The sequence below is a fragment of the Myxococcus sp. CA023 genome (assembly GCF_010998615.1).
Classification (GTDB): domain Bacteria; phylum Myxococcota; class Myxococcia; order Myxococcales; family Myxococcaceae; genus Myxococcus.
The window spans coordinates 1-56,866 of the sequence record NZ_JAAEAH010000021.1 but is presented as its reverse complement, the minus strand read 5'-3'; the positions used below and the strand labels follow the sequence as shown (position 1 = coordinate 56,866).

The window sequence follows — 56,866 nt, the reverse complement described above, 5'->3', positions numbered from 1 at the left end:
CTTGGACAGCGCCATGGCGGCGCGGCCCTGGACCTCTTCGTCCTGGTCCTCGAGCAATTCGCCCAGGAGGTCCACGACGCGGGCGTCCTGGCTCTCTCCCAGCGCCACGGCGGCCTCGGCCCGGACGATGGCGGCGAAGTCCTTCGCCGCTCGAGTGAAGAGGACCAGGTCATCCGGGTTGCCCTGCCCGGCCAGCTTCTTCACCGCGAGAGCGCGGACCTCCGGACGAGGACTCTGGAGGTCCGCAAGAAGCTGGTCCCTGCTGCCGTTGCAGCCGAGGAGCAGGGCAAGTGCGAGAATGAGGGGGCGTGCGCCGGTTCGCATCGGTCTCCGGTGAGGGAAACGGTGTAGGAGTCGGCGCCGGTTATATCAATCCCCCTCGATTCCCGCCCAATCCACCGCGTCATGTATCAACGCGGACGGCGAGGCCCCCGGGGAGGAGGCCGGCCCGCGCCGCCTCGGGGACGCTCATTGCTCCAGCTCGGGGCGCTTGCCCGCTCCTTCTTCTTGCCCCAGTCCTGGAATCCGCCGGATTTCTCGGAGGGAGGACCCTTGCGAGCCCCGGCCCGGACGACGCGTTCACGGGGATTCCCGCTTTCGTCGGTGGGCGTCCAGGTGCTGCGTGCGGGGCGTCCGCCTTCGGAGCCTTCACGGCGAGGACCACCCCGGCCACGCGGAGCGTCTGCCCCTTCGGCGCGAGGCTTCCACTCACGGCGCTCCGGGCGGCCAGCACCCGCGCCTCCGGAACGGGGCGAGTACGGACGGCCTTCACCTCGCGGGGCACGGCCGGCGCCGCCGCCAGCACCCCACGACTTGCGCTCCGGACGGCCTTCGCCACCGGCGCGCGGTGCGCGAGTCCGCGGTGCGGCGTCTCCGCCCGCGCTCCACTCACGGCGCTCCGGACGACCCGCGCCACGGCTCTTGGGGGCTCCGCCCTCGTCACCGCCAAACGAGCGACGGGCGCCGCCAGCACCACCGAATGGGCGACCCGCACCGCGACTCCGCGGCGCGCCGCCCTCGTCACCGCCGAAGGACCGCCCCGGACCACGGCTCCGAGGAGCGCCCGATTCATCACCGCCGAAGGAGCGGCCCGCACCACGGCCACGCGGCGCGCCTGCCTTGTCACCGCCGAAGGAACGGCCGCGCGGCGCCCCTTCATCGCCACCAAACGAACGGCGCGCGGGCCTGCCCTCGTCACCACCGAAGGAGCGGCGCGCGGGCTTGCTCTCGTCACCACCGAAGGAACGACGCGCGGGCCTGCCCTCGTCACCACCGAAGGGACGGCGCGCGGGCCTGCCCTCGTCACCACCGAAGGAACGGCGCGCGGGCCTGCCCTCGTCACCACCGAAGGAGCGGCGCGCGGGCCTGCCCTCGTCACCACCGAAGGAGCGGCGCGCGGGCTTGCCCTCGTCACCACCGAAGGAGCGGCGCGCGGGCCTGCCCTCGTCACCACCGAAGGAACGGCGCGCGGGCTTGCCCTCGTCACCACCGAAGGAACGGCGCGCGGGCCTGCCCTCATCACCACCGAAGGAACGGCGCGCGGGCTTGCCCTCGTCACCACCGAAGGAGCGGCGCGCGGGCCTACCCTCGTCACCACCGAAGGAGCGGCGCGCGGGCCTACCCTCGTCACCACCGAAGGAACGGCGCGCGGGCTTGCCCTCGTCACCACCGAAGGAGCGGCGCGCGGGCTTGCCCTCGTCACCACCGAAGGAACGGCGCGCGGGCTTGCCCTCGGCCGAAGCTCCCTTGGGCCGACCGAAACGCGCCAGGCTCGAACCACCCGCGGACGCGGCCTTGGCCGCACGGGCCGGCGCCTTGCGCGCGGGTTTGGCGGCCACGGGCGCATCATCATCCATGGACAGCTCCGCCTCATCGTCAGAGTCGAAGCCTGGAGCCGCCCGGCCATGCCGGCGCGGAGGCAGCTTCAGCTCACCCGTCGGCGGCGCGGTCTTGCCATCCGACACCGCGTGCAGCAGCTCCACCTCGCTCGTCTTGAGCGGACGCAGCTCGCCGGGGCGCAGCCCTTCCACGCCCACGCCGGCGTAGGACGGACGGAACAGACGCACCACCGGGTGCCCCACCGCGGCGCACAGCCGCTTGATGAGGTGCGGGCGCCCTTCCGCCACGACAATCTTCAGCCAGGTGTTCCGCTCCGCGGCCTCGAACACGCCCACCGACACCGGCGTGGCCATGCCGTCCTCGAGCCGCACGCCGCCGCGCAGCTTGTCCAGCGTGGCCACGTCCGGGGCGCCCTTCACCTTCGCCAGGTAGGTGCGCGGAACCTGGAAGCTGGGGTGCGTCAGCTTGTGCGCCAGCGCCCCATCATCCGTGAACAGCAGCGCGCCCTCGGCGTCGTAGTCCAGACGGCCTACCGGGAACAGGCGCTTGCCCGTCTCTTCCACGTAGTTGGCCACCGTGGGCCGGCCCTGCGGATCCGACAGCGTCGTCACGACGCCCACGGGCTTGTAGAGCAGGAAGTAGGAGGATTCATCCGGAGGCGTGACGAGCGTCCCGTCCACCGTCACCAGGTCGGTGCCGGGCTCCACCCGGCTGCCCAGCTCCGTCACCGTCTTGTTATTCACCGCGACGCGGCCCGCGGTAATCAGCTCTTCTGCATGCCGGCGCGAAGCAACTCCCGCGCGGGCCAGGTACTTCTGTAGTCGTTCGGCCGCCATACCATCCTTCTTCCATGCTGCCCGTCACTCGGGCTTGGGCCCCGTCGTATCACCCGTCTCGGGGTTCGGGGGCGTCGTGTCTAGGACGCTGGAGCTGACCTTTTGTGTCCGGTCCGCGGCCGCCATGGCCTCTTCCAGGTCCTCCAGCGCGGCTTCACTGGCCGCCGCGCTCTTCTCCATCCGCTTCGTGAATGCCGGGTCCGACAGCGCTTCCACCGTCCCCGCAGCCGGGGGCGCCGGCTTGTCTTCCTTCTCGACGATCTCCCGGTGCTCCTGCGTCAGCTCGTGGAACTCACGCAGCGTGGGCAGGGCAGACAGGTCCTTCAGTGCGAAGAACTCCAGGAACTCGCGCGACGTTCCATAGAGGATGGGCCGCCCCACTTCTTCACGCTTGCCCAGGATCTTCACCAGCTTGCGGTCCATCAACGCCTTGATGACCGCGCCGCAGTCCACGCCGCGGATGTCCTCGATTTCTGGCCGGGTTACCGGCTGCCGGTACGCGATGATGGCCAGCGTCTCCACCGCCGCCCGGGTCAGCCGCTGTGGCTTCACCCGCAGGTAACGCCGGACATATTCACCCGAATGCGGGTCCGTCCGGAACTGCCACCCGCCCGCCACCTCGTACAGCACGATGCCACTGATGCCATCGCGGTGGATGCCGGACAGCTGGTTGAGGGCCTCGGCGATGAGCTCCCGCTCGATGCCGGTGGCCATGTACAGCTCGTCCACCGACAGCGGACGCTCCGCCACGAAGAGCACGCTCTCGATGACGGTGCGGATGCGGTCCGTGGACAGCTTGCGGCTCTTGGAGAGGAGCTTCTCGAACGACGTCTCCAGGTCTGGAGGCGCCTCGTCCGAGTCCTCCTCGATGGAGGCCGCTTCAAACTCGTCCAGCTCATCCGCCGGGCCGGGGCCCGTGACAGCAGCGATTTCCTCTTCGGAGAACGGGCCAGGGCCACCGGGCGTGCCCGGTTCGGGAGTCTCGTCCTGCGGTCCGTTGCTACCGGTAGTCACTGTCGTCGACCTCCGTGGGAGCCAGCTTCTCCAGCGCGTCCCCGTTGGGCAGCAGCAGGATGGGCCCCAGCGGCTCGTCCTGCACCACCCGGATGAGCCGCCGCTTCACCATCTCCAGGATGGCCAGGAAGGTGATGACCACCTCCTGTCGCGACGGGGTTTCCTCTTCCGTGAACAAGCTCTCGAACAGAACCTGTCCATGCGGGCGCAGGCGCTCTACTACGCGGAGGATGGCCTCGGACAGCGTCACGCGCTCCCGGACCACCTCATGCTGCAGTTTGGGCTGCAACCGCTCCAGCACCCGGTCGAGCGCCTCCACCAGTTTGAGGACGCTGAACTCCTGGAGACCCACCTCCTCCTCGGGGATGGGCACCGCCTCCACCGGGACGTTGCGGGCGAAGACGTCGCGGCCGAGCAGGTCCTGCGTGGCGAGCTGTTCAGCGGCGTCCTTGTACTTCTGGTACTCCAGCAGGCGCCGCACCAATTCCGCGCGCGGGTCCTCGGTCTCCTCGGCGACCGCGAGCACCTCCGCCCCCTCCTGCGCCGAGACGACGTCCTGCCGGGGCAGCAGCATGCGGCTCTTGAGGTGCGCCAGGGTGGAGGCCATCACCAGGAACTCCCCGGCGATGTCGAGGTTGATCTCCCGCATCCGCTCCAGGTGCTCGAGGTACTTCTCCGTAATCAGCGCCAGCGGAATGTCGAAGATGTCGACCCGATGCTCCTTGATGAGATGGAGCAGCAGGTCCAGCGGACCTTCGAAATTGGGCAACGCGATGCGGAAGTTGTCGCCAGGACTCCGCGGCAACTCCCCTTCACGAGGGGCCTCATCGGTCGGCGAGCGACGGTCCTCACTCACCGGATGTCCTGGATGGCGTCAACGGTGTGGGTGGGGGTGCGTCATCGCGTAAGGGCCCGACTTTCTTAGGCAGCGGGCACGAGCCTGGAGGACACACACCCATACCAGTGCCCCCCAGGAGGGTCAAACAATCGGCAGTGAAAGCCCGTTCAGGCGCACGGACTCATGGGACTCCCACGGCCTTGCGGACCTGGTCCATGAGGCGGCTCGCCTCGGCCCTGGCCCGGTTGGCGCCGTCCTGGAGGATGCGCTCCACCTCGCCCGGGTCGGCCGCCAGCTCGGCGTACCGCTGTCGGGCCGGGCCAAAGGCCGCATGGTAGGCCTCCAGGAGCTTCTTCTTGTAGTCGCCGTAGCCCTTCCCGCCCGCCTTCCAGGTGGCGTCCACCTCGGCGAACTCGGACTCGGGAAGCATCAGCTTCAGCAAGTCGTAGAGCGGCGCATCGCTGACGAGCCCGGGCGGCGGCGACTGCGTGGGCAGCGGCTTGGGCGCGTCCACCGGCGTCGAGTCCGTCTTGATGGACATGATGCGCTTCTTGATTTCCTTCTCGTCCCCGAACAGCTCGATGGTGTTCCCATAGGACTTGGACATCTTCTGTCCGTCGACGCCGGGCACCGTCTGGGTGGTCTCCTGGATGCGCGCCGCGGGCAGCTTGAGGATGCCGGGCGCATGGCCCCGCTCCTTGCCTTCCGGGTCGGCCGGGTCGTAGCCGGGCACGTACTGGGTGTTGAACTTCACCGCCCAGTCGCGCGCGAACTCGATGTGCTGAATCTGGTCCTTGCCCACCGGGACGAAGTCCGCGCTGTAGAGCAGGATGTCGGCGGCCATCAGCACCGGGTAGGCGAAGAGGCCGAAGTCCGGGCTGATGCCCTTGGCCACCTTGTCCTTGTAGCTGTGGGCCCGCTCCAGGTGCGCGTGCGGCGTCACGGTGCCCAGAATCCAGTACAGCTCCAGCACCTCACGCACGTCGCTCTGCCGGAAGAGCACGGCCTTCTTCGGATCCAACCCCAGCGACAGGTAGGCCATGGCGGCCTCGCGCGTCAGCGCCAGCGCGGCCTTGGGATCCCTCACGGTGGTGAGCGCGTGCAGGTTGGCGATGAAGTAGTACCCCTCGCCTTCATCCTGGAGCTGCACGAACTGGCGGAGCGCGCCGTAGTAGTTGCCGATGTGCAGCCTGCCGGACGACTGCACTCCTGAAAGAATTCGCATGGACTCGCTCTGATTCGGTTGGGCGGAATCGGGAATCGGACGGGGCTCGTTCGCACACCCGACGCGGCCCTGCAACCGTCCGTTGCCCGTGTCCTGCGCCCGTTCAGTATCCGAAGTCAAGACGGACTCTCCCTGGAACTTTGCGTCCCACCAGGAAATCTCAAGCAAATTCAGGCACTTGCAATTGAATCACAGTGGGGTGCGCCGATACCCTGGGGGCTCCTCACGCGGGCCAACCCACCTTGGAGGAAGCACCTGCATGGAGCCATTCAACGGAAGTCTCGCCAACTATCGCTTGCAGTTGGTGATGCCGCCGCTGTTCAGCGCGCCCGGGGTTGAAGGGGTGCTGAGCGTGGAACGTGGCGCGGTGCGGCGCTGCTTCCACGTCAAGGACGGCTACCTGGTGGGCGAGAGCTCCAACGACCCGCGCGAGCACCTGGCCCAAGTCCTGGTGAACCTCCGCATCCTGGACGCCCCCCGCGCCGCGGCGGCCTTCGAAGCGGCCGAGGGAGCGGGCATGCCCTACGGCACCTTCCTGGTCCAGCGCTGCTTCGTAGAGCTGCCCCGCCTCATCGAGGCCCTGGAGCACAAGGCCCGCGAGTCCCTGTTCGACTGCTACGCCTGGGAGTCCGGCGAGGTGGGGTTCGCCCCTGGCCTTCCGCCCTCAGCCCGGGCGATTGGGCTCAAGCTGTCGCTGTCCACCCTGCACCGTGACGCGGTGACGCGGCAGCGCGAGTGGGGCATGTTCCGCGACATCTTCCCTCGGATGGACACGACGTTCCGCGTCTTCCGCGAGTTCGCCGTGGAGACGTACTCGGAGGAAGAGGATGTCCTGCTGGACCTGGCGGCGAGCGGCGCCACGCTGGGAGAGATGCTGGCGAGCGCCCGGGAGGCCCCGCTCTTCGCCGCGCGCTGGGTGCTGCACCTGTACCGGCGGGGTGCCCTGGCCCCGCGCAAGGCCCGCGGCCCCCGATTGGGTGAAGCCGCCGAGTTGGAGGAGCTGCTCACCCTGGTGAAGCGCTTCCTGGAAGCCGGCCAGTATGACCATGCCGTCGCCCTGGCCGCGCAAATCCTGGAGCAAGGCCCCGTCCCCGAAGCCCACGCCCTGTACCGCGAGGCGGAGATTCGCCTGACGCTGGCCCTCAGTGACGAGCTCTTCGCGCTCGACGGGCGCCTGGTGTTCGAGCCGATTCCGCGCCCCACCCCGCCCGACCTGACGGCGGATGACCTGTACCTGTACTCGAAGCTGCGCGGCAGCCGGAGCATCCGGCAGGCCCTGCGCACGGCGGCCATGGGCGAGCTCGCCGCGTCCCGCTCCGTGCACCGCCTGATGGCGTCTGGGCTGATTCGCGTGGCCCCGCTGCCAGGGAGCGGACCCCGGCGGGCCCACACGGACCCGTTCGGCCTCCCCATCCACGGCGTGGGGAGCTGAGCGCCAGCGGACGGAACGTTCCTTCCACGGCGCCGAGGCCCCGGGCCGCCCCTACCGCGCGGCGGCCCGCGTCTTCTTCGCCTTGGGGACGAAGACGTCGCTGCGCGGGTGGAACTCGTCGTACACGGACCGCAGCCGGGCGGCGTTCACGTGGGTATAGATTTGCGTCGTGGCGAGGTCCGCGTGCCCCAGCATCTGCTGGACGGCGCGCAGGTCCGCGCCGCGCTCCACCAGGTGTGTGGCGAACGAATGCCGCAGCTTGTGCGGCGACAGCGGCTTCGCGATGCCCGCCTTCAGCGCGTACCGCTTGATCAGCTTCCAGAAGCCCTGCCGCGTGAAGCCAGAACCTCGTGGCGTGACGAACAACGCCTGGGACTTGCGCCGCCCCAACACCGCTGGCCGTGACTCCGCCAGGTATGCCTGGACCTTCTCGATGGCCACGCGCCCCAGCGGGACGAGGCGCTCCTTGGCGCCCTTGCCCTTCGCCACCAGATAGCCCGCCGTGAGCTGCACGTCGTTGATGCCCAGCCCACACAGCTCGCTCACGCGGAGGCCGGTGGCGTACAGCACCTCCAGCATGGCCTTGTCACGCACGCCCGTGGACGTGCGCTCGTCCGGGGCCGCCAGGAGCTGCTCCACCTCTTCCAGGGTGAGGAACGACGGCAGCTTCCGGGCTGACCGGGGCGTGTCCAGGTCCTCCGTCGGGTCCTTCTCCGCCATGCGCTCGGCGACGAGGAACCGGTGGAAGCCGCGCAGGGCCGCCAGGTGACGGGCCTGGCTGCGTTTGCCCAAGCCCCGCTTGCCTAGCGCGGCCAGGTGCGCGGACACGTCCTCCTGCCGCGCCTGCGTCACGTCGGAGACGCCGCGGGAGCGCAGGTCCTCGAAGTACACGTTGATGTCTGCGGCGTAGGCGTCCACCGTCTTGCCGGACAGTCCGCGCTCCGCGCGGATGAAGGCGATGAACGCGTCGAGCATTCCTTCCATCGCCGCGCAGGCTACCGGAGGCGCGCGGCGAGGCAACTCAGCGGCTCAAGCCCGGGGCTCCCTCGCCCCCTCCGGCGACGCCGACTCCAGCGCCTGCACCACCCACGGCCAGCCCACCACGATGTTCCCCGGCGAGCGCAGGCAGGCATCCGCCACCGCGAGCACCTCCGCCGGCCGAGAGCGCACCGCCAGCGCCAGATGCCGCCCCAGGAAGGGATGCGGCAGATAGCTGAGGTTGTGGTGACGCACCGGCACCCAGCCCAGCGTGGGCCGCCCCGTCCAGCGCTCCACGGCATACGCCACCGCGGATGCCAGCACTTCCAGCGCATAGAGCGGCAGCCGGAACGCACTCACCAGGAAGGCCACCAACGCACTGGCGGCCACCGCGCCGGCGTAGGACGCATTCGTCGTCCCACTCCAGAGCAGCATCGGCGTCAGGCTGGCGAGGATGGCCGCCATCTGGACCCGCACCACGGAGGGGCCCCGGCCAATGGCGATGCCGCTGATGCTCCCACATGCCAACCCAGCCACGCTCCCCAGGCACACCCCCACCACCATGCCCGCCACCCCACCCAACTCCGGCCCGAAGGCAGCCGCGGCCGTGGCGTGCAGCCCCAGCAGCGTGGCCAGACTGGACAGAGAGCCCAGCAGGACGCCCGCGGCCAGCCCCAACACCTGCGCCACCAGCAGTCCCACCGCCGAGCAGAACAGTGCCGACAACACCCAGCCTCGCTCCAGCGGCAGGCCCGCCGTCACGAGCGCCAGACCCAGCACCTGCGTCACCACCGGCGCGCCGACGAGCAGCACCAGCAACATGCGCCGGACATAGACGGCCGTGGCCCGCTCTCCCTCGGGCTGCTCGCGACACAGCGTCCCCAGCCGTGCGCCCGGAACGCGGATGCCCGCGGCCCGCAGCCGGTAGTGCAGGTCCACCGGCCGGAACAGTAGCAACAGTAATAACTTGAGCAGCCCTGGGACCTGCTCCGGTACATCCACGGAGCTCGGCCGTGTTCCCCCCTGTGCCAAGAAATCCCCCTATTCTCGGGTTCTAGTCCTCCAGCCTACCCTTCCCTTGCCGGAGGATTTCAAGTGAATCGCCGATGAGTGAAATCACGGTCGACGGTTCATTGAGCGTCACGCCCCCGTCAAGGATGAGGTCCAGGCCGTGGCCCAGCGCGTCCTTGATATCCCTTGCGTCCGTGAGGGGCTCACCCTCCGTATTGGTCGCGGAGGTCGTCACCAGAGGGCGGCCCAGGGCTCGGGCCAGCTCGCGAACGAGCGCTGAGTCCGGCACCCGGATGCCGACCTGTTTCTGCTTGGACATCATCAGGTCCGGCACCAGACGCGTCGCTTCCAGGATGAAGGTGAACGCACCCGGAGTGAGGCTCTTCATGGTCCGGTACGCGAAGTTGCTCACGTGCGCGTAGCGGGCCACGTCCGACAGGTCGGGGCAGAGAAAGGACAGGGGCTTCTTCTTGTCGCGTCCCTTGAGCTGGTACAGCCGCTCGATGCCCTTCTTCGAGCTCAAGTCGCAGCCGAGCCCGAAGTACGTGTCCGTCGGGTAGGCCAGCAGGCCGCCGCGCTCCAGCACCTCCACCGCTCGCTGGATGTGGCGGGGTGACGGGTGCTCCATGTCCACCTCGAGGATGGGTGCGGCCATGATGTCCTCCGTGCCTCCTGTGACTGCTGCTGAAGGTGTGGATGCCTGACAGCCTATGCCGTTCCCTGCGCGTCGTCCGCGCGGATCTCCCCGGAGGCCGCCAGGGCGCGCCGGGTGAGGACCGGCCCCACCAGTTCGTGGGCGGTAATCATGGCGACGATGAGCACCTCCACCTGGGGGCCAAAGGTCGGAAATGTCCTGGACACCAGGGCCGCCAGGCCAAACGTCACGCCCGCCTGGGAGATGAGTCCCATCCACAGGTAGCGCTTGAGCCGCGGGTCGTCCGCTGGGGCGAAGCGGCGGCAGGAGAACCAGATGGCCACGCCGCGCAGCACGACCAGCAACATCGCCGCCGGCCCCACCGTCAGCAGGGAGTCCAGCTTCAACCCCGCGCCCGCCGCGGCGAAGAAGAGCGCGAACACTGGCAGCCCCGCCTGCTGGATGGCGTTATGGATGCGCTCGCCCGCGTGCTCGTCCAGGTTCGCGATGAGCGCCCCCGCCGCCAGCGACACCAGCAGCGGGGACAGGTGCAGGCGCGTGCCCCCTTCCGCTGCGGCGAAGCACAGGCCCACCAGGAACAGCGGCAGCTCCTGCTTCACGCCGCGCATGTAGACGAGCATGCCCACGGCCAGCACCAGCCCTACCACCACCGAGCCGAACAGCTCCCACCCCACCCCGCCCAGCAGCTCCGTCACGTCCAGCCCGCCGCCGAAGCTCGCCTTCGTCAGGCCCGCGGCCAGCGCGAAGGCCACCATCACCAGCAAGTCGCCGATGATGACCAGCGCCATCAGGAACTCCGTGAAGGCGCCGCGCGCGCTCGTCTCCTGGACGATGGCGATGGTGACGGTGGGCGAGAACGACACCACCACCGTGGACAGCAGCGCGCTGACCGCCAGGGCCTGTGGCACCGTCATATCCGCCAGGAAGGGCAGGAAGGGCTTGATTGCGAAGGTGGCCCCGAAGCACACCAGGAAGGTGACGCCGCACACGGCCGCGCACAGCAAGGCCACGCGCGCGCCCACGCGGCGGATGAGCCCCAGCCGGAGCTCCGTGCCGGCCACCAGCGCGATGAGGCTCACCGCCAGCCCCTTCACCAGCTCCAGCCCCTTCACGCCCGCGTTCGGGATGAAGCCCAGCGCATAGGGCCCCACCGCCACGCCCACCAGCAGGTAACCGGTGAGGCGAGGCAGGCCCAGGCCCTTGGCCACCTTGCCCGCGAACAGGCCGCACAACAGCAACGCGCCCGCCGCCAACATTACCGGTGTCCCCGAGTCCGCCCGGAGCACCTGTGCCCGGCTGATGATGGCCAGGAGCACCATCAACAGCAGCAGCCGGATGACCGCGCCCTTCATGCCGCCACCTTCTCGCTGTCAGCCGGGTTCTCGGACAAGCTGCGGGGCGGGTCCACCACGTACTGGAAGGCCTGGCCCGCCAGCAGCTCGTTCACCACCGCGCCCATCACCACGACGTCCAGCACGCGCCGCGACAGCCCTCCCGGCACGAGCATCCCGTACTCCGCCACCAGGCACAGCGCCAGGCCGCCCTGGGCGATCAGCGCGTAGCCCAGCCGGGGTGGCAGTACGAGCGTCTGCTGCGCCAGCCGCCGCGCGAACCGGCCGCCCAGCATCTTCCCCAGGAAGCGCAGGCCGACGAAGGCGGGCATCAGCACCCAGGCCCAGTAGTCCCGCGCATGCACCGCGCAGCCCACCAGGAACACAAGCACCAGGAACACGGGCCGCTCCACCCGGCCCAGCGCGCGGGCCACGCGCTCCGAGGTGCGGCCTCCCACCACCGCCAGCGTCGCCCCACACGCCACGCCCGCCAGCAAGGGCGACACCCGCAGGTACGCCGCCGCGCCACTCACCAACACCACGCCGCCCAGCGTCACCGTGGTCAGCTCCGCCAGGTCCTTCAACGAATGCGTGAGGAAGGCCAGCAGCGCCCCACACATGACGCCCAGCAGCAAGGCCAGACACACCAGCCCCAGGCCTTCGCCCACGTTGCTGGCGGCGCCGATCATCAACGCCAGCGCCAGCACGCCCAGACCCACCGCGTCATCCAGCATGGTGAGCAGCGCCACGCCCAGGCCGCGCGCCCGGTCCAGGCGCCCCGCGCGCCACGCGAGCACGGCCGAGTGCCCTGAAGAAAGGCTGGCCGCCGCCCCCAACATCGCCGCCGCGCCCACCGCGCCGAGCAGCCCCCGGGCGGACGTGAAGACGAGCGGCACCAGCAATGGCAGCGCGACGAAGAAGAAGGCCGTTCCGGAGTGCGCCAGCCCCGACAGGTAGACGGACCGCGGCAACAGGCGCAGCAGCCGGGGCTCCAGGTTCAGGCCCAGCAGCACGCCCGCGGTGCCCAACCCCAGCGCCATCACCGGGCGCATGGCCTCCAGGTGCCGCTCGGTGAGCACCCCCGCCACGGAAGGCCCCAGGAAGATGCCGAGCAGAACGAAGAGGAAGCCGCTGGCCGCCAGTCTCGCCAGCGCTGGAAAGCGCCCCGGGTCCAGCGCACGGCTGGAGGCGAGCAGCGACAGCGCCGCGATGGATAGGAAGACGAGCAGCGCTTGCACAGCCCGTGCTTATAACGACGGGACGCTTCCCGTCACGACCGGCGATGCGTGGGCGCGGAAATCACTGGCATGGCGACCAGCCGTCCCATGGGCGGCTCGTCCGCGTCCATTTCCAGTTGGACGCGCTGCACCAACCGCTCCATCTCCTCGGCGGGCAGGCCTGGCAACAAGCTCACCAGGATGACGCGATCGTCATCGGCGCCCAACGCCAGACTGCGGAGCCCCGCGAACACCGGGACCTCGGCGGACAACGCCGCCGCCGCGCTCCGAGCCCGCACCACCAACGGCTCCGGGATACCGAACTCCCGGAGCCGGCGGATGGCCCGCTCGGTTCCTTCCAACTGTTCGAGGAACGTGATGACCAGGTACACGCGGCCCTCTTAGTCGGTCCGCGAGTCTGGCGCCACGCTCGCGGTGCTACTCGTTCTGTCCCGGCCCCGCCGGCTCTCCGGAAGAAGGGGGAGTGGATGGCGGCGCCGCGCCCTCCTGGGCCGGAGCACCTGCCGTGGCCTCCTGCGCCGCCATGGCGGCGCGCGCGGCCCGCTTGCCCTCTTCGATGAGCTTCTTCACCTTCTGCCCACCCTTGCGGCCAATCTCCTCGTAGAAGTTCGGCCCCCGGGTGGCCTTCACCCGGTCGCCACCCTTCTTGCCGATCTCCTCGTAGAACTTGGCGCCGCGCTCGGCCTTCACCGTCTCGCCGCCCTTGCGGCCGATCTCCTCGTAGAAGGAGCGACCGCGCTCGGCCTTCACCGTGGCGCCGCCCTTGCGGCCGATCGTCTCGTAGAACTCGCGACCGCGCTCGTTTCGGACCGTCTCGCCACCCTTCCGACCCGCTTCGGCCACCGTCATGCTGCCCTTGTTGTCCTTGTCCGACATTTCCCTATCTCCTCTCGTGACTACCCCAGCCCTCGCCTTGGTGCCCCTTGCCTGAAACCTTGGGACGGAAGCGCCCCGATGCAAGCAAGCTCCGTACACCGCCAGCCGTTCACGCCTGATACGCCACACGAAAACACATGTGATTTCGTGGGTTTCGCAACGCCTGCCGAGCTTTCGGACCGGGCGGCGGGCTGCCCGGCCGGACGCTTTCATGTTGGAAACACCCCACTGCACATTGCGGATTCCCGAAACCACCTTCACTTTCAGGCCCACGGCGCGGCGGAAGTGGGGCCGCGGGGGAGGTACGGCGTGGCGCAGTCGGTGAAGACCTGGCTCCGGGTGTTGGCCCCGATGCTCGTCTCAGTGGGGGGGCTTGTCGCACTCCGGCTGCTCGGGCCGGACTTCGTCGACCAGCAGCGCCTCGCCAGCTGGTTGGAGCCCTTCGGGAAGTGGGCGCCCATTGCATACATCGGCTTCCTTGCCATCCGGCCCGTGACACTGCTTCCGGGTCAACTGCTGACGGCCGTGGGCGGGATGATGTTTGGCACGCTTGCAGCGACCCTCTATTCACTAACGGGCGGCTTGCTGTCGGGCCTGCTGCTTTTCGCGGCGGCGCGCAGGTTGGGCACTGGGCTGATGAAGCGCCTGGCTGGCAGCAAGTACCCCGCACTGGTGCGGGCGGCGAGGCGGCATGACTTCCTCTTCGCCTTCACCGCCTGCATCAATCCGCTGTGCCCCACCGACGTGATGCTGGCGGCAGCGGCGGCGAGCGGAGCGAGGCTGATGCCCACGCTGGCCGGCATCATGATTGGCACCATTCCTGGCACCTTCCTCGCGGCGCAGCTCGGCAGTGGTCTGGCCCAGGGCCGCACGACGATGACGGCGGTCGCCGCCGTGGGCCTGGTGGTGTCGCTGGTGCTCGGCGCCTACATCGGGCGGCGCTTCTACAAGGATCTCAACGAAGAAGCGCCGGAGCCACGCGCGGAACCGCCGCCGCCCGCGCGACGCACCATCGGTCATTCCGAAGCGACGGCCAAGTCCGCAGCGTTCTAGGCATGCATGGGGGGCTCCGGGAAGAGCTCCACGCGGCGCTGCACGCGCTCCCCTGGGCCCACGCCCGTGGGCAGCGAGACGGCCCGAGCCATCTCCTCACCATGTCGCAGCCGCATCCGGATCACCTCCGGCGCGAAGTCCAACATGTCCCCCATGGGCCGTGCGGGCTCGATGACGGTGATGCGGCAGTACCGGTAGGGCACCCCATCCGGACGCCGCACGGTGAGCCCCGCGTCGTAGGCCTGACGGACGATGTCGTTGATGCGCACGAAGGAATCCACGTCATTGAGAAGGATTTCGTTGAGGGTGATGTCGGCCAGGCAGCGCGTGGCCACCTCCAGGAGATTGGCCGGCGGCTTCGCCCGTTCGATCTGGGATGGTGAGCAGACGATGACGACGATTTCCGTCGGGCCGAACTCCAGCGCATCCCCCAGGGGCGTGGCGTTGCGCAGGCCCCCGTCGACCAGGGCCGACGCGCCGATGGGCTCCCAGAGGATGGGCAACGTCGAGCTCTGCCAGACGGCGTCCAGGAAGTCCCTCGAATCGCTGGGCACCAGCTCGTAGTTGCCAGAGACCAGGGACACGCGCCCCACGTGGGCGGGCACCCAAAAGCGGTGTCCGGCGAGGTGCCGCTGGATCAGCTCCCGCATGGGCGTGTTGTCGTACAGCCCCAGCTTGCGGAACAGACCCACGCGCAGGGCCACGAGCGGCCACGGCAGCTTCCGGTAGAGGTCCGCCTCGCGGATGTTCAACCAGATGTCATTCAGTGCCCGGTAGGAGTGCTGGGCCAGCAGCGCGGCGTTCAGGGCACCCACGGACACGCCGAAGATGCGCTCCCAGCGGAAGCCGTGGACCTCCCGGAGGACGCGCTCGGCGCCGACCTGGAAGGCTCCCTTGGCCCCACCGCCGGACAGTACGAGCGTTGCGGGACGATCCTTCATGGCACGCCTCCTGGGAATTGGACCTGGCGCAGATGGATAGGTGCGTGCCAGCGCGGCGGGAATCACCCCGGGGCGTGGGCCCCTGTCCACCGTCCCTCGGGTCCCCGGGGCAATTCGGACGGCAACTTCCATGCACCACCGGCCGGAAGCCTTTCTAGGATGGGCGGATTCACCCCTCCGGAGCCTCGATGATCCGCTTGCCTGGCTGTTGTGTGGTGGCGCTGCTGTTCGCGTTCCTGCCGTCCGCGGTGCTGGCCCAGCAACCCACCGCCGACGCCGCCACCCATGACGCCCTGCGCGCCCTCAAGCAGGAGATGGAAGACGCCCTCAATGCCCAGGACATCGACCGGCTGCTGAGCCACCTGCACCCGGATGTCTCCTTCACCACGATGAACAACGACGTGCGCGTGGGGAAGGAATCCATCCGCGCGTACTACGACGAGATGATGCGCGGGCCGAATCGCGTCGTGGACCGCATCCGGGCGAAGTTCGAGGTGGACGACCTGACCCGCCTGTACGGCGACACCGGCATCGCGCGCGGCTCGTCGCGGGACCACTACGTCCTCACGGACGGCACGGACATCGTCATCGACGGCCGGTGGACCTGCACCCTGGTCCGGGAGGGTGACCGCTGGCGGATCGCCGCGTTCCACTACTCCACCAACGTCTTCGACAATCCCCTCCTCACGCGGGTGAAGCACCTCGCGCTCGCGGGAGCGACGGTCATCGGACTTGGCGCGCTCGTGGTGGGCGCGGCCATCGGCCGGAGGCTGCGACGCCGAAGCTCCGAGCCCGCCCCTCAGACGCCCTGAAGCCGGCTGGCCGTCACGTCGGCCAGGAAGGGATGGCGCCGGGGCAGGCGCTTGCGCCAGAAGGACTCAATGGAGCGGTGGAACAGGCGCAGCAACGCCAGCCCCGGACGGTCCTCCAGCACCGCCAGCTGTCCGGCCGAATCATCCAACAACGCCCTGGCCCGGACGTGCTCCACCGTCATCCACGCGCGGCCCGCCTCCGTTCCCAGCAGCGCGTCGATGTCCGTCGGGTCCGCGCCGTCGCCACGGACGGCCGCCGCGACCTCATCCGGCACGTTGTAGAGCCCCTGGGCCAGGTCCTCTCGCAGGTCCCGCATCACCGAGCACCAGCCGAAGGCCTCCATCAGCGCGGGCGCGTCCTCGGCCCGGACGCCCGCCCCGGCGACGTGCAGCATCAAATCCACAGACAAGCAGAACGTGTCGCGTTGCTGCGCGCGAAGCGCCTCCGCGCTCCACCACTGTCCGGCCTTCACCCGCTCCCGGTCCTTGCGCATCGTCCGCATCAGCGCGAAGACCTGGGCGCGGGCCGTGTCGTCTCCCAGCCGCTCGAGCAACACGCGCCCCAGCGTGGCCGCCGTCCCCTGGTCCTCCCCTCGCCCGGACGCCAACTCCAAGAGAAGCGCGTCCACCCAGCCGAGCGGCTCTCCGTCCACCGCGCGGTCCCCATCCAGCACGTCGTCCACCAGTTGGAGGAAACAGAAGCCCACCCGCGCCACCCGTGCCTCGCGCCACCACCGGCTCACCGCGTAGCGGTAGAGCACCAGGGCAATCAGCCCGTAACGCAGGTGACGCCGCGCGAAGCGATAGGACTCCCGGGCGCACAAGGCTTCGATTCGCAGGGCATCGAGGAACGCCGTGCGGCGCGCCCAGGGATCCACCCACCACCAGGTGCCCCAGGCCAGCAACGCCCCAGCGACCACGTCCACCACGTGGTGCTCGTGGATGAGCAACGTCGACGCCGCGATGGCCAGCGCCCACAGGCCGAAGAGGATACGCCCCAGCGCCCCCGCCCGCTCCGCGTATGCCAGGGCCGCCGTGCAGGCGAAGGCCACGTGGAGTGACGGCAGGTAGTTCCGCTCCAGGTTCAGCGTGTCCGCCAGTTGGAAGACGCCCGCCCAGGTCCCCTCCACGGCGCGCGGCGGCCACGCCACCTCCACCGGGAAGAGCAGGAAGCACACGGCCGCGAGCGCTGTCTCCACACACAGCGCCAGCGCGAAGGGCACCATGTCCCGCCACGTCCGGAAGACGAAGAGGGACAGCAGGAGCAGCACGTCCATGCTGACGTAGACCAGCGCCCAGGACGGCATGAACGGGATGTGGCGCTCGAAGGACAGCTCCACCCGGAGGCCCCCGGTGTAGAAGCCCGTGAGCCAGCTCGCGCCGCCGTAAATAGCCACGAAGAACAGGGCGAAGCCCGTGGCCATGGCTGCCGTGAGGGCCAGCTCCTCCTTGCGTGGCCAGCCGAACAACACGGGACGCGGGCTCATCGCTCCTCCATTGCGGAGGGCAGTGGCCGAGGGCCTCGCCACATGGACAGCCAGATGCGCAGGAAGGACGGTCGCGCCACCTCCGGGTCCACGTAGCGCCCCAGGTAGAGCCAGGGCACATGCGGGTGCCGGTGATGGGCCCGGTGATAGTGGTAGTTGAGGAACAGCCACCGCACCGGAGCGGCCACGCGCAGGTCCCACGCGCCGTCACGGACATGCAGCGGTGACCACGCATGGTCCGCGTATTGGAGCGCGCTCCAGTTGATGGCGAAGGCCGCGTAGCAGATCCCCCACCCCATCGCGGACACATCCAACGCCAACACGAGCCCCATCTGTACACAGACCGCCAGCAACACCTCCGCGCGGATCGCGCCTCCAGGCGCTGCTTCCAGGCGTCCGAGGTACGCGTCCGCGCCCGTCTGCTCGCCGTACCGGGTGCCCGTGCCGCGCAGCCGGTGCAGCAATCCGGGAACGAGCGCGAAGACCACCGCCCCCACCGGGACGAACAGCCAGTAGAGCCCTGTGAGGATGGAGTACCACTGCGCCCGCTTCAGGAAGCGGTTGTCTCCGGGCCGGAAGTAGTCGAACTGCTCCAAGTGCGTCCGGTTGTGGCGGTGGTGGTTCAGGTGGAAGGCACGCTGCATCGTGAAGGACGTGGGAAAGAACGCCGCGGCCACCCGGCCCAGCGTGTCGTTCACCCGCCGCACGGGGTGCAGCACGCCGTGCGTGGCCTCATGCAGCAGCGAGAACACGGTGTTGTTGACGAAGGAGAAGACCACCGCGGCCAGTACCTGGAGCGCGAGTCGCTCCGCGTGTGACGCCAGCCACAAGCATCCGGCACAGGCCGCCATGGCACAGACCAGGAGCACGGCGTTGAGCGCGGCCGGAATCGGGGTTCCCTCGCCCTCACCCGCGGTCGTCATCGGGCGCCTCCGGCAGGCTGTCGGTGAAGTCGAGCACCTGGCGCAGCACCGGGTCCGCCGCCGCCCCCGCCCGGTTGAAACGCATCCCGTCGAGCACGGACAAGTCGCGCCGCAGGAACGACGTGAACAGCCACCGCGACACCTGGAGCGCCAGCCAGTCCACCCCCGGAAGCCGGCTGCGGCGCGCGGCGAAGGCCAGCCGCACGAACAACCCCTCCTCGCTCTGATGAAGGCCAGCGAGCAACGCGCTGCGCGTGCGCCCCAGGTCGCTCTCCACGGACAGGAGCGTGCCGCCATGCAACGTGAGCGTGACACCGATGCGATCACTGGACAGGAACTTCATCACCCGGTCACTGAGCCCGCTGCCCATGACGCGGGACGTGTACCGCACGCGCAAGGTGAACGGGTCCGGGCGCTCCACCACTGGCGCGTCCCGCAACTCGCGATGGTGCACCGTGCGAAGGTGCTCCAAGTCGAAGGCATTGGCCACCACGGGCAGCCAATCACAACGCACCGCGAAGCGAGCCGACGTGCCCCAGCGCAACGCCCCGCTGCCCACCTCCGGCGGAGGAAAGAGCACCACCGGGCCATTGAAGACCAGGATGGCGCCGTACCGCTCCACCACGGGGAAGGCCCGCTGTGCCGTCTTCCCTCGGCAGGTGCCGCTGCCGTCGAACTGCCAGTGGTGGAGCGGACACCGCAGCGAATCACCCACCACGGTGCCACCGCCCAGGTGCGCGCCCATGTGGGGACAATGGGCGGCGAGCGCGTGGACCGCGCCGCTCCGTCCCCGGAAGATCACCAGCTCCCGCGCGCCCGTGCTCCAGCGCATCACCTGCGCAGGCCGGAGCGCCTCGGAGGGGCACACGAGGTGCCACGCGCGCAGCCGGCCTGGCTCGGGGTGACGCACAGGCTCCGGCCGCGAGGCAATCTTCACCACCATGTCGAGACCCTAACGGACCGTCCCGCCCTGTGGCCATCTGCACGCTGAGTGAGTGTCTCCGGATGCGGGAAGCAGCAGGCGATGTCCATCATCGAGGATGAGGACTCCCGATGACGAGCGTTGCGGGCATCATCCGTCGACATCAAGAGGAAATCATCCGGCGGTGGTTCGAGCAGGCAGCTCAGGCCGCGTCCGCTCGAGGGCTCGACGCCCCCGAGTTCAAGAACATCATGCCTGTCTACGTGGCCTCGCTCGCTGACGAGGAAGGGGCGCCCGGTGCGCTTGCCCACGCGCGGCGGGCGCACGTCGAGACGCATGTAGCCGCCCGCCTCCGGCAGGGCTTCAATGTGGCGGAGGTCATCGAGGAGTTCGCCATCCTGGGACGGTGCATCGCCAGCATGTGGGCGAACGCTTCGCCTGAAGCCCGCCCTAGCGCCCTTGACGTCGAGCGGCTCTTCTCCGAGCTGCATGCCGCTTCGACCGCCGTGTCGGAACTCTTCAGCCGTCACCTGCTGGAGGATGAGCAGACGGAGAAGCGATACCTGCGACTGCTCCAGAAGGTGGCCAGTGAGGCGCTTGTCGAGGGGGATGCGGCATCCCTGCGTGACCACTTGAAGGATGTCCTCGAGTTGATCATCGAGGCGATGGGCGCCCAGAGTGGTGCCGTGCTCCTGTATGAGGCCCAGGGGGAACAGCTCGTCACCGCGGCCGCCGCGGGATTGGCGAGCGAGCAGCTCGAGCACTACGCGGCCTCCATGAATCCTGCGTCCTTTCCTGGCAGGGTTGCCGCCGCGGGCGAGGAGACCAGCTCGGTCCTGGATGCCGAGACGACGTCGATCGAGGTGAGCCCTCCGCTGCGTCAGAGCGGACTTCGTTCGCTGCTCGGGGTTCGGCTTCCCCCCCACCGCGCACTGGTAGGCATCATGTATGTCGGCCTTGCCGAGGTCCGGGAATTCACAGCCCGGGAGAAGGGGCGGCTCCTGTCTCTGGGCCAGCAGCTGAGCGTCCACCTGGACAACGCCAAGCTGTACGCGAATTTGCGCGAGAAAATCGAAGCGTTGCAGGCCGAGCGAGCGCTTCGCGAGCACTTCGTCTCGGTGCTCGCCCACGACCTTCGCGGCCCCCTGTCGGCGGCGAAGTCGGGGGCTCAGCTTCTCATGCGGCATCCCGAGCGACTCGACCAACGACGCGACCTGGCGCTGCGTATTGACCGGAACATCGAACGCACCGACCGGATGGTGAGGGATCTCCTCGACGCGAACCGCATCCAGGGGGGCCAGCGGCTCCCGCTTCGCCTCGACATGTGCGACCTGGGCGGTGTCGCGCAGGAAGTGGTCGAAGAGCTGATTGCGCTCCATGGGGACCGCTTCGTCCTCCAGGCGGAGGAGCGCGTCCGGGGAATCTGGAGCGCGGAGGAGCTCCGCCGCGCTCTCTGGAACCTGGGCAGCAACGCCATCAAGTACGGGGCCGCCACGGAGCCCATCACCTTCACCGTCACACGGGCCGGAGACCGAGCGCGAGCGTCCGTCCACAACCGCGGCCCCGTCATCGCGCCCGCGGACCAGGAACAGATTTTCAAGCCATTCACCCGGACCCACTCCGCGCAGGAAGGCCCTTCGAAGGGTTGGGGGCTTGGACTGACGCTCGTCTGGGGGTGTGCGCAAGCACATGGAGGAACGGTCTCCGTCCAGAGTGACGCCGCGACCGGAACGACCTTCTCCCTGGAGCTGCCGCTGGACGCCCGCCCCTACCAGCCTCGCGAGCCGTGAGCCGCCGTCCTTCCCCGGTATCGGGCGTTGGCTGACAGAAGGGTGACACCCCAGTGGGTTGTACGAATATGATCCCCTTCGCCTTCGCCTCTCATTGGACGCTGAGTGTGCTCTTCCAGAGCCTCTTCCAGCACCGCTATGCCGCGCACCGGATGTTCACGATGACGCCGCGCGCTGAACGCGCCCTGCACCTGAGCACCGCGCTGGTGCAGGGCTCGAGCTACCTCGACCCACGCGCCTACGCGATCCTTCACCGTGAACACCATGCCTATGCGGACACCGACCGTGACCCGCACTCCCCCGTGCACCACAAGCACCTGCCGCGCATGATGCTGGAAACGGGGCGCCGCTACGGAGGCCTGCTCACGGGGAGCGTCCAGGCCGAGGCACGCTTCATCGGTGGCTACCCCGAGTGGCCCGCCGTGGACCGCTTCTTCAGCAGCTGGACTTCACGCCTGGGGTTTGGTGCGCTCTACACGCTCTTCTACAAGCGCTTCGCCACGCGCCGATGGCACTGGGCGCTCCTCCCCTTGCACTTCGTGATGGGGCCCGTGCATGGCGCCATCGTGAACTGGTGCGGACACCGGTACGGCTACCGCAACTTCGCGACCCGAGACCAGTCGAGCAACACGCTGCCCCTGGACGTGGTGTGCATGGGCGAGTTGTTCCAGAACAACCACCACGCCCGGCCGGCGCGCCCCGACTTCGCCGCGAGGCGCTTCGAGCTGGACCCCACCTGGCAGGTGATGCGGTTGCTCGTATGGCTGAAGCTCATCCAGCTGCGCAAGGCGCCCCGTGAGGAAGGACCCCGGCCAATGGAGGGGCGCCGGAGCTTGCCGCTCAAGACTTCCCGCCGCCCCGAGGCAGCAGTGTCTCCACCATCCCCTTGAGCGACTGCTTCAGGATGCCGCCCGTGTCCACGTCGCCCTTCGCCAGCGCCTGGGCATAGTGCTTCGCCTGCTCGAAGGTGATGTGAGGCGGTAGCAGCGGTACGTCCGGGTCCACGTAGGCCTCGAAGACGACGGGCCGGTCGGCGCTCAGTGCCTCATCCCACGCGCGGCCCAGCGCCTCCGGCCGGTCCACGCGAATGCCCAGGAAGCCCAGGGACTCCGCATAGGCCGCGTACGGGAAGTCCGGCAGGTCCTGGGACGCGGGCAGCTTCGGGTCGCCGGCCAGCACGCGCTGCTCCCACGTCACCATGTTGAGGTCCCGGTTGTTGAGGACCATGACGATGAAGCGCGGGTCCTTCCACTCCTTCCAATACTTGGCCACGGTGATGAGCTCCGCGTTGCCATTCATCTGCATGGCACCGTCACCCACCAGCGCGATGACGGGCCGATGCGGGAAGGCGAACTTGGCGCCAATGGCATAGGGCACGCCGCAGCCCATGCTGGCCAGGTTCCCGGACAGCGAGGCCATCATCCCCTTGCGCATCTTCAGGTGCTGCGCGTACCAGCTCGTGCCCGACCCCGAATCCGCCGTCAGGATGACGCCATCCGGCAGCCGGGGTGACAGCTCGGAGAACACGCGCCGGGGGTTGACGGGATTCGCGCTGTCCATCGCGAGCGCCGCCGCTGTCTTCTCCCATTGCCGCACGCTCTTCACCACGCTGTCGCGCCAGCTCCGGTCCGTTTTGTGCTCGAGCATGGGAATCAGCGCCTTCAGCGTCTCCTGACTGTCCCCCACCAGCGCCACCTCCATGGGGTAGCGGATGGCCAGCATCCGGCCATCGAGGTCGATTTGAACGCCCCGGGCCTGTCCTTCCTTCGGGAGGAACTCCGAATACGGAAAGCTGGTGCCCACCATCAGCAACGTGTCGCAGTCCGACATCAGGTCCCAGCTCGCCTTGGTGCCCAGCAGACCAATGGAGCCGGTGACATAAGGCAGGTCATCCGGCAGCACCGCCTTGCCCAGCAGGGCCTTCGCCACGCCCGCGCCCAGCAACTCCGCCACGTGCATCACCTCGTCCGCCGCGGCCTGTGCTCCGGCGCCCACCAGCATGGCCACCTTCTTCCCGGCGTTGAGCACGTCCGCCGCCCGCCGCAAGTCCCGCTCGCGAGGCAGCACCCGCGGCACGCTGTAGCCCACGCTCGAATGGACCGTGCCGTGCGCGTGCGGAGGCTTGTGGTAGGCCTCTTCCTGGACGTCGTTGGGGATGATGACGCACGTCACGGTGCGCTCGTAGATGGCGACACGCATCGCCCGGTCCACCGCGTGGCGGATGGCGGATGGGCTGGTCACCATGGTGAGGTATTCGCTGGCCACGTCCTTGAAGAGGGACATCAGGTCCACCTCCTGTTGGAAGTGGCCGCCCAGCGCGGAGCGCGTCTGTTGTCCGACGATGGCCACCACCGGCTGGTGGTCCAGCTTGGCGTCATAGAGGCCATTGAGCAGGTGGATGGCCCCGGGCCCCGACGTGGCCAGACACACGCCCGGCTCGCCGGTGAACTTCGCGTGCGCACAGGCCATGAACGCGGACATCTCTTCATGGCGCGTCTGCACGAAGCGGAACTCCGACGTGCGCCCGAGCGCGCCGAGGATGCCGTTGATGCCGTCACCGGGATAGCCATAGATGCGGCGGACGCCCCACTGGGACAGGCGGTGGAGCAGGTAGTCGGAGACGGTGGCGCTCATGACGGCTCCTCGGATTCGGGGACGCCATCAAGCTAGGCACCCGGGCTCCGCCGCAGGCGGCGGAGCTCCCATCCGCCCGTCCAGCGGCCGGGGCAGCGACCGGGCACTGGTGGACACTTCGAAGCCGGGCGACCGCGGGGAATGTCCACCACTGGCCCTCGCGGAGGGCGTGCAAGGAAGAAGCCTGGAGGCCGGCACCCAGGCAATGGCCTGCTGCGTCCCGGTCATGGCTCTGTGCATCGCCTTCTTCGTTCCCTTCATCGCCGCGGCACTGGCCGTGCTGTTCACCCGGCTGTTCAAGTCATGGGCGGGCTGGGTGCTCGCCCTGTTTCCGGCGGGGCTGGCGGTGTGGTTCGGCGCACAGGTTCCCGCCGGGGTCCGCGGTGAGGTGCCCTCGCTGACGCTGCCGTGGATGCCGGATCTGGGCATCGACTTCGCGCTGCGGCTGGACGGCCTGTCCCTGCTGATGGCGCTGCTCATCACCGGCCTGGGCACGCTCGTGGTCATCTACGCGGGGCGCTACCTGGTCCACCATGAGGTGCTGGGCCGCTTCTACGGCTGGCTCCTGCTCTTCATGGGCGGGATGCTGGGCATCGTCCTCGCCGACAACACGCTCCTGCTCTTCATCTGCTGGGAGGTGACGACCTTCAGCTCGTTCATCCTCATCGGCTTCGAGCACAAGGAAGACGCCGCCCGCGAATCCGCGCAGCGGGCCCTGCTGATCACCGCGCTGGGCGGACAGTCCCTGCTGGTGGGCCTGCTCCTGCTGGGCGACGTAGTGGGCACGCTGTCCATCTCCGGCACCATCGCCGCCGCGGACACCGTGCGCGACAGCCCTCGCTACCTGGCCATCCTCCTGCTGGTGCTGGGCGGCGCCTTCACCAAATCAGCGCAAATGCCGTTCCACACCTGGCTACCGGGCGCGATGACAGCGCCCACGCCCGTGAGCGCGTACCTCCACTCCGCCACCATGGTGAAGGCAGGCGTCTTCCTGCTGGCGCGGCTGTCGCCCGTCCTCGGAGGCACGCCCCCATGGGAGACCATCCTCACCATCGTGGGCACGATGACGATGGTGCTGGGCGCCCTGCTGGCGCTGGGGCACACGGACCTCAAGCTGGTGCTCGCGTACGCGACGGTGAGTGTCCTGGGGGCCTTGGTGATGTTGCTGGGTCAGGGCACCGCGGCCTCCATCCAGGCCATGGTGACGTTCCTCACCGCGCACGCGCTCTACAAGGGCACGTTGTTCCTGGTGGCGGGGTCGGTGGACCACGAGACGGGCACACGCGACGTGGCGCACCTGAGCGGGCTGCGCAAACGCCTGCCGATGACAGCCGCGGCCTCCGCGGCCGCCTCCTTGTCGATGATGGGCCTGCCCCCGCTCTTCGGCTTCGTGGGCAAGGAGCTCATCTACGAGGCCTGCCTGGAGGGCCCCGGAGGCTGGCCCCTGGCGGCGGCGGCCACGGTGGGCTTCGGCGGCATGGTGGCCGCGGCGCTGCGCGTGGGCGTACAGCCCTTCGCGGGCAAGACGTTCCGCGCCGAAAAGCCGGAGTCGAAGGTCCACGAAGCGCCTCCGTCCATGTGGGTGGGGCCCGCGCTGCTCGCCGCCGCCGGGCTGGTGTTGGGCCTGGTGCCCTGGGCCATCCAGCCCCTGCTGGCCATGGCGTCGGTGGACATTGGTGGAAGCCAGGCGGGGGGCCTCGAACTGACGCTGTGGCATGGCGTGACGCCCGCCCTGGGGTTGAGCGCGGGGAGCCTCGTCCTGGGCGGGAGCCTCTTCGCGCTGCGCCAGCCGGTGCTGAAGGGCCTGCGCGCCCTGAATCTGTCCAGCCACGGCCCGGAGCGTTTCTACCAAGCCTCCCTGAGCGGCCTGATCAAGCTGTCCTCGTCGATGACGCGGGTGCTCCAGAACGGCTCGCTGCACCAGTACATCGTCGTCACCCTGGCCACGTTCGGCGGACTGCTGGCGCTGGCCGTCGTCCTTCGGCTGGGGGAATGGCCCCGGGGCGTTTCCAAATACGTGCTGTCTCATGAAGTGGTGGTCCTGGTGGGCATCCTGGTGTCGGCGGTGCTGGCCGTGGTGTCGCGCTCGGCGCTGACGTCCATCCTCGCGCTGGGCGCGCTGGGCCTGGCGGAGGCGCTGCTGTACGTGTTCTTCGGCGCGCCGGACCTGGCCATGACGCAGGTCGTGGTGCAGACGCTCACCGTCATCCTGTTCGCGCTCGTCTTCTCGCGCTTCCCGGTGCAGCCGCATGAGCACCGCTTCCGCTGGTGGACGGCAGCCCTGCCCCTGGCCGTGGGCGGGCTCATCACCTGGATCATCTTGCACGTGGCCTCGACGCCCTCGCACACGCGGCTGGCGGACTTCTACGCAACGCAGAGCGTGCCCGCCGGCAAGGGGCTGAACATCGTCAATGTCATCCTGGTGGACTTCCGGGCGTTCGACACCCTGGGAGAGGCCACCGTGCTGGCGACGTCCGGATTGGGTGTCTTTCTCCTGTTCCGCACGCGCTCTCAGCGAAAGAAGAGGCAGGTATGAACCCCGTGGTGATGCACACCGTGGCGCGGCTGATGGCCCCGGTGCTGCTGCTCGTGTCCCTGGTGCTGGCCGTGCGTGGCCATGACATCCCCGGTGGCGGCTTCGTCGGCGGACTGATGGCGGCCACGGCGTTCGCGTTGCTGATGGTGGCGTTTGGCCGGCCCGCAGCGCGCAAGCAATTGCGGGTGCACCCCACCCGGTTGGCCGCGGCGGGCCTGCTGGTGGCGCTCTTCAGCGGCGTCCCTTCGATGATGGAAGGCCGGCCCTTCCTGTCTGGAATCTGGGCGCGGTTGCCCGTGCCGGGGACGGATGGATTGAAGGTGGGCACCCCGCAGCTCTTCGACCTGGGCATCTATCTGGTCGTCCTGGGGACGGCCATGTGCTTCATCCTGGGCATGGCCCGGGGCGAGGACACCACGGCACCGGAGATGGGGGGCTAGCCATGGAACTGTTCCTCGCGATCACCGTGGGCGGCCTCTTCGCGGCGGGGTTCTACTGCCTGATGCTCCACAGCATCGTCCGCATCGCGCTGGGGCTGGTACTGCTGGGCAGCGCCACCAACCTCCTGATCTTCACCATCAACGGGCTGCAGCGCGGCTTCGCGCCCCTGGTGCCCGAAGGCCAGGAGGCCCTCTCCCCGCCCTACGCGGACCCGGTGCCCCAGGCCTTCATCCTCACCGCCATCGTCATCAACTTCGGCCTGCTCGCGCTGCTGCTGGTGCTGGTGCACCGCGCCGCGCAGGAGACGGGGACCGATGACACGCGGGCCCTGCGCACCGAGCTGAAGGACTCCAAGCAATGACGCCCTCCGCGCTGCTCAGCCTGCCCATGATCCTCTGCCTGGGCGCCGCGGCCGCGGGGCTGCTCACCCCGTCACGCGCGTGGCCGCGCCGGTGGCTGGCGCTGATGACCATGGTAGCCCTCGCCGCGGTGGGCGCGATGCTGCTGGTGACGGTGCGCCGCGAAGGCATCCAGTCCATGCAGGTGGGCGGGTGGGCGGCGCCCTTTGGCATCACCCTGGTCGCGGACCTGCTGAGCGCCCTGCTGGTGCTCGTCACCGGGGTGATGGGCCTGACGGTGGTCTCCTATTCCGCGGCCACGCTCCCGGCGTCGAAGGAGGCGGGCGCCTACTACCCGCTGGTGCTGGTGCTGGTGGGCGGCGTGTGCGGCGCGTTCCTGACCGGAGACCTCTTCAACCTCTTCGTGTGGATCGAGGTCATGCTGGGCGCCTCGTTCGTACTGCTCGCGCTGGAGGCCCGACAGGAGCAGCTCGAAGCGTCCATCAAATACATGTCGCTGAGCCTCATGGGCTCGGTGGTGCTGCTGTGCGCGGTGGGCCTGCTGTACGGGGCGGCGGGCACGCTGAACCTGGCGGACCTGGCCGTCACGGTGCCGGGCCTGGGCACGCCGAACCTGATGACGGCCGTGTCCATGTTCTTCCTGGTGGCCTTCGCGCTGAAGGCGGGCGCCTTTCCCCTCTTCTTCTGGCTGCCGGCCTCGTACCACACGCCCCCGGCGGCGGTGACGACGCTCTTCTCCGCGCTCCTCACCAAGGTCGGCGTCTACGCCCTGGCGCGCGTGTTCACCCTGGTCTTCACGCAGGACTCTCAGCTCACCAGCACCCTCCTTCTGGTGATGGGCGGCCTCACCATGGTGACGGGCGTGCTGGGCGCGGTGGCGCAGTACGACATGCGCCGGCTGCTGTCCTTCCACATCATCAGCCAGATTGGCTACCTCATCGCCGCCCTGGGGCTGTTCACCCGGAGCGCGCTGACGGCGCTCATCGCCTTCCTCATCCACTACATCTTCGCGAAGTCGGCGCTCTTCCTGGTGAGCGGGGCCACCGCGCGCGTCACCCGCACCTATGACTTGCACCAGATGGGCAACCTGTACCGGACCCAGCCCTTGCTGGCCGCGCTGTTCTTCATCCCCGCGCTGTCGCTCGCGGGCGTGCCGCCCTTCTCTGGGTTCTTCGCCAAGCTGGCCGTCATCCAGGCGGCGCTGCGGGCCGAAAACTGGATCATCGCGGGGACGGCGGTCGTCGTGGGCCTGCTCACCCTCTTCTCCATGATGAAGATCTGGCGCGAGGCATTCTGGAAGGCGCCGCCGGAGAACCAGCCGGAGGAACCCACCCGGCCGCTGAGCCTGGGAGACGGCGTGCTCGGGCCCTGCATGGCGATGACACTGTTCATGGTCGTCCTGGGCCTGGGAGCCGAGCCGCTGCTGGAGCTGGCGGACGCCGCCGCGGGCCAGTTGCTGGACCCGGAGGAGTACGTGCGGGCGGTGCTGGGGGGACGCCCATGACCGCGTTCCTCTGGAACCTGATGCTGGCGCTCCTCTGGGCCGCGATGCTGGGGAACGTCACTCCGGAGAACCTCCTTACGGGGTTCGTCATCGGCTTCGTGCTGCTGGCCCTCATCGACACGCAGCATGTGCCCTCGCGCTATGGGACGCAGGCGTGGAACGTGGTGCGGCTGGTGGCGGGGGTGGGCTGGGACGTGCTGGTCGCCAACGTGCGGGTGGCCTACGAGATCGCGACGCCCAAGCTCCTCACCCGTCCCGCCATCTACCGCTACGACATGGAGGCGCGCACGGACGCGGAGATCACGCTGCTGACGCTCATCGTCACCTTCGCGCCGGGCACGCTGGCCCTGGAGGTGTCCGAGGACCGCAAGGCCATCTACGTCCACGTCATGTTCGCCACCACCCGGGAGGCGTTCTGCCAGGAGCTCCGCGAGCGTGTGGAGATTCCACTGTTGAGGGCACTGCGATGAGCGACTGGCTGCAGAGCATCACCCAGGGGGCCCTCGGGGCCATCTCCGTCTCGATGCTGTTCTCACTCCACCGGCTGCTCCGAGGTCCGTCGCTGACGGACCGGGTGGTGGCGCTGGACCTCTTCTCGCTCCAGACGTCGGCGGTCATCACCGTCTACGCCCTTTGGGTGGGACAGCCCGAGCTGGTGGACGTGGCGCTGGTGCTGGCCGTCATCGGATCCATGGGCACCATCGTCATCGCCAGATACCTCTACAGCGCGCGGAGGGGCACTCCATGAAGGAAATCATCACCGCGGTGTTGCTGGTGTTGGGGGCGTTGCTGATGCTCCTGGCGGGGCTGGGCCTGTTCCGGATGCCGGACCTGTTCCTGCGGCTCCACGGGGCCGCGAAGGCATCCTCGCTGGGCGTGGGCCTGCTGATGGGCGCGGCGGCGCTGGGCCTGGGAGACGTCAGCGTGGTGGCCCGCGCGGCGCTGGGCGTCACCTTCGTCTTCGTCATGACGCCGGTGGCCACGCTGCTCATCGCGCAGGCGGCGTTTCGCGCCGGCATCCCGCTCTGGGAGCGCACGCACCAGAACGACCTGGAGGAACACCACCCCGCTGGAGCTCCGTACGAGCCGCGCCTGGGGCCCGACGGCGAGGATTGAACGCGGGACGGGTGGGCGTGCCTCCAAGGTCCACCGGGCCACGGCGGGCCGCTACGCCCGGCGTCTGGGGCTACTGGCCCCCTGGACCGACACAATGCCCGCCAGGCTGCGAACGACGCGCCCGGGAGACACTACGCGCGGCACGAGAGCTCGAGGAACACTGCCGCCAAGCCCATCTCGTCGTGGGTCGGGACGAATCAGAAGGAAGGTGGCGCCATGGACCGCACGCGGCAGCGGGAGCTCCAGGCGGAGCACGCGGACGCCGTGGCCCACTGGAGCCTGGTCCGGGACGTGCTCATCGCGGGCGGGCTGGTGGGCACGCTCGGCGCCTGGGTCATGGCCGCGCTGGCTCTGCTGCTGGGCGGTATCACCCAGGGTGACCTCTGGTACGCGCCACGGCTGGTGGGCGGCGTCATCTTCAGGGACGCGCCCGCTGGGACCGCGGCGGTGGTGCTCGGCTTCGCCCTGCACTTCGCGACGGCGGGAGGGCTCGCCACCGCCTTCGCGATGCTGGTGCCTCGAGGTGGCACGGCACTGACGGTCGTGATGCTGGGCCTGCTCGCGGGCCTGATGCTCCAGGCCGTCATGCCCGTGCTGGTCGTCCCCTGGGCCGCGCCCCCGCTGGAGCGAGCAGGACCGCCCATCGCCGCGTTCCTGCTCCTGCACCTGGTCTTCGGCGCGTGCCTGGGCGTCCTGACGCCTGTCCGGAAGGCCTTGCTCCTCATGGATGCGAAGCGCCGTGGCGTCCGGGCACTCCCGGCACCGCCGCCCTGAGCCCGCGGCTCGGGCGCATCAGGGCAGCGGCAGCCAGGGCGGCGCCGCGCGAGGGGGGCCGCTTCGTTCGGTGCCCGGCAACCGCGACACGGGGAAGGGCCCTGGCGGCAACGTCGGCCACGCCCGGGCCGCGGCCTCCGCCAACACCAGCCCCACGAGGATGCCAACGAAGACACCCGCGGTGCCGATGACGAGCCGGGGCCCGCCGGGCCGCTCCGCCAGGTGCATGAAGAAGAAGGCAATCAGCACGGCCTTGCACAGCGCGATGCCGAGCGCGACCGGCACCGCCCACGCCCCCAGGTGCAGCTTCGACAGCCCGAAGGACAGCGTGGCCAGCGCCAGCAACACGGCTCCGACGGCCAGCACCTGGACTCCGCCCCGCATGCGCGCCTCCTCACGTCAGGTACAGCAGTGGCCAGAGGAACAACCAGATGACGTCCACCAGGTGCCAGTACATCCCTCCCAGCTCCACGGGCGTGTGAAAGCGGGCCCCGAACTCCCCGGCCAGCGTCCGCAGCGCCAGCGTGACGAGCACGCCCACACCCACGAGCACATGCACCGCGTGCACGCCTGTCATCACCCAGTACAGCGTGAAGTAGAGGTTGGCGCCGGGAAGGGCGAACGCCTCATAGGCGTACCAGGCGCCGGGCAGCGCCCCGTCATGCACGTGCTTCGTGTACTCCGCGGCCTTGATGAACAGGAACGCGATGCCCAGCAGCACCGACAGCGCGAGCAACGCCGCCGCGGCGAAGTCGCGTCCATTCCGGATGGCATCCACCGCGAGCGCCACCAGGATGCTGCTGACCACCAGCACGAAGGTGTTCAGCGTCCCCAGGAACACGTCCATGTGCGCGGGCGCCTGCTGGAACACACCGGGATACGTCAGCCGGTACAAGGCATACGCGGTGAACAACACCGAGAAGAGCAGCACCTCCGTGGCCAGGAAGATCCACATGCCCAGGTGTGCGGCGTCCTGGCGGGACGCCTCATCTCCAAAGTGGAGGGCACGAGGCTCCACCGGGCGGGGGCTCGCCTCACGCCGCATGCTCCACCTCCGTGTTGACGCCCGGGTTCGCGTAGTCGTGCGGCGGCCTCGGAAACCGCGGCGGCGCATGGAAATTGAACTCGGGGGGCGGTGAGTCGCTGAGCCACTCATACCCCTCGCTGCCCCAGGGGTTCCGCCCCGCCGCGCGGCCATGCCGCAGCGACCAGCCCAGGTAGACGGCGACGATGAGGAAGCCGAAGCCCAGCAGGGACGCCCCTGCGGTGGACGCCACGTGCAGCGGCTGGAACGCCTCCGGGTAGTCCGCGTACCGGCGGGGCATTCCCTGATTGCCCAGCAGGAACTGAGGCAGGAAGGTGGCGATGAAGCCGAAGATGATGAGCACCGCCGTCCCGATGCCCATGCCCTCCGGGTACATGCGGCCGCACATCTTCGGGAACCAGTAATGCAGCGCCGCGAGGAAGGCCATCAGCGACGCGCCCACCATGATGAAGTGGAAGTGCGCCACCACGAAGTACGTGTCATGCCAGTGCAGGTCCGCGGACGTGACGGCCACGGCGACCCCGCTCATGCCTCCGAAGAAGAGCAGGAAGATGAAGCCGAGGACGTAGGTGAACGGCGTGGAGACCCACAGGCTCCCCCGGTACATGGTGCCCAGCCAGGTGAAGATCTTCATCGCCGTGAAGATGGCCACCAGCATGGACAGCACGCTGAACGCGCCCGCCCCGAAGGTGGACTGGCCGGAGACGAACATGTGGTGTCCCCACGTGAGGAACCCCACGAAGGAGATGCCCACCGTGCTCCAGACAATCACCCGGTAGCTGAAGGGGCGCTTGCGGCTGAAGGCGCACACCGTCTCGCTGATGACGCCCATGCCCGGCAGCACCATGATGTAGACGGCCGGGTGGCTGTAGAACCAGAACAGGTGCTGGAAGAGCAGCGGGTCCCCTCCCCGGCTCGGGTCGAACAGCCCCGCGCCCGCCACCCGCTCCAGCGCCACGAGCATCAGCACCATGCCCAGCACCGGCGTCGCGAGCACCTGGATGATGGACGTACCGTAGAGCGCCCACACGAAGAGGGGCACCTTCATCCACGTCACACCGGGGGCCCGCAGGGTGTGCACGGTGGTGATGAAGTTGATGCCGGTGAGGATGGTGGAGAACCCCACCACGAAGACGCCCAGGAGCACGGGCATCACCTCCCGCCCGGTGACGGTGCTGTAGGGCGTGTAGAACGTCCACCCCGTGTCCACGCCGCCCTGGAACACGCCCCACAGCGTCATCACCGCGCCGAGCACGTAGAGGTAGAAGCTGGCCAGGTTGAGCCGGGGGAAGGCCACGTCCCGGGCGCCAATCATCAGCGGCAGCAGGAAGTTGCCGAAGGCCGTGGGGATGGACGGGATGAGGAACAGCCACACCATGACGACGCCGTGCACGGTGAAGGCGCGGTTGTAGGCCAGCCGCCCCATCACCGTTTCACCAGGCGTCAGCAACTCCACACGCAGGGCCAGGGCGAACACGCCCCCCAGCAGGAACATCAGCAGCAACACGGCCAGGAACATCACGCCAATGCGCTTGTGATCGCGCGTGGTGAGCCAGGACCAGAGCCCTCGCTCCGCGTCCAGATAGCTGGGCCCTGCCCCGGAGGGCTCAGCGTGGGAGGGGGCCATACGCGGGCTCCTGGACGGGGGGCGGCTCCGGACGCTCTGGCTGGAGGGACTTGATGTACTCGACGAGCGCGCCCACCTCGCCAGCGCTCAGCCGCCCGTGGAAGGACGGCATCACCGGCGCGTAGCCGGCGACCACCTTCGCCAGCGGGTCCATCATCGACTCGGTGAGGTACGCGACGTCGGCTCGCACGCTGTCACCCGAGGCCAGCGGCTCCTCGCGGCCGTACAGCCCCAACCAGGTGGGCCCGATGTGCGGCGTGCCGTCGATGGTGTGGCACTGGAAGCAGCCCTGTCGCGTGGCGACGACCGCCCCTCGCCGCGCGAGCGGTCCCCGGGTTCCCTCCTCCCCGAAGGATTCATCTGCCACCCAGGTGGGTTGAGCCAACTGACGGGCCCGCCAGGACTCGAAGGCCGCGGGCTCCAACGCCACCACCTCGGCGCGCATGCGCGAGTGGTCCAGGCCGCAGTACTCCGCGCACAACAGCCGGTAGCGGCCCGGCCTCACGGCCTCGAACCAGATCTCCGTGTAGCGCCCAGGCAACGCATCCATCTTCAAGCGGAAGGCGGGGACGTAGAAGGAGTGGATGACGTCGCGCGACGTGAGCAGCAGGCGCACGGGCGTGCCGGTGGGAACGTGCAGCACGCCCACCATGCCCGGCCCGTCCGGGTATGCGAACTTCCACATCCACTGCTTGCCGGTGACGTAGACGTCCAGCGCGTCGCGCGGCGGCGTGCGCGCCCACACGTAGTCCTGGAACCCCAGCGCGCCCCAGAGCAGGAAGAAGGCCAGCGGCACCCCGGCGAACGCGGCCTCCATCCAGGTGGGCGCGGCCATCGCCGGCTCCTGCGCGGGGGCTCGCCCACGGCGGTAGCGCACCAGGAAGAAGAGCCCGGTGAGACCAATGCCCGCGCCCACCACGAAGGTGGTGCCGATGATGAAGAAGTGCAGCCGGTCCACGCGCGGGGCCAGCGACGACGCCGCCTCGGGGAGGAAGAGGATGCGCCGCATCAGGTCACTCATGGCCGCGCCCCCTCTTCTGCGGAGAGGACCTGCTCCATGGCCCGCTCCACCGGAAGGTGGATGACGCCCGCGTCCCGGTCCACCCAGCCATACGTCTGCAACCGTGCCTGCTGTGCGTCGCGCAACCGGGGCGCGCCGTCCTCCAGGGCGAAGGGCCGCTGGTTGACGTCCGCGACCTCGGGCGTCCCCAGGGCCGGGGGAAAACCCGCGCTTGGCACGGGCGCGTACCGGCCCTCTCCCCAACGGACCACGAGCAGCGCCCCCGCGACCAGGACGAGCCACGCGGCCCCCACCACGGCGATTCGCCGCCCTGGAAGCTGCCGGTACTCGGGCGGAGGTGGCGTGAAGCCGGTGCTCATGAGCGGGGCACCCGCAGCGAATGGGGCAGGAAGGGGTCTCTCACTGGCACCGTGTAGCCACCGCGCGCGAGCAGCCCCCACGCGGCCACCGTCCATCCCCCCACGCCGGCCCACGCCGTGGCACTGGTCCAGTGGAACGTCGCCATCCCAGGGGAGAGCGCGGGCCACACCAGCCAGTACACGTCCAGTGCCCGCATGAGCAGCAGCCAGGCGCCCACCGCGGCGAGCGCGCCCGCGTGCTGCTTCACGCGACGGAGCAGGAGCAGGAAGAACGGCACGCCGAAGTGCCCCACGGCCAGCGCCACCGCCACCGCGATCCAGCCTCCGTCCAGTCGGGCGCGGTACCACGTCACCTCCTCCGGCAACGAGGCAATCCACACCAGCAGGAACTGCGAGAAGCCGCAGTAGGCCCACAGGCAGACGAAGCCGAGCAGCAGCGTTCCCAACCGGAGGAAGTGCGCCGGCCCCATCAACGCGCCAAACTGTCCCGCGCCTCGCGCGAAGGCGGCGGTGAGGGCCACCGTGGCGAGCGCGCCCACGACCGCGCCACACCCGACCGTGAGCGCGTACACGGTGGACTGCCACAGGGGCTCCAGCGACATCAGCCAGTCCAGGCTGGCGAAGGACAGGCACAGCACCATCAGCGGCAGCGCCCCCGAGGCCAGCCGCCGCTGGTACAGGGTGATGCGCACCGCCCGCTCGGTGATGCCCGGCTCCGCGTCCTGTCGCACCGACCAGCGGAACAGGAGGACGCCCACCGCGCCCCAGACGGCGAAGTACAGAAGGGCCCGGCCCAGGAAGAAGGGCACGTTGAGGTACGGCTGCTTGTGCGCCAGCAACTGAAGGTCATGCCCGCTCAGGCCGGAAGGAAGCGCCACCCAGGGGAACAGGTGTGGCATCGCCAGGGCCACGGGGACGAAGAGCAGCGCGAACAGCGGGCAGCTCGCGGCCATGATTTCCAGAGACCGCCGCAGCACGGTGGGCCACCGGGCGCGCGCCGCGTGAAACGCAGCCAGGATGATGAGCGCCCCCAGGCTGAGCGACAGCCAGTATGCGAAGGCGAACAGGTAGCCGTGGGCGGCCTCCCGGGGCGCGGCCCATCCCCCCAGCAGCGTGGCCAGGAGCCCCAGGCTCCCCACCGCGGCGGCGCCCCAGGTCACGCGCCGGCCTTCCGTCAGGCGTGTCAGCACCGCGGCCGTCATGGCGCACCCTCCACGGGTTCCCGCATGAGTTCATCTCGTGCGTCCTCGGGCGCGGCGGACAGCGGTGCGCGCTGGCTGTACGCAAGGACCCGGAGCCAGGCCACGACCTTCCAGCGCGCCTCGGGCGTGAGCGCATCCGCGTAGGAAGGCATCAACCCGTAGCCGCCGGTGATGACCGAGTAATAGAAGCCCGGCGGGTGTGGCAGCGCCTCCCATCCAGGTGGCACCGGACGGGCGCCCTCCCCTGCGTCCGCCGGCCCCTCACCTCCCTGCTCGGGATGTGAATGCGCCTCGCCGTACAGCGAGGGAGGCGGCCGCGCGCCCATGTTCTGGGCGACGATGCTCTGCCCGTCACCGAGCAGTCCGTGGCACGGCGCGCACCAGGTCTCGAAGTGGGCACGGCCCTCCCGCAGCGTGTCGCGCGTGAACGGCACGGGGAGCCGCTCCACCTCCACCCAGCCGCCATCCGGAGTGCCCCGGCGGGCATACGCGGCCTCCTGGAAGTACCACTCGCGAGCGACCGTCCCGGGGACGCGGGGCCGCATCGCCCGCGCGTCCGCGAAGTACGGGTTGGCGACGAAGGCCCCGTCGCGAGCCTGCACCCGCATCGGGTCCAGGTCCTCGCAGCCGGCCACCGCCGTGAGCCCGAAGGCGACCCGTGCAAGACGCGCCCTCATCGCCGGCCCTCCACCGCGAGCACGACGGCGGCGCCGAACTGGCGGAGGGCGCCTTCCGCCGCGTCCACGCCCTCCGAACCGTCCACGGCGACGGCGAGCCAGAACCCGTCGATGCTGGCGCTGCGGAACGCCTCCTGGTCGAGGAACGGATGCGTCACCCGCGGCAGGCCACACGCCACGATGACCCCCAGGAAGATGGCACCCGCCGCCGCCAGGACCGCGGACTCGAAGGTGACGGGAATGAAGGCGGGGCCACTGTGCAGCGGACGTCCGCCCACGTTCAGCGGCCAGTCCACGGCCTGCGTGAACCACTGCACGACATAGGCGCCCACCGCGCCGCCCACCCCGGCGAGCAACGCCAGCAGCGGCAGCCGGGAAGCGGGAAGTCCCAGCACGGCGTCCACGTCCTCCACCGGATACGGGGTATGCGCGTCCAACCGGAGGAAGCCTGACGCCCGCAGCGCCCGGGCCGCCTCCACCATCCGCTCCGGCGAGCGGAACTCGCCCAGCACCCAGCGGCTCATCGCGCGCCTCCCTGCCGTACCGACACGTCATGGGCGAAGGCCTCGGAGGCCTCGAGCTCGTGTTGGAGCTCCTTCACCTCGCTGATGGGGACCGGCGGCAGGAAGCGGAGGAACAGCAGGAAGCCCAGCCCGAAGAGCCCCACCGTTCCGGACAGCAGGCTCAGGTCCACCCAGGTGGGCGCGTAGTGCCGCCAGCTCGAAGGCAGGAAGTCCTCGCTGAGCGGAGACACGATGATGATGAAGCGCTCCAGCCACATGCCCACGTTGACGAGCAGCGCCGCGCACCACAGGACCACCGGCTGGGTGCGCAGCCGGGCGGACCAGAAGAGCTGTGGCACCAGCACGTTGCAGGCGAAGACGGTCCAGAACGCCGGCGCATAGGGGCCGGTGCGCAGGATGTTCATCACGTGCATCTCGTAGGGGCTTCCGCTGTACCAGCCGAAGAAGTGCTCTTGAACGTAGCCGTAGGCCACGAAGAGACCGGAGACGAGCAGCAGTCGCGCCAGCGCGTCCAGGTGAGCCTGCGTCACCACGGCGTGCAGGTGGAGCGCCCGCCGGGCGGGAATCAACAGCGAGAGCACCATGGCCAGCCCGGAGAAGATGGCGCCCGCCACGAAGTACGGAGGAAAGACGGTGCTGTGCCAGCCCGGAAGCTGCGCCACGGCGAAGTCGAACGAGACGATGGTGTGCACCGACACGACCAGTGGCGTCGCCAACCCCGCGAGCAGCAGGTACCCGGTGCGCCAGTGCCGCCAGTGGCGGGCACTCCCCCGCCACCCCAGGGACAGAAGGCCCCAGACTCGGCGCCGCCACGGCTGCTTCGCGGTGTCCCGCGCGGTGGCCAGGTCCGGCAGCAGGCCCAGGTACCAGAACAGCACCGACACGGTGAGGTACGTGGTGATGGCCACCACGTCCCACGTGAGGGGTGACCGGAACTGCGGCCACATGCGCAGCGAGCTGGGGTACGGCACCAGGTAGTAGAACTTCCAGGGCCGGCCCAGGTGCAGCAGGGGGAACAGCGCCGCGCACACCAGGGCGAAGAGCGTCATCGCCTCCGCCATGCGGTTGACGGAGTTGCGCCACTTCATGCCGAAGAGCAGGAGGATGGCGGAGATGAGCGTGCCGGCGTGGCCAATGCCAATCCACCAGACGAAGTTGGTGATTCCGAACGCCCACGCCACTGGGATGTTGTTGCCCCACGTCCCCACGCCCGTGACGAAGGTGATGGTGATGGCCACCGCCAGCAGCACCGACAGCGCCGCGCACACTCCGACGAGCGCCCACCACCCCATGCCCGGCGCGGTGAGCACCGGCCGCAGCAACGCCTCCCCGAGCTGCGCGTCCGGGCGTCGCTCCTCGAGCAACGGGTGGACGACCAGCGGATCCGCCGTCACCGGAGCCAGGGGCAGTGGCTCGCTCATCCCGTGGCCTCGCTTGGATTCTTCAGCCGAATCAGGTGGACGGTGCGCGGCTGCGTCCCCAGGTGGTTCAACAAGGCGTAATGGCGCGGGTCCTGGTGCAGCCTCGTGACGGGGTCCTCCGGTTGGTTCAAGTCACCGAAGACGATGGCCTCCGTGGGACACGCCTGCTGACACGCGGTGCGCACTTCCCCTTGCCGGATGGCACGATGAGCCATGCGCGCGGTGATGCGGGCGGCCTCGATGCGCTGGACGCAGTACGTGCACTTCTCCATCACCCCGCGCGAGCGCACCGTCACCTGGGGGTTGCGGTACATCCGGTCCAGGGGCCCGCCGCGGTTGTATTCCAGGTAGTTGAAGCGCCGGACCTTGTAGGGGCAGTTGTTGGAGCAGTACCGCGTGCCGACGCAGCGGTTGTAGACCATCTGGTTGAGCCCCTCGTCCGAGTGGACGGTGGCGGCCACGGGGCACACGTACTCACAAGGCGCGTACTCACAGTGCACGCACATCAGCGGCTGGGTGATGACGGACGGGTTGTCCGCGTCCCCCATGAAGTAACGGTCGATGCGCAGCCAGTGCATCTCCCGTCCGCGCCGCACCTGGTCCTTCCCCACGGCGGGGATGTTGTTCTCCGCCTGGCACGCGACCACACAGGCACTGCACCCCGTGCAACGGTGCAGGTCGATGGACATGCCCCAACGATGGCCCGACGCGTCCGGCACGGGCTGTGGCGGATACAGGTGTTCCGTCGGTGCCTGGAGCGCGGGGAGCCGCGCATCGCCCTGTGCCGCGAAGCGGGCGGCCGTCGTCTGGAGCGCGATGGGCCGGCCCTCCATGTGCCAGTGCTCCTGCGTCAGCGCGAAGCCGTGGTGGCCTTCCACGCGCGTGAGCCGCACGCCGGAGGCCCACCAGGGCGCGTCCTGGAAGCGCAGCACCTGGGCGTCGAAGCCCACGCCGCGTGCCACCGGACTGCCCAGGCGCTGGCCGTACCCCAGCGGCAGCGTGAGGGTGTCATCCGCCTGCCCGGGAACCACCAGCACGGGTGCTTCCACCGAACGGCCGTGAAGCTCCAGCCGGACGCGGTCGCCTCGCACCAGCGACAGGCGCGAAGCCGTGGCGGGACTCACCCACACGGCATTGTCCCAGGTGAGCTGCGTCACCGGGTCCGGCAGTTCCTGGAGCCAGGGATTGGCGCCGTAGCGACCGTCATGGACCTTGACGTCCGTGACGAAGTGCAGCTCCAGCCCGTCCCCCGAGGGCGGCAGCGACTGGGCCGCCGCGAGCACCGAGGCGGCATCCACGGCTGCCTGTTGCACAGGCAGCTGCGTGCCAGGAACGACGCCCTCCGCGAGCCAGCGTTCCCATTCCTCCTCGAAGCCTCCCGATGCCGCAGCGTGCTCACGCCACTGGGCCCGCAGTCGCTCGTAGGGCGTGGTCGCCAGCGCTCCGGCGAAGGCCGCCAGCAGCTCCAACGGAGGCACGGCGCTCTCCACCAGCGGCGCGATGAGCGGCTGCAGGACGGTCGCGGTGCCATCCACCGCGCGCCCATCGTCCCAGGCCTCGAACGGATGCGTGGAGGGGACGGACCAGGACACCCGCGCGGCGGTCTCATCATCGTGGAGCGCGCAGTACACGGCGTCCTCCACCAGCCCCAGCGCCTCCCCCAGGGGCACGTCCGTGGGCGCGCGGTAGACGGGGTTCCACGCGGTGATGAGCAGCGTATCCACCACGCCCGCACGGATGTCCGCGACGAGCGCCGGCAACGCCGCCGCGTCCGGCGCGGGCACCAGGAGCGAGTCCACGCACCGCACCGTTCCACCGTGCAAGGTCGCGTTGAGCAGATGCGCCAGCGCATGCACCGCCGCGGGCTGGGATTCCCCCACCACGATGAACGCCTCGTCCCCCTGCTCTGCCAGGTCCCGAGCAGCCCCCGCCACCCAGCGATGCTCCGCGGGCTCCAGCGCCTCGCGCCCGAGCACCCTCAACGCATCGCGCCCCAGCAATCGCCCCAACTCCGCCGCGAGCGCCTGGGCAATCCACGGCACACGAGACGGGCGCGCCCGGAGCCGTTCGTCCGCGAAGGCGCCCGTGAGGCTCAAGCGACTCTCCACCACCCAGAGGCGGTTGAGCGCCGGCGGCATGCGCGCGGAGACGAATTCACGTGGCGCGCGCAGTCCTCCCGTCAGCGTGGACAGGAAGTCGTCATCCAGGGACACCACGGCGCGCGCGGAGCCCCAGTCCGGCATCGCACGCAGCGGCCGGCCCCACGCCAGGCGAGCGCCCTCGTGCGCGTTCCCCGTCCGCGTGGCGCTGAAGGGCACCACCCGGGCCTTCGGGAAGCGAGCCAGGATGCGCTCGAAGGTCCGGGTCCACAGTGGTGACGCGGTGGGCTCCACCAGCAGGCGAAGTCCCGCCCCCCCGTCCTGGCGCGCGGCGCGACGGCGCACCATCTGGAAGACCTGGGACAGGGAGGTGGGCGCGCCACGGTGGCGCACGGCCCGAGCACGGTGCGGGTCATACAGGCCCAGCAGCGACGCCTGCTCGTGTGCGCCCGCCGCTCCCAGGCTCTCCGGATGGGACGGATTGCCCTGCACCAGCGTGGGCCGCCCCTCCTGGCTTCGCACCAGGACGCCCCGCGTGTAGCCCTCCAACAAAAGCCCCGTGGCGTAGTGGAGCGGGATGCCTGGAGTGACGTCCGGCGGTTGCCGCGAGTACGGCAGGACCTTCTCAGGCGGCGCGCGGAAACAGCCCGTCAGGCCCGCGGCGGCGGTGCCGAACGCGGCCAGCTCCAGCAACACGCGCCGGGACAGCCCCCGAGGTGGCGCATCTGCATCCAAGGGGAACTCACCCGGCGACGGCGCGGGCGCGGCGCCCTGTCTCGCCTCCAGGCTGCGCCAGGGCTCGGCTCCCTCCAGGACAGGGAGCGAATATCGGTCCGTCAGCGGTGGCATGTGGAGCACTCGGTCCGGGGCGAGACATCCAGGGCCCGCATCACCAGCAGCCCCACGTCGCGGGCCGGGCCCCGCGGGCTCCACGTCATGTCCGCGACGTGCTCCGGAGGCCGCAGGTGCGGCGCCGGGTCGCGGTGACACTCCAGGCACCAGCCCATGGTGAGCGGCGCGACCTGCTCCACCAGCGGCATCTGGTCCACGCGGCCGTGGCAGCTCACGCACCCCACGCCCTTGTGGACGTGGATGGCGTGGTTGAAGAAGACGTACTGCGGCAGCCGGTGGACCCTGTTCCACGGAATGGGCCGGTCCTCGAAGTAGCTCTGGCGCACGGGCGCCAGCAGCGCGCTCTCGTTCCAGATCTGCGCGTGACAACCCATGCACCGGCTGGTGGGTGGAATGCCCGCCGAAGGCCCCCGCCACGCGCCGTCATGGCAGTAGCGGCAGCCAATGCCCTCGTCCGCCGCGTGGTGGCGGTGGTCGAACTGCACCGGCTGCTGCACGGGCTCGAAGGCCCCCGTCCCCAGGGGACTGCGGGCCAGCAGCAGCAACGCCACGGGCGTGGCCACCGGCAGCACGGCCATCAGGCCGAGCACGCCTCGCAGGACTCCATCGGTCGCCGGTGGAAAGAGACCCATACACCGCTCAGGCAGGCACGAGGCCCGCACCTAGCGGAGCGGCGTTCGGGGGCGGTAGCGCGGACCTCGCGGCGTGTCCGTTACTCCAAGCCAGGGAGGGACGCCCGTCGGAGAGCGCACACGCGCGTGCCCTCTGGCCGGAGGCGGCTCAGTCCGCCTTCACCGCGTCCTCTTCCAGCGCGATGGCGGGGGACGCACCGTTGTAGACGGCGGCATCAAGCAGGCCCTCTTCGCGCGCGACCAGCACCGGGACCAGCATCTGGCCCGTGACGTTGGTCATCGTGCGCATCATGTCGAGGACGCGGTCGATGGCGAGCAGGTAGCCCAGCCCCTCCAGCGGCAAGCCCGCGGAGCTGAGCACCACCGTGGCCATGACCACCGCCGTCCCGGGCACGCCCGCGGTACCGAAGCTGCCCAGCACCGACGCCAGCAGGATGATGAAGTACTGCGACGCGGACAGCTCCAGGCTGAAGTACTGCGCGACGAAGAGCGACGCGATGGCCGGGTAGATGGCACCGCACCCATCCATCTTGATGCTGGCCCCCAGCGGCACGGCGAAGGCCGCGTAGTCCTTGTTGACGCCCAGGTTGTTCGTCACGGCGCGCAGGGCCACCGGCATGGACGCGAAGCTCGACGAGCTGACGAAGGCCACCTGCATGCCGGGCGCGGCGCCTCTGAAGAAGCGCAGCGGATTGAGCCCGTGCGTCATCAGGAGGCCGCCGTACACGAAGACGATGTGCAGCGCGCACGCCACGTACAGCGCCAGCACCAGCTTGCCCAGCGGCAACAGGCGCTCGAAGCCGTAGGTGCCCACCAGCGCGGCGATGAGGCCGAAGGTGCCCAGCGGCGTGAGTTCCAGCACGAAGCGGGTGACCTGAATCATCGCGTCGCTGGCCTCGCGGACCAGCTCGCGCAGCCGGGCCGTCTTCTCGCCGAGCTTCACCAGCGCGAAGCCCAGCAGGCCGGCGAAGAAGATGACCTGGAGGATCTTACCATTCGCGAGCGCCGCGAACGGGTTGGTGGGCACCACGTCCAGCAGCACCTGGAGGGGGCCGGGCACGTCCCGTGGCTTGTAGGTTTCGGTGGCCATGAGCTGGCCCACGCCCTCCCCGGGGCGGAGCAGCGCGGCGACGCCCAGGCCCACCCCCACCGCCAGCGCGGCGGTGACAGCGAACCAGAGGAACGTCTTGCCGCCGAGCACCGCCATGCTCTTCTGTCCGTGAAGCGCCGCCACCGCGTTGATGACCGCGAAGAACACCAGCGGTGTGGCGATCATCTTGATGAGGTTGACGTAGAGCGTGCCCAGCGGCTGGAACCAGGGCCCCGCTGGCTCTCCCACGAGCCACCCGGCCACGGCCCCGAGCACGAACGCCCCCAGGACACGTTGCCAGAAGGGAATGCGGAACCAGGCGGAGACGAGCTTCTTCACGGGGGAGACCTCTCGACAGCGGGCGGCGGACGATAACCTCAGGCTCCAAGCCGCGCAGGGGGGAGCGCAGAATTTGCGCCAGGGGTGCCCGCGCCGGGGATCCGGGTTTTGCCGCGTCCGACCGGCCCCTGCGGGACGCCACAGAGCAACAGGGCCTCCCATTTATTCCCGAGGAGCGGTACACCTGGGCCCATCATGGCCGAGACCTCTTCGCTCAACATCCCCACTGTCGACCTCGCCGACCTCGCGTCGGATGACTCCGCTCGCGTCGAGCGTGCCGCCGCGGCGATCCGCGAGGCCTTTGGCGTCTTTGGTCTCGTGTATCTGAAGAACCACGGCGTCGACACCCAGGCGCTGACCCGGTTCTACGACGCGTTCGCGGCGTTCATCGCCCGGCCCGCCGAGGAGAAGAAGCCCTACGGCCGCGCGGACATCTGGTACCAGCGCGGCTGGACGCCTCCGAACACCGAGGTCGCGGTCGCCAGCAATGGCCAGCCGGACTTCAAGGAGTGCTATTTCGTCGCGCCCTACCCCAACGACGCGCAGTCCGCGCTCGAGTTCCCGGAGCTGTACCCGGAGAACGTGTGGCCCCAGAACGCGCCGCCCTACTTCGAGGACGGCATCATGACGCTGGGCCGCTCCCTCCATGAGGCCGGCCTGAAGCTGCTCCGTGGCTCCGCGGTGGCCCTGGGCCTGCCAGAGACGCTGTTCACCGACCTGTGCGACCGGGGCGCCCACGTCACCCGCGCGCTCCAGTACCTGCCGCTCACCAACGCGCAGGTGAACACGGACATCGTCTGGGGCGAGGAGCACACCGACTTCAACCTGCTCACCCTGCTCCCGGGCGGCCGTTTCCTGGACCCGGACGGCAGCGCCGCGCCCGGCCCCGACAACAAGAGCGGCCTCTACCTCCGCACCCGCGCGACGCCCGATGCGCCCAACGGACTCAAGGTGCGGGGAACCGCGCCCGCGGGTTGCATCGTGGCGCAGGTGGGCCAGCAGTTGGAGATCCTCACGGGTGGCACCTTCCTCGCCACGCCGCATGTCATCACCGCCCCGGGCGTACCGGGTTGGCAGCGCCAGTCCGCCGCGCACTTCATGCACGTGCACACGAACACCGTGCTCTTCCCGCTGGAGAAGTTCCGCAGCGCGGATGCCGTCCGGAACTACGCGCCGCCCGTGCTCGCGGGGACGTATGACATCAAGACGCTGGTGGACATCGGCCTTGCGCCCGCGAGTGCGCTCGACAAGCTGGGCTACCGGCACTACGACCGGCTGAACCGCCAGCGCGCTGGCGCGTAATCCTGGCGGTACCGCTTGAGGCCCCGGAGACAACCGGGGCCTCGCGTGAAACACAGCCATCAATCACAGACAACCAAACACAGATACACAAAGACAGCCTCACCATGTCTGTCCTTTGTCGGATCTGTAATGACAGGCTCTGTCTTTGGCGAAGCCCCCTCGTCGTCCGCGCATCACCTGCCGGAGGGTGCCCAAAACCACTGAAAAGAACTTCATGTAGGCATTGCCTTCCTGGATGAGGCGCATTTCCACGCGAGGAGGCAGGCCAGCGGCTCATGAAAAATCACTGATAACGTGTTCATGTAGGCATTGCCCGTCCCCTTCGGCGCCTGGCCGCGCGCAAACGCGTCAGGCGGGCGGGCGACCTGCATTACAACCCGCGAAAACTGCCTGAAGGTTCGTTCATGTAGGCATGGGACATCCGCGCTGGGGCCGTGCGTTGCCGCCATCCCAGTGTATTGCCTGTGCGACAGAGATACCGTCTCAGCGGCAGAGGCAATGGCGTCCTGCTAGCGACGTGGTGATGCCCGGCCCGGTCCGCAGCCCTGAACTGGCGCGGCAGGCCACGGCACCAACGTGGACACTGGTGACAAGGGGCCGCTCGACGGCGCCGTCCTCCTGCCCAAGCCCTACGGCCTGTCCCAGATCGAGCAGGCGCTCGCCCAGGTCATGGCCTGAAGGTGAATTCAGGTTCATGCAGCGCGTCATGCATGCCCCTGCGCGGGGCGCTTGCTCCTCGCGCGCCAAAGTCCGTTAATCGGGCGTATGAAATTCCTGAGAGAGCTCCGCTCGGTCCTCAACCTGACCGTGCTGGTGGCCGGGCTCGGCTACTTCGTCGACCTCTTCGACATCACGCTGTTCGGCGTGGTGCGTGTCGCATCGCTCAAGGACATCGGCGTCACCGACCCGGCCGACATCCTCCAGAGCGGCCTGCTCATCTACAACGCGCAGATGGTGGGCATGATGGTGGGCGGCCTGCTGTGGGGCGTGCTCGCCGACAAGCGCGGACGCCTGTCGGTGATGTTCGGCTCCATCCTGCTCTACTCCTTCGCGAACCTGGCCAACGCCTTCGCCTGGGACGTCACCAGCTACGCCGTCCTCCGCTTCCTCGGAGGCGTGGGGCTCGCGGGTGAGCTGGGCGCGGCCATTACCCTGGTGGCGGAGTCCCTGCCCAAGGAGAAGCGCGGCCTGGGGACCACCATCGTCGCCACGCTGGGCATGCTCGGCATCGTCGCCGCGGCCTTCCTGGGCCAGCACATGCACTGGAAGACGGCCTACCTCACCGGCGGCTTCATGGGCATCGCGCTGCTCTTCGCGCGCTTCAAGGTGTCAGAGTCGGAGCTGTTCTCCAAGAAGATGGACCCCGCGCGCGCCAACCCGCTGCTGCTCCTCACCGGCGGCCGGTTCCTCAAGTACATCTGCTGCATCCTCATCGGCGTGCCCATCTACTTCACTACGGGCATCCTCTTCACCTTCGCGCCCGAGCTGACGGCCGGCCTCAACGTCCAGGGCACCGTGACGGCCGGCAACGCCATCCTCTATGGCTCCATCGGCCTGACGCTGGGTGACTTGCTGGCGGGCGTCTTCAGCCAGTGGCTCAAGAGCCGCAAGCGCGCGGTGGCGATGAACCTCACCGCGGGCTTCGTGCTGATGCTCGTCTACGGACTCACCCCGGGCCTCACCAGCACCATGGTGTACGGGCTGAGCTTCCTGATTGGCATCACCGTGGGCTACTGGGCCGTGCTGGTGACCATGGCCGCCGAGCAGTTCGGCACCAACATCCGCGGCACCGTGGCCACCACCGTCCCCAACTTCGTGCGTGGCTCGGCGGCGCTCGCGGCCAGCGGCTTCGCCTACCTGAAGGGCGAGATGTCGGTGTCCACCGCGGCGATCATCGTCGGCAGCATCTGCTTCGGCCTGGCGCTGCTGGCCCTCACCCGGCTGGAAGAGACGTTCCACCGGGACCTGGATTACGAGGAGACAGCGAACGGCGTGCAGCCCGCCGCCCAGCCCTCGCAGTCCAGCACCTGACGCACGGCGCGGCGCCCACGCGGCGCCGCGCCCTGAATCGGACGTTCGCCCCGGCAGCCGTTGCCCCGGGGCCCACGGGATACATACAGCGCGCACATGGAACATGTGTCGCTGCGTCCCATCCAGAAGGTCCTCTGCGCCAACCGCGGTGAGATTGCCATTCGCGTCTTCCGCGCGTGCAACGAGCTGGGCATCCGCACCGTCGCCATCTACAGCGACGAGGACCGCACCCACGAGCACCGCCACAAGGCCGACGAGGCGTACCTCGTGGGCCGGGGCAAGCGGCCCGTGGAAGCCTACCTGGGCATCGACGAAATCCTCGACGTGGCCGTGAAGGCGGGCGTGGACGCCATCCACCCCGGCTACGGCTTCCTGTCGGAGAACGCCGCCTTCGCGGAGGCTTGTGAGCGGCGCGGCATCCGCTTCATCGGCCCGCGCTCGGACGTGGTTCGCACCATGGGCGACAAGGTCGCCGCCAAGCACCTGGCCGACGCGTGCGGCGTCCCGGTGGTTCCCGGCATCACCCTGGAGGGCGACGACGCGCACGCGCTGGAGCAGGCCCGTGCCTTCTTCGCGAAGCATGGTGGCCCCATCCTGGTGAAGGCGGCCCATGGCGGCGGCGGCCGAGGCATGCGCGTGGTGCGCGAGGCGAAGGCGCTGGAGGATGCGCTGGCCTCCGCGCGTTCGGAGGCGAAGAGCGCCTTCGGTTCGTCGGCGGTGTTCCTGGAGCGCTTCCTGGAGCACGTGCGCCACATCGAGGTACAGCTGCTGGGTGACCTGCACGGCAACATCGTCCACCTGCACGAACGGGACTGCTCCGTGCAGCGGCGCCACCAGAAGGTCATTGAGATTGCCCCCGCGCCCAACCTGGCCCCGGCGGTGAAGGAGGCCATCTACGACGCGGCGGTGCGGCTGGCGAGCAAGGCCGGCTACACCAGCGCTGGCACCGCCGAGTTCCTGGTGGCGGGCGACACCTTCTACTTCATCGAGTGCAATGCCCGCCTCCAGGTGGAGCACACCATCACCGAGCAGGTGACGGGCGTGGACCTGGTGCAGAGCCAGATTCGCATCGCGGAGGGCTACCGGCTGGACGCGCCGGAGGTGGGCATCTCCCGGCAGGAGGGCGTGGTGCCCCGGGGCTACGCGGTGCAACTGCGCGTCACCACCGAAGACCCCGCCAACCAGTTCATGCCCGACGCGGGCGTCATCACCGCCTGGCGCGCGGCCACGGGCTTCGGCATCCGGCTGGACGGCTCCAACGGCTACACCAACGCCGTCATCTCCCCCTACTACGACTCCATGCTGGTGAAGGTTATCGCCTACGCGCCCACGTTCCAGGGCGCGGTGATGAAGGGCCAGCGCGCGCTGCGCGAGTTCCGCATCCGCGGCGTGAAGACGAACCTGCCCTTTCTGGAGAACGTGCTCGCCCACCCCGCCTTCCAGCAGGGAGAGACGTACACGCGCTTCATCGACGAGACGCCGGAGTTGTTCCAGTTGGAGCCTCGCAGGGACAGGGCCACGAAGCTGCTCCAGTACCTGGGCGACGTCATCGTCAACGGGCACCCCACCATCAAGAAGGACCAGCGGCTCAAGCCCACGCAGTTCCTGGAGCCACGGCTGCCGGTGACGCCTTCGGGCCCGGTGCCTCGGGGCACCGCGCACATCCTGGCGGAGAAGGGCCCGCGCGGACTGGCGGACTGGGTGCTGGCCCAGAAGCGCGTGCTGCTGACGGACACCACCATGCGGGACGCGCACCAGTCCCTGCTGGCCACGCGCATGCGCACGCGGGACATCCTCCGCGTGGCCCCGGCCACCGCCCACCTGGCCTCCGATCTGTTCAGCCTGGAGAGCTGGGGCGGAGCCACCTTCGACACCACCTACCGCTTCCTCAACGAGGACCCGTGGGCCCGCCTGCGCGCGCTCAAGGCCGCCGCGCCCAACCTGCTCCAGCAGATGCTCCTGCGCGGGGCCAATGCCGTGGGCTACACCAGCTACCCGGACAACGTGGTGGAGGCCTTCATCGACGAGGCGGCCGAGGCGGGCGTGGACGTGTTCCGCATCTTCGACAGCCTCAATGATCTGGGCAGCATGGAGGTCTCCATCCGCCGCGTGCTGACGACGGGCAAGGTGGCGGAGGTGGCCATCTGTTACACGGGCGACGTCGCCAACCCCAAGCGCACGAAGTACACGCTGGACTACTACGCGGACCTCGCGAAGCGGATTGAAGACTCCGGCGCGCACTTCCTCTGCATCAAGGACATGGCGGGCCTCTTGCGCCCGCGCGCGGCGGCCATGCTGGTGCGGCGGCTGCGTGAGGTGACGCGGCTGCCCATCCACCTGCACATGCACGACACGTCCGGCAATGGCATCGCCAGCTACCTGGAAGCCATTGAGCAGGGCGTGCACGTGGTGGACGTGGCGCTGGGCAGCATGGCGGGCCTGACGAGCCAGCCCAGCCTCAACGCGCTGGTCAGCGCCCTGCGCGGTCACCCCCGTGAGACGGGCCTGGCCAACGCGCGCCTGCAGCCGCTGGCCAACTACTGGGAGGACGTGCGCGAGTACTACGCCCCCTTCGAGGCCGGCCTCAAGAGCACCACCAGCGAGGTGTACTACCACGAGATTCCTGGCGGCCAGTACTCCAACCTCCGGCCGCAGGTGGCGGAGATGGGCCTGCTGGGCCGGTGGAACGACGTGAAGGACGCCTTCGCGCTCGTGAACGTCCTGGTGGGCGACATCCCGAAGGTGACGCCGTCATCGAAGATGGTCGGTGACTTCGCCATCTTCCTGCTCAAGAACGACCTCACGGTGCGCGCCTCCACGCTGGCGGAGGCGGCCGCGCTCACGCGCCAGAGGCTGATTGAACAGGCGCCGCGCCTGGACTTCCCCACCAGCGTGGTGGGCTACTTCCGGGGCGAGCTGGGCCAGCCGCCCAACGGCTTCCCGGAGGACCTGCGCGCCGCCGTGCTCAAGGGCTTGCCCCGTGTGAAGGGACGACCCTCCGCCAGCCTGCCGCCGCTGGACCTGGACGCGCTCCAACGGGAGCTCTCCGCGAAGACAGGACATGCGCTCACCCGCGTGGACGCCATCTCCAGCGCGCTCTATCCGCGCGTCATGGCCGGCTACCTGGAAGACCTGGGGCGCTACGAGGACGTGTCCATCCTCGACACCCCGAACTACTTCTACGGCATGGAGGTGGGACAGGAAGTCTGGGTGGACCTGGAGCCGGGCAAGACGCTGGTCATCAGCCTGTCCGCGGTGGGCGAGCCGGATGAAGAGGGCGTGCGCGCCGTCTACTTCGCCCTCAACGGCCACACCCGCACCGTGCACGTGAGGGACCGCAGCCGCGCCGCCACCGTGGAGGCGCGGCGGCAGGCGGATCGCGCCAATCCCAGCCACGTCGCGGCGAGCATGCCGGGCACCGTCATCGCCCTGCATGCCAAGTCGGGAGACGCCGTGGAGGCGGGCGCGCCCCTCGTCACCCTCGAGGCGATGAAGATGGAGACGGTGGTGCGGGCCCCGCGCGCCGGCACCGTGGCGGAGGTCGTCCCCGCGCTCAAGGCCTCCGTCCAGGGCGGAGACCTGCTGGCGGTGCTCCAGTGAGGGAGGGCCCGGCCCCTCAGAAGGTCACCGTCATCACCACGGTGTCCGCGTAGGCCCCCGCGGGGATGGCCTGCCCGGCCGGGATGCGCCCGAAGATGGGCACCGTCACCTCCACGCCGAACAAGGGGACGACGGGCCCATAGCGCCCCGTGCCCGACGTGCCGTTACCCCAGACGATGAGGCGCGTCGCGTCCACGTAGAGGTTGTACTGCAAGCGCTGAGCGTCCGGCCCCGCCATGCTGCGCGCCAGGGGGTTGCCGGAGCCACCGGCGCTGAAGTCGATGGTGATCGGGGTGATCTGCCCTTCACACCGGTAGGTGATGCTCCCGGCGGAGTCCCGGGGCAGCAGGTCGGTGGTGAGGTAGGTGCCGAAGCTCACCCCCATCGTGCTGCGTATCTGGCAGACGGCACCCGCCAGTCCTGGCAGCAGCCCGCATACGCCAGCCACCGCGAACGCCGCCGCCCTATTTCGCCTCGTCATGGACACACCTCACGGTTCCCAGGTCGATGACCTTGCCCTCGAGGGACGGGACGTCCAGCGAGGTTGCGCAACGGCCCTTGGGGTAGACGACCGTCGCCGGCAGCCGCCCTTCGGGCAGGCCCACCAGTTCGAACTCACCATTCCACCCGATGGGTGAACTCCACTTCTCTCCGTCCTTCTCGACGCGAAGCTCGCCGTAGGACAGCCAGCGCGTGTCCTCCGCCGAGTCGATGGTCACCTTGCCCCGGTAGGCGCGGATCGTCTGCGTCTTGAAGTCCAGCACCACGCCGCCTCGCTGGTACGTGGCCACCACCTGCTCCGTGGAGGGGATGTAGACGTCCAGCGGCACCTGATGGTCCGCCAGCGAGAGCCGGTTGGCGTTGTAGGCCTGGAGCCGCGTCACCACCAGCTCGCCGCTGGAGTCCGTGCGCCCGATTTCGTGGTTGTTGAGCCGCACGCCCACGCCTTCCACGCCCTTCACGCGAACCAGCGCGTAGCCCTGGTCCACCGCGCGCGTGGGATGCACGCGTCCGCCAATCAGCACCAGGCCGCCGGCGACCTCGGCCATGCCCGCCATCCGTCCTCCGAACCACTCCGCGCCCGCGCTGACGCGGCCCTTGTTGGAGTCGAAGTCGGCGCGCGCCATGGCCTGGTCCACCGCCCCCACCCGGCCCTGCACCTGGTAGCCCAGGCCCCCCTCCATGGGCACCGAGCGGGCGATGTCCACCGACGTGGTGCCTTCCCCGCGCAGCGCCTGGGAGTGTCCCACCGTGCCCGTGGTGCGGGAATCGAAGATGGCGTTCAGGTACACCATCCCTTCGATGGCGGAGCCGCCTCGCTCGGAATTGCTGCGGTTGGCGGAGAAGGACAACGTCGACCAGTCGGTCAGCCGCGCGGAGGTGGTGGCGCCCAGCCACGTCGTCCACCCGTCCCGCTGGTAGCGTGACAGCATTGCCTGCCCGCCCACGCTGACACTCTCCCCCAGCGCCAGGAACAGCGAGCCGCCCGTCTCCACGGTGGGGTGGTCGTCATCCAGCTTGAGGCTGGTGTGTGTGTAGGACGCGTTCATGCCCCGTCCGAAGACGGAGCCACCCACCCAACGGCGCTGGAGCGCGTACACGATGCCCGCCGCCAGCCCCGTTCGCTGCTCGCTGCGGCTGATGGCCTGTGACAGCTCCAATTCGCCGAAGGGCAACTGGATGAGCTGCATGGCGCCGGTGCTGACGACGTTGGGCGCCAGCTCCAGCCGCACGCCCGGCGTCAGCCACGAGGTGAGGCCCATGCGGAAGTTGCCCAGGAGCAGGGGCCGGCCGAAGTCGAAGTTGTAGAGATTGACGGACTCCCGCTCGACGCCCGCTGAGAGCCGGTAGTCGACCACGCCCGGTGAGAGCTGCTGCCCGCTGAGGTAGTACGACGTGTTCACCTCGCTTGCCCGGCCGAAGGCGTCCCGGATGACGTAGCGCGTGTTGCCCTCGCCCCGGGGCACCGTGAGGTTCTCCAGCCGGAAGGGCCCGGGCGGGAGCTCGGTGCGCTTCACCAGGTGGTTGTTGACGTAGACCTCCAACGTAGACGGCGTGGCGACGTCGCCCGCGAAGTCCTGCATCGGGTTGCGCACGAAGTATGGATTCAGCTCGAAGGTGCGCATGAGGTGGAAGCCGGCCACCACCGCTCCGCCGCCGAGCACGCCGCCAAATCCCGTGGACTCACCGGCGATCGCGCGCACCATGTGCTTGGGGAAGTCCAACGACAACTGCGTGAGCCCACGCAGGGGCACGGAGCCGGGCCGCCATCGCGCCTGCGTCGTCAACAGGCCCCGCCCCACCGACGCTCCGGCCTCTCCAAAGAAGGTCAGCGAGGTGTTGCGGGCGTGGGCCGCGTAGTTGATGAAGCCGCTGGGGCTGCCGCGGACGGAGTAGTCCGACGGCGCCTGCGGCCCGAGGTTGATGCGCGTCTGTCCGAAGACGGACGCGGGCAGCTCGCACGACAGGCTGACGGTCCGCTCGTTCAGGGTGCAGCGCCCTTCGGGCTCCAGGGACCGCGCGGAGATGTATGTCTTTCCTTCGATGACTTCCAGGCGGCCCCCAAGCGCCACCAGGTCCACGCCATGGGCCTCGAGCGTGGCCGCGGGGAGCAGCACGTCGCTGCCGCGCAGCATGGGGAAGGTGGCGCCTCGGGGGACGCCGTTCAGCGTGAAGTCCGCGACGATGGGCATCGGCGGCGCGGACGGACTGGCGGCCACGGGACCTTGCGCGGCCGCCGGCATGGCCCCCAACGACAAGGACAACGCCAGCACCGTGCATGAGGGCGCACGGGTAACTGTCAGTCGAGTGGGGGCCATGGTGCGTCAGTCAGCGAGCGCAGGGAGCGGGAGAATCCACGGGGGAGGTTTGACGGAGCACGCCCTGGTCGGTCTCCATCTCCACTTCCACCGTGCGGACCTTGCGGCAGGCCTTGCCAGCGATTTCCATGGAATACACCTGCGCGTCGCCGGCCAGGACGTACCAGCCGGGCTCCTCTTTCTCGACCAGCCGCTTGCCCTTGGCGTCGAGCCCCCGGACCCGCAGGTTCCGGATGAAGAAGTTCACCGTGCCCGGGTTCTGCACCCGGACGTGGAACTTCGATTCGCGCAGCACGGCTTCCGCGATCTGGCCTTGAACAGTCTTTTTCTTCGGTGCGACAAAGACAGGCACTGAGACTCGAGTGAGGACATTCAACCCAGTTGGCTGGGTGGACGGTTGCAACGGGGGAAGCTCCTCCACCACGATTCGGAAGGAGCGTTCGGTATCCTGTGGAGCCGAGGAGCTCCCCACCCGGATGGGGCGGGACTCCCCGGGCTCCAACATCAACATGGACGGGAAGAAGAACAAATCCTGAGTCGGCGCGAGCGACATGCGCCCTTCTTCGTCCTGAACCCAGGAATAGACAGAGGCTTGGAAGCGTGTGGTTTCGCTGCTCTTGTTCCTCACGTTCATCACCACGCCACGGGAGCCTGAATCCAGTTCAAGCCGGACCGGACTGACATCGAGCTCAGCCGCGCTCGCGGTCCCCATGGCAATCCATTCCAAGGCAGCCGAACACATCAGGCCGCCGGTCCAAGACAGAAGACGGTTACGCATGTGTTATCGCCCCGAATCAGAAGGTGATGGTGGCGACGACGGTGTCGTTGTACGTGCCGGAGGGAACGTTCTGGCCGCGCGGAACCGTGCCGTAGACCAGCACGGGGACGGGCAGGCCCGTGCCGAGGAACGGAAGGCCCGTGCCAGCGGAGTTACCCCACACGATGAGGCGGGTGACGTCCTGGTTCAGGCTGTACGCGAGGTAGTCAGCCGACGCCGCGTTGCGCATCCGGCGCAGCGGGGCCGCGTCCGTCGAGCCCGCGGACGGGTGCAGGCCCTGGCCCAGGGTGATGACCGCGGTGCCGAGCAGGGTGCACTGCACGCTCAGCGTGCCCGTGCCGAACAGGTCGATGCCCAGCGCGGAGTTGACGATGATGGGATCGTACGTGCCGAAGTTCAGCGTGCCGCCGCCGCCGCCGGAGCCAATGGCGCAGGAGCCACCGACGTTGGCGGTGACGTTCAGGTTGGCGGTGGCGGTGGCGGCCTCAGCGGGCGAGAAGGCGACGAGAGACGCGGCGGCGGTGACAGCGGCAACGGCAGTCTTGATTGCGTTCATTTGAGTTGCGTGCTCCATCGAGCGGCCGGTTGATTCCGGCTGCGTCAGGGCATTGCAACCCGCTCGCCGACCGCTGAGCGGTCCGGCGTACCCCTCCCTTCAGCGCATGTCGCACCAATGCCTCGCGTTCGCTTCCAGGCAAGACGTGGAAATAGTCTCTTGTTTGCTTTTACAGCGAAACGCACACATGTCCCTGGAGGGAGCCCTTCAGGGAGGGACGGTCAGGCTTCGCGGCCCGCGCCAGGTCCTTGGCATGTGGCATCGTGTGACGGAATGTGCCCAGCGGGCGGAAGCGCGTTGCCCACGCTGGGCAAGATTCTCCCCACCCCTGGGACGAGAATCGCGACGGTGGCCTGCGGCGTGTACCCGGTGACACGCGCGTTCCTCAGCCGAACGGAACTGAACCGCCCAGCACGTCCGTCCTTGCTACCCACTTCTGGCGAAGCGCCGGACGCGCTCAGTCCACCTTCGCCACGCGGCGGCGGTCTCCGAGGAACTCCTCCACGCCATGGGCAATCGCCTTGGCGACCTCGGTCTGGTAGACACTGGACTTGAGACGTGCCTCTTCGTCTGGATTTGAGAGGAACGAAGTCTCCACCAGGATGGCCGGCATCTTCACGCCCAACAACACATAGAAGAGCGCTTCCTTGTGGCCCAGGTCACGGATGCCCTTGTACTTGCGGGAGAGGCCCCCCACGAGGCTGCGCTGCACCTGGGTGGCGAGCCGCGTCGACTCCTCGGTGTTCGCCTTGGTGGCCAGGTCGGCCAGGATGAACTGGAGATCGCTGATGCCCTTTTCCGAGGACGCGTTCTCCCGCGCGGCCAGGCGGATGGAGTAGCGGTCCGCCGAGGTGTTGAGCGTGTACGTCTCGATGCCACGCAGCGTGCGCTTCTCCGCGGCGTTGCAGTGGACGGAGATGAACAGGTCACCGTGCTCGGCGTTGGCGTACTTGGCGCGGTCCTCCAGGCGGATGAACCGGTCATCGTCGCGGGTGAGCACCACCTCCAGGCCCTTCTCGCGCAGCTCCTCCGCCAGCTTGAGGGAGATGGACAGCGCCACGTCCTTCTCGCGCGTCCCCCCCTTGCCGATGGCGCCCGTGTCGTGACCGCCGTGGCCGGGGTCGATGACCACGCGCCGCACCTTCAGGCCGAGCTGCTCCGCCAGCGTCAGCTCCATGCTGCGCGACTGCTTGGCCACGGCCTTCAGCCGGGCCTGCGCCACCTTGTCGTCCACCGGACGGGTGATGGGGCGCGGGGGCTCCGCGGCAGCGGGCTTCGAGGCCATGGCGGCGGCGACGGCCGCGTCCAGGCTGCCTTCGCGCGTGTCCGCCTTCACGGGCGCGCTCGGCTCCTTCTGGGGAATCCTGGGGGACGGCTCGCGCGCCATCTTCTCGATGGCGGCCACCAGGTTGGACGAAGGCCGCTCAGCGGGCCCCGACGCCTCCACGCCCGGCCCCGGCTGCGCGTCCTTGGACGTGTCGGTCGAGGCAACGGCCTTGGCCGTGTCGCTGGTGCCCGCGCTGGAGCTATCGCCCGGGGCGGAGCCCTTCCCAGCCGAGGACGTGTCGTTCGCGGCGGACGAATCGCTCTTCCCGGACGCGGACGTATCCGTCGAAGCGACGGCCTTGCTCGACGCGGAGCTCTTGCCGGAGTCGGCCACGGCGACCGCCTTGCCAGCGGTGCTCGTCTTGCCCGACGCGGAGGAATCACTCTTCGCCACGACAGGCGCGGCCTTGCGCGGGGGCGGCGGCGGGGCCTTGGGCGACGGCAGCGAGGCCAGCAGCTCCCGCATCTCCCGAGCCCGGTCACCCTTGCCGTTGACGGCCAGCGTCTCCGTCAGGACCTTGCGCGCGGACTCCGGCTGGTCCAGCCGGTGGACGTGAATCTTCGCGAGCGCCAGCGCACCGTCATCCGACAGCCGGTGCTTCGGGTAGCCCTCCAGCAGCTTGGTGTAGTCGGTGATGGAGGCCTTGAGGTCGTCTTCCACGAAGGAGATGCGGCTCAGCTCCTGGAGCATCTCCGCCGCCGTGAACAGGGCATCCGGCGCGCGGTCCGACTTCGGGAAGCGCGCGGCCACGGACTCGAAGCGCGCCACCACGTTCAGCCAGTGATGGCGCAGCTTGCGCCGGGCCGCGTCGTCCTTCAGCGCGTAGTAGACCTTGCGAGCACCCTGATAGGCCTCCTCGGCCTCGTCTCGCTTGGCGGCCCCCACCGCGCTCGGGACGAGCAGCAGCAGCACGGGCAGCACGATGACGAGGCGCGAGTGCATGGGGTTCCTCCGGGTGGACGCGAGCTACAGGCGTGTGTCACACAGCCCCACCCCCCCC

50 protein-coding genes (1 of these 50 cut by a window edge) are annotated in these 56,866 nt (G+C 69.2%); 16 read left to right on the top strand and 34 right to left on the bottom strand.

All coding sequences use genetic code 11. From position 1 onward, the window contains the following. From F8M74_RS11680 to trpS, 5 genes are all read right to left on the bottom strand, one after another. On the bottom strand, window positions 1-324 hold the beginning of the coding sequence (locus F8M74_RS11680; protein ID WP_141258173.1) for a HEAT repeat domain-containing protein. The gene continues 1,797 nt to the left of window position 1, outside the view; only the first 324 of its 2,121 coding nucleotides appear in the window; the start codon lies at window positions 322-324; its stop codon lies off the left edge, out of view. A gap of 86 nt (window positions 325-410) precedes the next feature. Further along, complete coding sequence (locus tag F8M74_RS11675) at window positions 411-2,675, bottom strand: pseudouridine synthase (RefSeq protein WP_141258172.1); 2,265 nt, start codon at window positions 2,673-2,675, stop codon at window positions 411-413. A gap of 24 nt (window positions 2,676-2,699) precedes the next feature. Next, window positions 2,700-3,689, bottom strand: coding sequence for an SMC-Scp complex subunit ScpB (gene scpB, locus F8M74_RS11670; RefSeq protein ID WP_141258171.1), 990 nt, complete (start codon window positions 3,687-3,689; stop codon window positions 2,700-2,702). Further along, window positions 3,676-4,545 (bottom strand): ScpA family protein, encoded by an 870-nt coding sequence (locus tag F8M74_RS11665; protein ID WP_090494444.1) that lies wholly within the window; start codon window positions 4,543-4,545, stop codon window positions 3,676-3,678. Before F8M74_RS11665 ends, scpB begins: the two co-directional genes overlap by 14 nt. Window positions 4,546-4,708: 163 nt before the next feature. Then, window positions 4,709-5,752: a tryptophan--tRNA ligase gene (gene trpS / locus F8M74_RS11660; protein WP_141258170.1), complete on the bottom strand. Its 1,044-nt coding sequence runs from the start codon at window positions 5,750-5,752 to the stop codon at window positions 4,709-4,711. Window positions 5,753-6,011: 259 nt separating this feature from the next. On the opposite strand from trpS, the gene F8M74_RS11655 reads away from it, so the two are divergent. Further along, the gene (locus tag F8M74_RS11655; RefSeq protein ID WP_141258169.1) at window positions 6,012-7,184 is read left to right on the top strand and encodes a DUF4388 domain-containing protein; all 1,173 of its coding nucleotides are present in this window, start codon (window positions 6,012-6,014) and stop codon (window positions 7,182-7,184) included. A 51-nt stretch (window positions 7,185-7,235) separates the two neighbouring features. Here F8M74_RS11655 and xerD read toward each other — a convergent pair whose 3' ends face one another. Genes xerD through F8M74_RS11620 form a run of 7 tightly spaced genes read right to left on the bottom strand, consistent with a single transcriptional unit; the run spans window position 7,236 to window position 13,273 of the window. Further along, a complete protein-coding gene (gene xerD, locus F8M74_RS11650; protein ID WP_141258168.1) occupies window positions 7,236-8,168 on the bottom strand; it encodes a site-specific tyrosine recombinase XerD in 933 nt (310 codons plus the stop codon). Window positions 8,169-8,213: 45 nt separating this feature from the next. Beyond that, window positions 8,214-9,194, bottom strand: coding sequence for a hypothetical protein (locus F8M74_RS11645; RefSeq protein WP_141607761.1), 981 nt, complete (start codon window positions 9,192-9,194; stop codon window positions 8,214-8,216). 22 nt (window positions 9,195-9,216) lie between these two features. After that, the gene (locus F8M74_RS11640; RefSeq protein ID WP_141259171.1) at window positions 9,217-9,828 is read right to left on the bottom strand and encodes an L-threonylcarbamoyladenylate synthase; all 612 of its coding nucleotides are present in this window, start codon (window positions 9,826-9,828) and stop codon (window positions 9,217-9,219) included. A 53-nt stretch (window positions 9,829-9,881) separates the two neighbouring features. Beyond that, window positions 9,882-11,180: a cation:proton antiporter gene (locus F8M74_RS11635; RefSeq protein ID WP_141607760.1), complete on the bottom strand. Its 1,299-nt coding sequence runs from the start codon at window positions 11,178-11,180 to the stop codon at window positions 9,882-9,884. Further along, complete coding sequence (locus tag F8M74_RS11630) at window positions 11,177-12,397, bottom strand: sodium:proton exchanger (protein ID WP_141256349.1); 1,221 nt, start codon at window positions 12,395-12,397, stop codon at window positions 11,177-11,179. Before F8M74_RS11630 ends, F8M74_RS11635 begins: the two co-directional genes overlap by 4 nt. A gap of 32 nt (window positions 12,398-12,429) precedes the next feature. Beyond that, a complete protein-coding gene (locus F8M74_RS11625) occupies window positions 12,430-12,768 on the bottom strand; it encodes a hypothetical protein (RefSeq protein WP_011553861.1) in 339 nt (112 codons plus the stop codon). A 46-nt stretch (window positions 12,769-12,814) separates the two neighbouring features. Continuing rightward, window positions 12,815-13,273: a general stress protein gene (locus F8M74_RS11620; RefSeq protein WP_141256350.1), complete on the bottom strand. Its 459-nt coding sequence runs from the start codon at window positions 13,271-13,273 to the stop codon at window positions 12,815-12,817. Between the two features lie 285 nt (window positions 13,274-13,558). Here F8M74_RS11620 and F8M74_RS11615 point away from each other — a divergent pair, with 285 nt between their 5' ends. Next, window positions 13,559-14,326, top strand: a complete 768-nt coding sequence (locus tag F8M74_RS11615) for a TVP38/TMEM64 family protein (protein ID WP_141256351.1) — start codon at window positions 13,559-13,561, stop codon at window positions 14,324-14,326. Here F8M74_RS11615 and F8M74_RS11610 read toward each other — a convergent pair. Then, window positions 14,323-15,267 carry a patatin-like phospholipase family protein gene (locus tag F8M74_RS11610; protein ID WP_228559749.1) on the bottom strand — a complete coding sequence of 315 codons (945 nt, stop codon included), beginning with the start codon at window positions 15,265-15,267 and terminating at the stop codon, window positions 14,323-14,325. The genes F8M74_RS11615 and F8M74_RS11610 overlap by 4 nt on opposite strands. 188 nt (window positions 15,268-15,455) lie before the next feature. Here F8M74_RS11610 and F8M74_RS11605 point away from each other — a divergent pair, with 188 nt between their 5' ends. Beyond that, on the top strand, window positions 15,456-16,079 hold the full coding sequence (locus F8M74_RS11605) for a nuclear transport factor 2 family protein (protein ID WP_141256353.1): 624 nt from the start codon (window positions 15,456-15,458) through the stop codon (window positions 16,077-16,079). On the opposite strand, the gene F8M74_RS11600 is transcribed toward F8M74_RS11605, so the two are convergent. The 3 genes from F8M74_RS11600 to F8M74_RS11590 are packed head-to-tail and all read right to left on the bottom strand — an operon-like array spanning window position 16,067 to window position 19,432. Continuing rightward, complete coding sequence (locus F8M74_RS11600; protein WP_141256354.1) at window positions 16,067-17,566, bottom strand: phosphatase PAP2 family protein; 1,500 nt, start codon at window positions 17,564-17,566, stop codon at window positions 16,067-16,069. The genes F8M74_RS11605 and F8M74_RS11600 overlap by 13 nt on opposite strands. Further along, a complete protein-coding gene (locus tag F8M74_RS11595; RefSeq protein ID WP_141256355.1) occupies window positions 17,563-18,489 on the bottom strand; it encodes a fatty acid desaturase in 927 nt (308 codons plus the stop codon). The genes F8M74_RS11600 and F8M74_RS11595 overlap by 4 nt, the downstream gene beginning before the upstream one ends. Then, window positions 18,473-19,432 carry a Rieske 2Fe-2S domain-containing protein gene (locus tag F8M74_RS11590; protein WP_141256356.1) on the bottom strand — a complete coding sequence of 320 codons (960 nt, stop codon included), beginning with the start codon at window positions 19,430-19,432 and terminating at the stop codon, window positions 18,473-18,475. Before F8M74_RS11590 ends, F8M74_RS11595 begins: the two co-directional genes overlap by 17 nt. A 110-nt stretch (window positions 19,433-19,542) precedes the next feature. Between F8M74_RS11590 and F8M74_RS11585 the strand changes: the two genes are divergently transcribed. Together F8M74_RS11585 and F8M74_RS11580 are read left to right on the top strand one after the other, a co-directional pair. Next, window positions 19,543-21,201, top strand: a complete 1,659-nt coding sequence (locus F8M74_RS11585) for a GAF domain-containing sensor histidine kinase (RefSeq protein WP_141256357.1) — start codon at window positions 19,543-19,545, stop codon at window positions 21,199-21,201. 68 nt (window positions 21,202-21,269) lie between these two features. After that, a complete protein-coding gene (locus tag F8M74_RS11580; RefSeq protein WP_141256358.1) occupies window positions 21,270-22,091 on the top strand; it encodes an acyl-CoA desaturase in 822 nt (273 codons plus the stop codon). Here F8M74_RS11580 and F8M74_RS11575 read toward each other — a convergent pair. Beyond that, window positions 22,042-23,835: a thiamine pyrophosphate-requiring protein gene (locus tag F8M74_RS11575; RefSeq protein WP_141256359.1), complete on the bottom strand. Its 1,794-nt coding sequence runs from the start codon at window positions 23,833-23,835 to the stop codon at window positions 22,042-22,044. The two genes, F8M74_RS11580 and F8M74_RS11575, sit on opposite strands and share 50 nt — an antisense overlap. 205 nt (window positions 23,836-24,040) lie before the next feature. Between F8M74_RS11575 and mbhE the strand changes: the two genes are divergently transcribed. From mbhE to F8M74_RS11535, 8 genes are all read left to right on the top strand, one after another. Next, window positions 24,041-26,371: a hydrogen gas-evolving membrane-bound hydrogenase subunit E gene (gene mbhE / locus F8M74_RS11570; RefSeq protein WP_141256360.1), complete on the top strand. Its 2,331-nt coding sequence runs from the start codon at window positions 24,041-24,043 to the stop codon at window positions 26,369-26,371. Then, window positions 26,368-26,811, top strand: coding sequence for a Na+/H+ antiporter subunit B (locus tag F8M74_RS11565; protein ID WP_141256361.1), 444 nt, complete (start codon window positions 26,368-26,370; stop codon window positions 26,809-26,811). The genes mbhE and F8M74_RS11565 overlap by 4 nt, the downstream gene beginning before the upstream one ends. A gap of 2 nt (window positions 26,812-26,813) precedes the next feature. Further along, on the top strand, window positions 26,814-27,173 hold the full coding sequence (locus F8M74_RS11560; RefSeq protein ID WP_140792082.1) for an NADH-quinone oxidoreductase subunit K: 360 nt from the start codon (window positions 26,814-26,816) through the stop codon (window positions 27,171-27,173). After that, entirely contained in the window at window positions 27,170-28,675 is a 1,506-nt protein-coding gene (locus tag F8M74_RS11555; RefSeq protein ID WP_141256362.1) for a proton-conducting transporter membrane subunit, read from the top strand. The genes F8M74_RS11560 and F8M74_RS11555 overlap by 4 nt, the downstream gene beginning before the upstream one ends. Then, window positions 28,672-29,145 carry a Na+/H+ antiporter subunit E gene (locus tag F8M74_RS11550; protein ID WP_140792084.1) on the top strand — a complete coding sequence of 158 codons (474 nt, stop codon included), beginning with the start codon at window positions 28,672-28,674 and terminating at the stop codon, window positions 29,143-29,145. The genes F8M74_RS11555 and F8M74_RS11550 overlap by 4 nt, the downstream gene beginning before the upstream one ends. Then, entirely contained in the window at window positions 29,142-29,423 is a 282-nt protein-coding gene (locus F8M74_RS11545; RefSeq protein WP_141256363.1) for a monovalent cation/H+ antiporter complex subunit F, read from the top strand. The genes F8M74_RS11550 and F8M74_RS11545 overlap by 4 nt, the downstream gene beginning before the upstream one ends. Beyond that, on the top strand, window positions 29,420-29,791 hold the full coding sequence (gene mnhG, locus F8M74_RS11540) for a monovalent cation/H(+) antiporter subunit G (protein WP_141256364.1): 372 nt from the start codon (window positions 29,420-29,422) through the stop codon (window positions 29,789-29,791). The genes F8M74_RS11545 and mnhG overlap by 4 nt, the downstream gene beginning before the upstream one ends. Window positions 29,792-30,007: 216 nt before the next feature. Continuing rightward, on the top strand, window positions 30,008-30,565 hold the full coding sequence (locus F8M74_RS11535; protein ID WP_141256365.1) for a hypothetical protein: 558 nt from the start codon (window positions 30,008-30,010) through the stop codon (window positions 30,563-30,565). A gap of 18 nt (window positions 30,566-30,583) precedes the next feature. On the opposite strand, the gene F8M74_RS11530 is transcribed toward F8M74_RS11535, so the two are convergent. The 12 genes from F8M74_RS11530 to F8M74_RS11475 all read right to left on the bottom strand — a co-directional run bounded on the left by F8M74_RS11530 (window position 30,584) and on the right by F8M74_RS11475 (window position 43,453). Continuing rightward, window positions 30,584-30,949 (bottom strand): cytochrome C oxidase subunit IV family protein, encoded by a 366-nt coding sequence (locus F8M74_RS11530; RefSeq protein WP_141256366.1) that lies wholly within the window; start codon window positions 30,947-30,949, stop codon window positions 30,584-30,586. A gap of 10 nt (window positions 30,950-30,959) precedes the next feature. After that, window positions 30,960-31,610 carry a cytochrome c oxidase subunit 3 gene (locus F8M74_RS11525; protein WP_141256367.1) on the bottom strand — a complete coding sequence of 217 codons (651 nt, stop codon included), beginning with the start codon at window positions 31,608-31,610 and terminating at the stop codon, window positions 30,960-30,962. Next, entirely contained in the window at window positions 31,600-33,237 is a 1,638-nt protein-coding gene (ctaD, locus tag F8M74_RS11520) for a cytochrome c oxidase subunit I (protein WP_141256368.1), read from the bottom strand. Before ctaD ends, F8M74_RS11525 begins: the two co-directional genes overlap by 11 nt. Next, a complete protein-coding gene (coxB, locus tag F8M74_RS11515) occupies window positions 33,218-34,258 on the bottom strand; it encodes a cytochrome c oxidase subunit II (RefSeq protein WP_141256369.1) in 1,041 nt (346 codons plus the stop codon). Before coxB ends, ctaD begins: the two co-directional genes overlap by 20 nt. Beyond that, complete coding sequence (locus F8M74_RS11510; protein WP_141256370.1) at window positions 34,255-34,617, bottom strand: hypothetical protein; 363 nt, start codon at window positions 34,615-34,617, stop codon at window positions 34,255-34,257. The genes coxB and F8M74_RS11510 overlap by 4 nt, the downstream gene beginning before the upstream one ends. Beyond that, window positions 34,614-35,819 carry a hypothetical protein gene (locus F8M74_RS11505; protein WP_141256371.1) on the bottom strand — a complete coding sequence of 402 codons (1,206 nt, stop codon included), beginning with the start codon at window positions 35,817-35,819 and terminating at the stop codon, window positions 34,614-34,616. Before F8M74_RS11505 ends, F8M74_RS11510 begins: the two co-directional genes overlap by 4 nt. Beyond that, window positions 35,816-36,496 carry a cytochrome c gene (locus tag F8M74_RS11500; RefSeq protein WP_141256372.1) on the bottom strand — a complete coding sequence of 227 codons (681 nt, stop codon included), beginning with the start codon at window positions 36,494-36,496 and terminating at the stop codon, window positions 35,816-35,818. Before F8M74_RS11500 ends, F8M74_RS11505 begins: the two co-directional genes overlap by 4 nt. Then, window positions 36,493-37,020: a DUF3341 domain-containing protein gene (locus F8M74_RS11495; RefSeq protein ID WP_141256373.1), complete on the bottom strand. Its 528-nt coding sequence runs from the start codon at window positions 37,018-37,020 to the stop codon at window positions 36,493-36,495. Before F8M74_RS11495 ends, F8M74_RS11500 begins: the two co-directional genes overlap by 4 nt. Then, window positions 37,017-38,441, bottom strand: a complete 1,425-nt coding sequence (gene nrfD, locus F8M74_RS11490; RefSeq protein ID WP_141256374.1) for an NrfD/PsrC family molybdoenzyme membrane anchor subunit — start codon at window positions 38,439-38,441, stop codon at window positions 37,017-37,019. The genes F8M74_RS11495 and nrfD overlap by 4 nt, the downstream gene beginning before the upstream one ends. Beyond that, window positions 38,438-41,389, bottom strand: coding sequence for a 4Fe-4S dicluster domain-containing protein (locus F8M74_RS11485; RefSeq protein ID WP_216620010.1), 2,952 nt, complete (start codon window positions 41,387-41,389; stop codon window positions 38,438-38,440). Before F8M74_RS11485 ends, nrfD begins: the two co-directional genes overlap by 4 nt. Further along, entirely contained in the window at window positions 41,377-42,024 is a 648-nt protein-coding gene (locus F8M74_RS11480) for a cytochrome c3 family protein (protein WP_141256376.1), read from the bottom strand. Before F8M74_RS11480 ends, F8M74_RS11485 begins: the two co-directional genes overlap by 13 nt. Before the next feature lie 148 nt (window positions 42,025-42,172). Continuing rightward, the gene (locus F8M74_RS11475; RefSeq protein ID WP_141256377.1) at window positions 42,173-43,453 is read right to left on the bottom strand and encodes a dicarboxylate/amino acid:cation symporter; all 1,281 of its coding nucleotides are present in this window, start codon (window positions 43,451-43,453) and stop codon (window positions 42,173-42,175) included. A 195-nt stretch (window positions 43,454-43,648) separates the two neighbouring features. Between F8M74_RS11475 and F8M74_RS11470 the strand changes: the two genes are divergently transcribed. The 3 genes from F8M74_RS11470 (at window position 43,649) to F8M74_RS11460 (ending at window position 50,386) form a co-directional block, all read left to right on the top strand. After that, a complete protein-coding gene (locus F8M74_RS11470) occupies window positions 43,649-44,755 on the top strand; it encodes an isopenicillin N synthase family oxygenase (RefSeq protein ID WP_171410255.1) in 1,107 nt (368 codons plus the stop codon). A 765-nt stretch (window positions 44,756-45,520) separates the two neighbouring features. Then, window positions 45,521-46,786, top strand: a complete 1,266-nt coding sequence (locus F8M74_RS11465) for an MFS transporter (protein WP_141256379.1) — start codon at window positions 45,521-45,523, stop codon at window positions 46,784-46,786. A 96-nt stretch (window positions 46,787-46,882) separates the two neighbouring features. Next, window positions 46,883-50,386, top strand: coding sequence for a pyruvate carboxylase (locus tag F8M74_RS11460; protein WP_141256380.1), 3,504 nt, complete (start codon window positions 46,883-46,885; stop codon window positions 50,384-50,386). Window positions 50,387-50,402: 16 nt separating this feature from the next. Here the strand turns inward: F8M74_RS11460 and F8M74_RS11455 are convergent, their stop codons facing one another. The 5 genes from F8M74_RS11455 to F8M74_RS11435 form a co-directional block, all read right to left on the bottom strand. Further along, the gene (locus tag F8M74_RS11455; protein ID WP_216620009.1) at window positions 50,403-50,867 is read right to left on the bottom strand and encodes a spore coat U domain-containing protein; all 465 of its coding nucleotides are present in this window, start codon (window positions 50,865-50,867) and stop codon (window positions 50,403-50,405) included. Then, window positions 50,851-53,205 carry a fimbria/pilus outer membrane usher protein gene (locus F8M74_RS11450; protein WP_141279648.1) on the bottom strand — a complete coding sequence of 785 codons (2,355 nt, stop codon included), beginning with the start codon at window positions 53,203-53,205 and terminating at the stop codon, window positions 50,851-50,853. The genes F8M74_RS11455 and F8M74_RS11450 overlap by 17 nt, the downstream gene beginning before the upstream one ends. 10 nt (window positions 53,206-53,215) lie before the next feature. Next, entirely contained in the window at window positions 53,216-53,983 is a 768-nt protein-coding gene (locus F8M74_RS11445; protein WP_141259049.1) for a molecular chaperone, read from the bottom strand. Between the two features lie 16 nt (window positions 53,984-53,999). After that, complete coding sequence (pru, locus tag F8M74_RS11440) at window positions 54,000-54,539, bottom strand: fruiting body spore coat protein U (protein ID WP_153881038.1); 540 nt, start codon at window positions 54,537-54,539, stop codon at window positions 54,000-54,002. A gap of 457 nt (window positions 54,540-54,996) precedes the next feature. Then, a complete protein-coding gene (locus F8M74_RS11435; protein WP_141259051.1) occupies window positions 54,997-56,808 on the bottom strand; it encodes an N-acetylmuramoyl-L-alanine amidase in 1,812 nt (603 codons plus the stop codon). Between the last annotated feature and the right edge of the window lie 58 nt (window positions 56,809-56,866).

Bases quoted from the DNA above. Each gene is read 5' to 3' on its own strand.
- F8M74_RS11535 (WP_141256365.1), top strand. From the start codon at position 30,008: ATGGACCGCACGCGGCAGCGGGAGCTCCAGGCGGAGCACGCGGACGCC.
- F8M74_RS11530 (WP_141256366.1), bottom strand. From the start codon at position 30,949: ATGCGGGGCGGAGTCCAGGTGCTGGCCGTCGGAGCCGTGTTGCTGGCG.
- F8M74_RS11545 (WP_141256363.1), top strand. From the start codon at position 29,142: ATGAGCGACTGGCTGCAGAGCATCACCCAGGGGGCCCTCGGGGCCATC.
- F8M74_RS11605 (WP_141256353.1), top strand. From the start codon at position 15,456: ATGATCCGCTTGCCTGGCTGTTGTGTGGTGGCGCTGCTGTTCGCGTTC.
- coxB (WP_141256369.1), bottom strand. From the start codon at position 34,258: ATGAGTGACCTGATGCGGCGCATCCTCTTCCTCCCCGAGGCGGCGTCG.
- mbhE (WP_141256360.1), top strand. From the start codon at position 24,041: ATGGCCTGCTGCGTCCCGGTCATGGCTCTGTGCATCGCCTTCTTCGTT.
- F8M74_RS11565 (WP_141256361.1), top strand. From the start codon at position 26,368: ATGAACCCCGTGGTGATGCACACCGTGGCGCGGCTGATGGCCCCGGTG.
- F8M74_RS11495 (WP_141256373.1), bottom strand. From the start codon at position 37,020: ATGAGCCGCTGGGTGCTGGGCGAGTTCCGCTCGCCGGAGCGGATGGTG.
- xerD (WP_141258168.1), bottom strand. From the start codon at position 8,168: ATGGAAGGAATGCTCGACGCGTTCATCGCCTTCATCCGCGCGGAGCGC.
- F8M74_RS11445 (WP_141259049.1), bottom strand. From the start codon at position 53,983: ATGCGTAACCGTCTTCTGTCTTGGACCGGCGGCCTGATGTGTTCGGCT.
- ctaD (WP_141256368.1), bottom strand. From the start codon at position 33,237: ATGGCCCCCTCCCACGCTGAGCCCTCCGGGGCAGGGCCCAGCTATCTG.
- pru (WP_153881038.1), bottom strand. From the start codon at position 54,539: ATGAACGCAATCAAGACTGCCGTTGCCGCTGTCACCGCCGCCGCGTCT.
- F8M74_RS11585 (WP_141256357.1), top strand. From the start codon at position 19,543: ATGACGAGCGTTGCGGGCATCATCCGTCGACATCAAGAGGAAATCATC.
- nrfD (WP_141256374.1), bottom strand. From the start codon at position 38,441: ATGAGCGAGCCACTGCCCCTGGCTCCGGTGACGGCGGATCCGCTGGTC.
- F8M74_RS11505 (WP_141256371.1), bottom strand. From the start codon at position 35,819: ATGACGGCCGCGGTGCTGACACGCCTGACGGAAGGCCGGCGCGTGACC.
- F8M74_RS11555 (WP_141256362.1), top strand. From the start codon at position 27,170: ATGACGCCCTCCGCGCTGCTCAGCCTGCCCATGATCCTCTGCCTGGGC.
- F8M74_RS11450 (WP_141279648.1), bottom strand. From the start codon at position 53,205: ATGGCCCCCACTCGACTGACAGTTACCCGTGCGCCCTCATGCACGGTG.
- F8M74_RS11640 (WP_141259171.1), bottom strand. From the start codon at position 9,828: ATGGCCGCACCCATCCTCGAGGTGGACATGGAGCACCCGTCACCCCGC.
- trpS (WP_141258170.1), bottom strand. From the start codon at position 5,752: ATGCGAATTCTTTCAGGAGTGCAGTCGTCCGGCAGGCTGCACATCGGC.
- F8M74_RS11655 (WP_141258169.1), top strand. From the start codon at position 6,012: ATGGAGCCATTCAACGGAAGTCTCGCCAACTATCGCTTGCAGTTGGTG.
- F8M74_RS11500 (WP_141256372.1), bottom strand. From the start codon at position 36,496: ATGAGGGCGCGTCTTGCACGGGTCGCCTTCGGGCTCACGGCGGTGGCC.
- F8M74_RS11525 (WP_141256367.1), bottom strand. From the start codon at position 31,610: ATGCGGCGTGAGGCGAGCCCCCGCCCGGTGGAGCCTCGTGCCCTCCAC.
- F8M74_RS11580 (WP_141256358.1), top strand. From the start codon at position 21,270: ATGATCCCCTTCGCCTTCGCCTCTCATTGGACGCTGAGTGTGCTCTTC.
- F8M74_RS11460 (WP_141256380.1), top strand. From the start codon at position 46,883: ATGGAACATGTGTCGCTGCGTCCCATCCAGAAGGTCCTCTGCGCCAAC.
- F8M74_RS11600 (WP_141256354.1), bottom strand. From the start codon at position 17,566: ATGAGCCCGCGTCCCGTGTTGTTCGGCTGGCCACGCAAGGAGGAGCTG.
- F8M74_RS11550 (WP_140792084.1), top strand. From the start codon at position 28,672: ATGACCGCGTTCCTCTGGAACCTGATGCTGGCGCTCCTCTGGGCCGCG.
- F8M74_RS11620 (WP_141256350.1), bottom strand. From the start codon at position 13,273: ATGTCGGACAAGGACAACAAGGGCAGCATGACGGTGGCCGAAGCGGGT.
- F8M74_RS11635 (WP_141607760.1), bottom strand. From the start codon at position 11,180: ATGAAGGGCGCGGTCATCCGGCTGCTGCTGTTGATGGTGCTCCTGGCC.
- F8M74_RS11510 (WP_141256370.1), bottom strand. From the start codon at position 34,617: ATGAGCACCGGCTTCACGCCACCTCCGCCCGAGTACCGGCAGCTTCCA.
- F8M74_RS11610 (WP_228559749.1), bottom strand. From the start codon at position 15,267: ATGAAGGATCGTCCCGCAACGCTCGTACTGTCCGGCGGTGGGGCCAAG.
- F8M74_RS11675 (WP_141258172.1), bottom strand. From the start codon at position 2,675: ATGGCGGCCGAACGACTACAGAAGTACCTGGCCCGCGCGGGAGTTGCT.
- F8M74_RS11595 (WP_141256355.1), bottom strand. From the start codon at position 18,489: ATGACGACCGCGGGTGAGGGCGAGGGAACCCCGATTCCGGCCGCGCTC.
- F8M74_RS11480 (WP_141256376.1), bottom strand. From the start codon at position 42,024: ATGGGTCTCTTTCCACCGGCGACCGATGGAGTCCTGCGAGGCGTGCTC.
- F8M74_RS11465 (WP_141256379.1), top strand. From the start codon at position 45,521: ATGAAATTCCTGAGAGAGCTCCGCTCGGTCCTCAACCTGACCGTGCTG.
- F8M74_RS11455 (WP_216620009.1), bottom strand. From the start codon at position 50,867: ATGACGAGGCGAAATAGGGCGGCGGCGTTCGCGGTGGCTGGCGTATGC.
- F8M74_RS11470 (WP_171410255.1), top strand. From the start codon at position 43,649: ATGGCCGAGACCTCTTCGCTCAACATCCCCACTGTCGACCTCGCCGAC.
- F8M74_RS11485 (WP_216620010.1), bottom strand. From the start codon at position 41,389: ATGCCACCGCTGACGGACCGATATTCGCTCCCTGTCCTGGAGGGAGCC.
- F8M74_RS11435 (WP_141259051.1), bottom strand. From the start codon at position 56,808: ATGCACTCGCGCCTCGTCATCGTGCTGCCCGTGCTGCTGCTGCTCGTC.
- F8M74_RS11560 (WP_140792082.1), top strand. From the start codon at position 26,814: ATGGAACTGTTCCTCGCGATCACCGTGGGCGGCCTCTTCGCGGCGGGG.
- F8M74_RS11590 (WP_141256356.1), bottom strand. From the start codon at position 19,432: ATGGTGGTGAAGATTGCCTCGCGGCCGGAGCCTGTGCGTCACCCCGAG.
- mnhG (WP_141256364.1), top strand. From the start codon at position 29,420: ATGAAGGAAATCATCACCGCGGTGTTGCTGGTGTTGGGGGCGTTGCTG.
- F8M74_RS11575 (WP_141256359.1), bottom strand. From the start codon at position 23,835: ATGAGCGCCACCGTCTCCGACTACCTGCTCCACCGCCTGTCCCAGTGG.